Annotated in this window: 46 protein-coding genes (1 of these 46 only partly in view); 37 read left to right on the top strand and 9 right to left on the bottom strand. The window is 70.8% G+C overall.

The window, feature by feature from the left end:
* The 5 genes in view from ACIQJT_RS24200 to ACIQJT_RS24180 are tightly spaced (at most 38 nt apart) and all read left to right on the top strand, a layout consistent with a single transcriptional unit that may run on beyond the window.
* A protein-coding gene (locus ACIQJT_RS24200; protein WP_402646654.1) for a 1,4-beta-glucanase crosses the window boundary here: on the top strand, positions 1–721 show its 3' portion. The gene continues 1,472 nt to the left of window position 1, outside the view; 721 of the gene's 2,193 nt are visible here — the last part of the coding sequence; its start codon lies off the left edge, out of view; its stop codon occupies positions 719–721.
* A complete protein-coding gene (locus tag ACIQJT_RS24195) occupies positions 718–2,700 on the top strand; it encodes a beta-galactosidase (RefSeq protein ID WP_402646651.1) in 1,983 nt (660 codons plus the stop codon). Before ACIQJT_RS24200 ends, ACIQJT_RS24195 begins: the two co-directional genes overlap by 4 nt.
* Positions 2,697–4,919, top strand: coding sequence for a glycosyl hydrolase family 95 catalytic domain-containing protein (locus ACIQJT_RS24190; RefSeq protein WP_402646648.1), 2,223 nt, complete (start codon positions 2,697–2,699; stop codon positions 4,917–4,919). Before ACIQJT_RS24195 ends, ACIQJT_RS24190 begins: the two co-directional genes overlap by 4 nt.
* A 38-nt stretch (positions 4,920–4,957) precedes the next feature.
* Entirely contained in the window at positions 4,958–5,671 is a 714-nt protein-coding gene (locus tag ACIQJT_RS24185) for a hypothetical protein (protein ID WP_402646646.1), read from the top strand.
* Between the two features lie 28 nt (positions 5,672–5,699).
* On the top strand, positions 5,700–6,101 hold the full coding sequence (locus ACIQJT_RS24180; RefSeq protein WP_402646643.1) for a chorismate mutase: 402 nt from the start codon (positions 5,700–5,702) through the stop codon (positions 6,099–6,101).
* A gap of 76 nt (positions 6,102–6,177) precedes the next feature.
* Here ACIQJT_RS24180 and ACIQJT_RS24175 read toward each other — a convergent pair whose 3' ends face one another.
* Both ACIQJT_RS24175 and ACIQJT_RS24170 read right to left on the bottom strand, forming a co-directional pair.
* Entirely contained in the window at positions 6,178–8,226 is a 2,049-nt protein-coding gene (locus ACIQJT_RS24175; RefSeq protein ID WP_402646640.1) for a TIM-barrel domain-containing protein, read from the bottom strand.
* 132 nt (positions 8,227–8,358) lie between these two features.
* The gene (locus tag ACIQJT_RS24170; protein ID WP_125191088.1) at positions 8,359–9,372 is read right to left on the bottom strand and encodes a LacI family DNA-binding transcriptional regulator; all 1,014 of its coding nucleotides are present in this window, start codon (positions 9,370–9,372) and stop codon (positions 8,359–8,361) included.
* Between the two features lie 497 nt (positions 9,373–9,869).
* Between ACIQJT_RS24170 and ACIQJT_RS24165 the strand changes: the two genes are divergently transcribed.
* The 7 genes from ACIQJT_RS24165 (at position 9,870) to ACIQJT_RS24135 (ending at position 19,117) form a co-directional block, all read left to right on the top strand.
* A complete protein-coding gene (locus tag ACIQJT_RS24165) occupies positions 9,870–11,801 on the top strand; it encodes an acyl-CoA dehydrogenase family protein (protein WP_402646636.1) in 1,932 nt (643 codons plus the stop codon).
* 75 nt (positions 11,802–11,876) lie between these two features.
* A complete protein-coding gene (dxr, locus tag ACIQJT_RS24160) occupies positions 11,877–13,133 on the top strand; it encodes a 1-deoxy-D-xylulose-5-phosphate reductoisomerase (protein ID WP_402646633.1) in 1,257 nt (418 codons plus the stop codon).
* Positions 13,134–13,141: 8 nt separating this feature from the next.
* Positions 13,142–14,434 (top strand): site-2 protease family protein, encoded by a 1,293-nt coding sequence (locus ACIQJT_RS24155; protein ID WP_365463335.1) that lies wholly within the window; start codon positions 13,142–13,144, stop codon positions 14,432–14,434.
* Positions 14,435–14,604: 170 nt separating this feature from the next.
* Positions 14,605–15,762: a flavodoxin-dependent (E)-4-hydroxy-3-methylbut-2-enyl-diphosphate synthase gene (gene ispG, locus ACIQJT_RS24150; RefSeq protein ID WP_053851029.1), complete on the top strand. Its 1,158-nt coding sequence runs from the start codon at positions 14,605–14,607 to the stop codon at positions 15,760–15,762.
* 170 nt (positions 15,763–15,932) lie between these two features.
* Positions 15,933–16,781: a GNAT family N-acetyltransferase gene (locus ACIQJT_RS24145; protein WP_365463258.1), complete on the top strand. Its 849-nt coding sequence runs from the start codon at positions 15,933–15,935 to the stop codon at positions 16,779–16,781.
* Positions 16,782–16,806: 25 nt separating this feature from the next.
* Complete coding sequence (locus tag ACIQJT_RS24140) at positions 16,807–17,337, top strand: GNAT family N-acetyltransferase (protein ID WP_402646629.1); 531 nt, start codon at positions 16,807–16,809, stop codon at positions 17,335–17,337.
* Positions 17,338–17,413: 76 nt separating this feature from the next.
* Complete coding sequence (locus ACIQJT_RS24135; protein WP_402646627.1) at positions 17,414–19,117, top strand: proline--tRNA ligase; 1,704 nt, start codon at positions 17,414–17,416, stop codon at positions 19,115–19,117.
* A gap of 43 nt (positions 19,118–19,160) precedes the next feature.
* On the opposite strand, the gene ACIQJT_RS24130 is transcribed toward ACIQJT_RS24135, so the two are convergent.
* From ACIQJT_RS24130 to ACIQJT_RS24120, 3 genes are read right to left on the bottom strand one after another with little or no spacing between them, the layout of a single operon-like run.
* Positions 19,161–20,051: an aminoglycoside phosphotransferase family protein gene (locus ACIQJT_RS24130; protein WP_402646625.1), complete on the bottom strand. Its 891-nt coding sequence runs from the start codon at positions 20,049–20,051 to the stop codon at positions 19,161–19,163.
* A gap of 27 nt (positions 20,052–20,078) precedes the next feature.
* On the bottom strand, positions 20,079–20,552 hold the full coding sequence (locus tag ACIQJT_RS24125) for a ferritin-like domain-containing protein (protein WP_402646623.1): 474 nt from the start codon (positions 20,550–20,552) through the stop codon (positions 20,079–20,081).
* Complete coding sequence (locus ACIQJT_RS24120) at positions 20,549–21,079, bottom strand: hypothetical protein (RefSeq protein ID WP_402646621.1); 531 nt, start codon at positions 21,077–21,079, stop codon at positions 20,549–20,551. The genes ACIQJT_RS24125 and ACIQJT_RS24120 overlap by 4 nt, the downstream gene beginning before the upstream one ends.
* A gap of 175 nt (positions 21,080–21,254) precedes the next feature.
* Here ACIQJT_RS24120 and rimP point away from each other — a divergent pair, with 175 nt between their 5' ends.
* From rimP to ACIQJT_RS24075, 9 genes are all read left to right on the top strand, one after another.
* A complete protein-coding gene (gene rimP / locus ACIQJT_RS24115) occupies positions 21,255–21,752 on the top strand; it encodes a ribosome maturation factor RimP (protein ID WP_053848424.1) in 498 nt (165 codons plus the stop codon).
* A 2-nt stretch (positions 21,753–21,754) separates the two neighbouring features.
* On the top strand, positions 21,755–22,753 hold the full coding sequence (nusA, locus tag ACIQJT_RS24110; RefSeq protein WP_402646618.1) for a transcription termination factor NusA: 999 nt from the start codon (positions 21,755–21,757) through the stop codon (positions 22,751–22,753).
* Positions 22,754–22,843: 90 nt separating this feature from the next.
* Positions 22,844–23,125 carry a YlxR family protein gene (locus ACIQJT_RS24105; protein ID WP_365463240.1) on the top strand — a complete coding sequence of 94 codons (282 nt, stop codon included), beginning with the start codon at positions 22,844–22,846 and terminating at the stop codon, positions 23,123–23,125.
* Between the two features lie 163 nt (positions 23,126–23,288).
* Entirely contained in the window at positions 23,289–26,414 is a 3,126-nt protein-coding gene (gene infB, locus ACIQJT_RS24100) for a translation initiation factor IF-2 (protein WP_365463237.1), read from the top strand.
* 136 nt (positions 26,415–26,550) lie between these two features.
* On the top strand, positions 26,551–26,844 hold the full coding sequence (locus tag ACIQJT_RS24095; protein WP_031052658.1) for a DUF503 domain-containing protein: 294 nt from the start codon (positions 26,551–26,553) through the stop codon (positions 26,842–26,844).
* A 32-nt stretch (positions 26,845–26,876) separates the two neighbouring features.
* Positions 26,877–27,329 (top strand): 30S ribosome-binding factor RbfA, encoded by a 453-nt coding sequence (rbfA, locus tag ACIQJT_RS24090; RefSeq protein ID WP_053851583.1) that lies wholly within the window; start codon positions 26,877–26,879, stop codon positions 27,327–27,329.
* Entirely contained in the window at positions 27,326–28,231 is a 906-nt protein-coding gene (truB, locus tag ACIQJT_RS24085) for a tRNA pseudouridine(55) synthase TruB (protein WP_402646612.1), read from the top strand. Before rbfA ends, truB begins: the two co-directional genes overlap by 4 nt.
* A gap of 257 nt (positions 28,232–28,488) precedes the next feature.
* Positions 28,489–32,055: a trypsin-like peptidase domain-containing protein gene (locus ACIQJT_RS24080; protein WP_402646610.1), complete on the top strand. Its 3,567-nt coding sequence runs from the start codon at positions 28,489–28,491 to the stop codon at positions 32,053–32,055.
* A gap of 145 nt (positions 32,056–32,200) precedes the next feature.
* Complete coding sequence (locus ACIQJT_RS24075) at positions 32,201–33,151, top strand: bifunctional riboflavin kinase/FAD synthetase (protein ID WP_365463228.1); 951 nt, start codon at positions 32,201–32,203, stop codon at positions 33,149–33,151.
* Between the two features lie 58 nt (positions 33,152–33,209).
* Here ACIQJT_RS24075 and ACIQJT_RS24070 read toward each other — a convergent pair whose 3' ends face one another.
* The 4 genes from ACIQJT_RS24070 to eccE form a co-directional block, all read right to left on the bottom strand.
* Positions 33,210–36,092, bottom strand: coding sequence for an SCO5717 family growth-regulating ATPase (locus ACIQJT_RS24070; RefSeq protein WP_402646607.1), 2,883 nt, complete (start codon positions 36,090–36,092; stop codon positions 33,210–33,212).
* A 306-nt stretch (positions 36,093–36,398) separates the two neighbouring features.
* Positions 36,399–36,740 (bottom strand): DUF397 domain-containing protein, encoded by a 342-nt coding sequence (locus tag ACIQJT_RS24065; protein WP_365463222.1) that lies wholly within the window; start codon positions 36,738–36,740, stop codon positions 36,399–36,401.
* Between the two features lie 137 nt (positions 36,741–36,877).
* Entirely contained in the window at positions 36,878–37,705 is an 828-nt protein-coding gene (locus ACIQJT_RS24060; RefSeq protein ID WP_365463220.1) for a hypothetical protein, read from the bottom strand.
* Positions 37,705–39,045: a type VII secretion protein EccE gene (gene eccE, locus ACIQJT_RS24055; protein ID WP_365463217.1), complete on the bottom strand. Its 1,341-nt coding sequence runs from the start codon at positions 39,043–39,045 to the stop codon at positions 37,705–37,707. The genes ACIQJT_RS24060 and eccE overlap by 1 nt, the downstream gene beginning before the upstream one ends.
* Positions 39,046–39,240: 195 nt before the next feature.
* Between eccE and eccB the strand changes: the two genes are divergently transcribed.
* The 16 genes from eccB (at position 39,241) to ACIQJT_RS23975 (ending at position 57,495) form a co-directional block, all read left to right on the top strand.
* Positions 39,241–40,806 (top strand): type VII secretion protein EccB, encoded by a 1,566-nt coding sequence (gene eccB, locus ACIQJT_RS24050; RefSeq protein WP_365463214.1) that lies wholly within the window; start codon positions 39,241–39,243, stop codon positions 40,804–40,806.
* Positions 40,807–41,292: 486 nt separating this feature from the next.
* Positions 41,293–41,613, top strand: coding sequence for a WXG100 family type VII secretion target (locus ACIQJT_RS24045; RefSeq protein ID WP_053850321.1), 321 nt, complete (start codon positions 41,293–41,295; stop codon positions 41,611–41,613).
* Between the two features lie 70 nt (positions 41,614–41,683).
* Entirely contained in the window at positions 41,684–41,977 is a 294-nt protein-coding gene (locus ACIQJT_RS24040) for a WXG100 family type VII secretion target (protein ID WP_365463211.1), read from the top strand.
* 233 nt (positions 41,978–42,210) lie between these two features.
* Positions 42,211–43,404, top strand: a complete 1,194-nt coding sequence (mycP, locus tag ACIQJT_RS24035) for a type VII secretion-associated serine protease mycosin (protein ID WP_365463208.1) — start codon at positions 42,211–42,213, stop codon at positions 43,402–43,404.
* Between the two features lie 2 nt (positions 43,405–43,406).
* Entirely contained in the window at positions 43,407–43,730 is a 324-nt protein-coding gene (locus ACIQJT_RS24030) for a hypothetical protein (RefSeq protein ID WP_280849000.1), read from the top strand.
* Between the two features lie 52 nt (positions 43,731–43,782).
* The gene (locus ACIQJT_RS24025) at positions 43,783–45,243 is read left to right on the top strand and encodes a pentapeptide repeat-containing protein (protein ID WP_402646602.1); all 1,461 of its coding nucleotides are present in this window, start codon (positions 43,783–43,785) and stop codon (positions 45,241–45,243) included.
* A gap of 87 nt (positions 45,244–45,330) precedes the next feature.
* On the top strand, positions 45,331–46,659 hold the full coding sequence (gene mycP, locus ACIQJT_RS24020) for a type VII secretion-associated serine protease mycosin (RefSeq protein ID WP_402646599.1): 1,329 nt from the start codon (positions 45,331–45,333) through the stop codon (positions 46,657–46,659).
* 166 nt (positions 46,660–46,825) lie between these two features.
* Positions 46,826–47,140 carry a WXG100 family type VII secretion target gene (locus tag ACIQJT_RS24015; RefSeq protein WP_020122655.1) on the top strand — a complete coding sequence of 105 codons (315 nt, stop codon included), beginning with the start codon at positions 46,826–46,828 and terminating at the stop codon, positions 47,138–47,140.
* A 48-nt stretch (positions 47,141–47,188) separates the two neighbouring features.
* A complete protein-coding gene (locus tag ACIQJT_RS24010) occupies positions 47,189–48,604 on the top strand; it encodes a WXG100 family type VII secretion target (RefSeq protein ID WP_402646595.1) in 1,416 nt (471 codons plus the stop codon).
* An 84-nt stretch (positions 48,605–48,688) separates the two neighbouring features.
* A complete protein-coding gene (locus tag ACIQJT_RS24005; protein ID WP_402646592.1) occupies positions 48,689–50,026 on the top strand; it encodes a S8 family serine peptidase in 1,338 nt (445 codons plus the stop codon).
* A 482-nt stretch (positions 50,027–50,508) separates the two neighbouring features.
* Positions 50,509–50,946: a hypothetical protein gene (locus ACIQJT_RS24000; RefSeq protein WP_402646589.1), complete on the top strand. Its 438-nt coding sequence runs from the start codon at positions 50,509–50,511 to the stop codon at positions 50,944–50,946.
* A 370-nt stretch (positions 50,947–51,316) separates the two neighbouring features.
* Positions 51,317–53,272 carry a DUF6571 family protein gene (locus tag ACIQJT_RS23995; protein WP_402646586.1) on the top strand — a complete coding sequence of 652 codons (1,956 nt, stop codon included), beginning with the start codon at positions 51,317–51,319 and terminating at the stop codon, positions 53,270–53,272.
* On the top strand, positions 53,272–54,312 hold the full coding sequence (locus ACIQJT_RS23990; RefSeq protein WP_402646584.1) for a hypothetical protein: 1,041 nt from the start codon (positions 53,272–53,274) through the stop codon (positions 54,310–54,312). Before ACIQJT_RS23995 ends, ACIQJT_RS23990 begins: the two co-directional genes overlap by 1 nt.
* 287 nt (positions 54,313–54,599) lie before the next feature.
* Positions 54,600–54,923 (top strand): hypothetical protein, encoded by a 324-nt coding sequence (locus ACIQJT_RS23985; RefSeq protein WP_402646581.1) that lies wholly within the window; start codon positions 54,600–54,602, stop codon positions 54,921–54,923.
* A complete protein-coding gene (locus tag ACIQJT_RS23980; protein ID WP_402646578.1) occupies positions 54,920–56,050 on the top strand; it encodes a WXG100 family type VII secretion target in 1,131 nt (376 codons plus the stop codon). Before ACIQJT_RS23985 ends, ACIQJT_RS23980 begins: the two co-directional genes overlap by 4 nt.
* Positions 56,047–57,495, top strand: coding sequence for a hypothetical protein (locus ACIQJT_RS23975; RefSeq protein WP_402646575.1), 1,449 nt, complete (start codon positions 56,047–56,049; stop codon positions 57,493–57,495). The genes ACIQJT_RS23980 and ACIQJT_RS23975 overlap by 4 nt, the downstream gene beginning before the upstream one ends.
* Positions 57,496–57,671 lie beyond the last annotated feature (176 nt).

Genomic DNA, 57,671 nt, shown 5'->3' with positions numbered 1-57,671 from the left:
CAACGGCGCCTTCTCGAACGACGGCGGCAGGACCTGGGCCCCCTTCCCGGCCCAGCCCGCACCCGCCAAGGACGCGCCGGGACCGATCGCCACCAACCGCGACGGCAGTGTGCTGCTGTGGACCTTCGTGCACTGGGACGGCACCAAGTACCCGGCCCAGCGCTCGACGGACAACGGCGCGACCTGGTCCGAGGTGGCCACCTGCCCCAAGGGCGCCACCCCGCTCGCCGACCCGGTCGACCCGGCGCGCTTCTACGCGTACGACACCGACACCGGCACCCTGTTCGCGAGCACGGACGGCGGTCTCACCTTCACGGCGCGCGCAGCCGGACTGCCCTCCGGGGACAGCCAGTTCCAGCTCACCGCGGCTCCGGGGCGCTCCGGCGACCTGTGGCTGAGCACCAAGACGAACGGCCTGTACCGGTCCACCGACGGCGGAGCGACCTTCACCAGGCTCACCAGCTGCCGGGCCGCGCACACCCTCGCCTTCGGCAAGGCCGCCCCCGGCGCCGACCACCCGGCGATCTACTTGGTCGGGGCCACGGAGACGATCACCGGCGTGTACCGCTCCGACGACGGCGCGAAGACCTGGGTGCGGATCAACGACGACCGGCACCAGTGGGGCTGGATCGGCGCGACCATCGCCGCCGACCCGCGGCTGTACGGCCGCGTCTACATCGCCACCAACGGACGGGGCATCCAGTACGGGGAGCCGGCGTGACACCGGGACTGAAGGACGCCACCCGCGGCCGCATCCTCTTCGGCGGCGACTACAACCCCGAGCAGTGGCCCGAGGAGACCTGGCACGAGGACGTCCGGCTGATGCGGGCCGCCGGCGTCAACTCCGTCACCCTCGGCGTCTTCTCCTGGGCGAGACTCGAACCCTGGCCGGGAGAACGGGACTTCGGCTGGCTCGACCGGCTGATGGACCTCCTGCACGACAACGGCGTCGGGGTCGTCCTCGCCACCCCGACCTCCTCACCGCCGCCGTGGATGGGCCACCTCCACCCCGACACCCTGCCCGTCACCGAGGACGGCCGCACCGAGCACTGGGGCGGGCGCCAGCACTTCTCGCACTCCAGCGCCACCTACCGCCGGTACGCCGCCGCCATCACCGAGGACCTCGCCGTCCGCTACGGCGGCCACCCGGCCCTCACCCTGTGGCACATCAACAACGAGTACTGCACCTACGACTGGAGCGACCAGGCCGCCGCCCGCTTCCGGATCTGGCTCCAGGGCCGCTACGGCACCCTCGACGCCCTCAACTCCGCCTGGGGCACCGCCTTCTGGAGCCAGGGCTACGCCGACTGGGCAGAGATCCACACGCCCCGCCAGGCCCATTACATGAAGAACCCCACCCAGGTGCTGGACTTCAAGCGGTTCACCTCCGACATGCTCCTGGAGTGTTACGCGGCGGAGCGGGACATCGTCCGCCGCGTCACCCCGCACACCCCGGTCACCACCAACTTCATGCCGCTCTGGTCCGGGCAGGACGCCTGGCGCTGGGCCGCGGAGGAGGACGTCGTCTCCGTCGACCTCTACCCCGACCCGCGTGATCCGCTGGGAGCCCAACAGGGCGCCCTCGTGCAGGACATGACCCGTTCGCAGGCGCGCGGCCCCTGGATGCTGATGGAGCAGGCCGCGGGGCCGGTCAACTGGCGGGGCGTGAACCACCCCAAGCCCCGCGGCCTGAACCGGCTCTGGTCCCTCCAGGCCGTCGCCCGCGGCGCCGACGCCGTCTGCTACTTCCAGTGGCGCCAGTCCCGGCAGGGCGCCGAGAAGTTCCACTCGGGAATGGTCAGCCACGCGGGGGAGGAGGGGCGCACCTACCGGGAGGTCAAGCAGCTCGGAGCCGAACTGACCGCGCTGTCCGCCCACGTGACGGGTAGTCATACCAGCAACGACATCGCCGTCCTGCACGACTGGAACGCCTGGTGGGCCGGCGCCCAGGAGGGCCGGCTCTCCCACGAGGTCGACTACCCGGACGTGCTCCGTGCCTGGCACCGCGCCCTGTGGGAGGCCCACCTCACCACCGACTTCGCCCACCCCGAACACGACCTCACCGCCTACAAGGTGGTCGTCGTCCCCCAGCTCTACGCCCTCACCGACACGGCGATCGAGAACCTCCTCGCCCACGTCCGCCGGGGCGGCACCCTCGTCTCCGGCTTCCTCACCGGTGTCGCCGACGAGGACGACCGGGTACGCCCCGGCGGCATGGACGCCAGGCTGCGCGAGCTGTTCGGCATCCGTGTCCTGCACGAGTGGTGGCCGCTGGACGCGGGGGAGTTCGCCGAGTGCGACGGCCCCTCCGGCGGATTCCGGGGCACCCTGTGGTCGGAGGAGATCGAGAAGAGCGCGGACGGGACGACGGAGGCCGCCTACAAGGGCGGTGAGCTCGACGGACTGCCCGCCGTGCTGCGCAAGGGCCGCGCCTGGTACCTCTCCACGCTTCCCGAGCCCGACGCCCTGCGCGGCCTGCTCACCGGGATCGCCGCCGACGCCGGCGTCCGCCCGGTCCTGGACGCACTGCCCGACCGGGTCGAAGCGGTCCGCCGCGGCGACCTGCTGTTCCTCCTGCACCACGGACGCGAGTCGGTGACCGTCGCCGTGCCGGGCACCCACCACGACCTGCTGACCGGGAGGACCGTCACGGACGAGGTGGTCCTGGGACGTTACGGAGCGGCGGTGCTCAGGCCATGACCGACGGACCCGTCCACGGCACCTGGGAAGCCCGGCCCGCCGCGCGCTGGGAGGACGGCTTCCTCAGCGGCAACGGCCACCACGGCGCCCTCCTCTTCGGCGACTTCGACGACGAGCGGCTCGTCGTCACCCACCACACCCTCGTCCGTCCCAACGGCGCCGAACACGCCCGCCCGCCCCGCCTGGCCGCCGAACTCCCGACGCTCCAGGACCGGTTGCTCGCGGGTGAGCTCGACGCGGCCGAAAGCTTCACCGACGGCCGCCCGCTCCAGTGGGTGCAGCCCTTCCACCCCGCCTTCCAGATCCGGCTGCGCCGCCCGCGCGGGGCCGCCGACGGCTACCGCCGGTCCGTCGACTTCACCACCGGCGTCCTGCACACCGAGTGCGGGGAGGGCCGCGGCGAGGTCTTCGTCTCCCGCGCGGACGACGTCATCGTCCAGCATGTCGAGGCGGCCGACCTGGTCGTCTCGCTCGACCACCGGCTCCCGGGCGCCCCCCACACCCTGCTGGTCGGCCAGGGCATCGTCCGTGCCGCCGACGGGGCCCTGCTCACCCTGCGCGTCCGCTACCCCGGCAGTGACCGCCGCTACACCGGTATCACCCTGGTCGTCCCCACGGGGGGCGCCCGTACCGCGCTCGTCACGCCCGGCGTCCACGTCACCGGCGCCGGGTCCGTCCTGCTGCTGACCCGTGTCGTCCGCCACACCGGCGAGCTGGACACGGCACCCCACGTCGAGGCCCTGCGGGACCTGGTCCCCGAGTCCGAGGTGGAGTCCGAGGCGGAGTCCGCGGCCGACGCCTACGCCCGGCTCCTCGACCGGCACGTCTCCCTGCACCGTCCCGCCTACGTGCGCGTCACCCTCGACCTCGGCGCCGACCCCGCCGAACGCGCCCTTCCCGGCTCGCAGTTGCTGGCGAGGCCCGACAGCCCGGCGCTCCTGGAACGCCTCTTCGCCGCCGGCCGCTACCACCTGTTCTCCGCGAGCGGCCTGCTCCCGCCCCGCCTCACCGGCCTGTGGACCGGCGACTGGAACACGGCCTGGTCGGGGGCGTTCACCAACGACGCCAACCTCAACCTCCAGACCGCCTCCGCCGCGTGCGCCGCCCTCCCCGTGGTCACCGAAGCCCTCGCCGCCCTGGTCGACCGCCAGATACCCGACTGGCAGGACAACGCCCGCGAGATCTTCGGCGCCCGGGGAGTCGTGGCCCCGCCGCACTCCGACGGCGACTCCGGGCTGACGTACCACTTCAGCCGGGAGTACCCGCTGCACCTGTGGACCGCGGGCGCCGACTGGCTGCTCAAGCCGCTCGTCGATCACGACGAGACCCGCGGCGAGCAGGACCCGCGCACCGCCCGCGCGCTCGCCGAGACCGCCCTGTTCTACGAGGACTTCCTCACCCGCACGGACGCCGACGGCCAGCTCGTCGTCGTGCCCTCCTACTCGCCCGAGAACCGCCCCGCGAACGGCAGTTGGGGCGCGGTCAACGCGGCCATGGACCTCTCGGCCGCCCGGCACGCCCTGCGCACGGCCGCCGCCTACCACCCCGAGCGGGCCGAGGCCTGGCGGGCCCTCGCCGACCGGCTCCCACCGCACCGGATCAACGCCGACGGAGCCCTCGCCGAATGGGCCTGGCCCGGCCTCGACGACACCTACGACCACCGCCACCTCAGCCACCTCTACGGCGTCTGGCCGCTCGACGAGATCACCCCCTACGACACCCCCGAACTCGCCGAGGCGGCCCACCGCGCCCTCGAACTCCGCGGCTCCGAGAACGACTCGGCCCACGGCCACCTGCACCACGCCCTCGTCGCCGCCCGGCTGCGCGACGGCGAACGGGTCGCGCACGCCCTCGGCCAGGTCCTGAAGGGCGACTTCTTCCATGACTCGCTGATGAGCGCGCACTACCCCGGCCGGGACGTCTACAACGCGGATGCCGCGCACACCCTGCCCGCCGTCCTCATCGAGATGCTCGTGCAGTCGACACCGGACCGGCTGGTGCTGCTCCCGGCGGTTCCCGCCGGCTGCTCCCGAGGTGAACTGCGGGGCGTCCGCACCAGGTTCGGGGCCCGACTCGACCTCACCTGGAGCCCCACAGAAGCGACGGCGGTGCTGCGCCCCACCCGCACCCACCGCGTCGAACTCCGGACTTCCTCCGGCGCCGAGCCCCTCGAACTCGTCGCCGGAGAAGACCACGTCCTCCGTCTGGAGGCGTGGTAAACCCCCCGCATCTCCCCCCACCCATGGAAAGGGACACCATGGCAAAGAGCACCCTGCGCAAGATCACCACGGCGGTGCTGGCCCCGGCGACGGCCGTCGGCGCCCTCGTCGGTCTCGCCTCCGCCCCCGCGTCCGCCGCCGTCTGGAGCACCTGCGACCAGTGGGGCAACACGACCCTGAACGGCTACACGCTCTACAACAACATCTGGGGCTCCGGCGCCGGCAGCCAGTGCATCTGGGCCAACTCCGGCACCAACTGGGGCGTCAACGCCAACCACCCCAACACCGGCGGCATCAAGTCCTACCCCAACTCCAAGAAGGTGATCAACAAGTCGATCACCTCGCTCGGATCGCTCTCCAGCAACTACAACGTCACGGTCCCCTCGTCCGGCGCGTACAACACGTCGTACGACATCTGGGACACCGACTACGACTACGAGATCATGCTCTGGGTCAACAAGACCGGAGCCGTCGGACCGCTCGGCACCTCGCAGGGCAACGTGACGCTCGGCGGCCACAGCTGGACCGTCTACAAGGGCAGCAACGGGGCGAACCAGGTCTTCTCCTTCGTCCGCACCTCCAACTCCAGCTCCGGCACCGTCAACATCCTCCCGATCCTGAAGTGGATCAAGGACACCAAGGGCTGGTTCGGCAACGAGACCATCGGGGACGTGCAGTTCGGCTTCGAGATCACCAGCTCGTCCGGCGGACTGAACTTCACGACCAACAACCTGACCGTCAGCAGCAGTTGACCGACCGGGGTGGTGGTGCACGGACCCCATGCGCAACTCCACCCCCTTCGCGGTCACCCTGACCGCCGCCGCCGCGCTGCTCGTCGTGCCGGGCAGCGCGGCGGCGGCACCCACACCCACGGCGGGCCGCACGGCCCTGTACCCCGTGGCCGACCTCGCCGCCGAACGCCTCACCACCGCCGACCTCGTCGCCGCGGCCAAGTGGGGCACCGACAGCCCCATCGACGACCCCACCCGTGAGCAGCAGGTCCTGGACGACGTGGCGGCCCGGGCCGAACTGCTCGGCGCCGACACCTCCGAGAACCGCGGCACCCTCGCGTGCCGCCCCGAACTGGCCCTGGCAGCCCTTCAGGTCCGCCACGAGGACCACCTGGACGGACTGCACACCCGGGCTCTGGTCCGCGCCCTGCCCTCGATCTGCCGGGACTGACAGAGGAACAGCACGTCTTTCAGGGGCGCGGGGAACTGCGCGACCAGCCACGACGAGCCCGCAGCCGACCACGGACCTACTCGGCCCCTTCCTGGATCGGCAACCGTGCGCCATCCCGCAAGAACAGCGGAATCCGGTCCAGCGGAGCCTCGACGGTCGCCGTGGTCCCCCCTGCGTAGGTCACCCCGGTCCAGGCGTCAGTCCATGAGGCTCCCGCCGGAAGATACGCGGTGCGGGCCGTCGCGCCGGCGGTGAGCACCGGCGCGACCAGCACATCCGCCCCGAACAGGTACGCGTCGTCGACCCCCCAGGCCGCCGGATCCTGCGGGAACTCCAGGAACAGCGGCCGCATCGGCGGCAGCCCCTCCTCGTGCGCCTCGCGCATCACCCGCAGCACGTACGGCCGCAACCGCTCCCGCAGCCGCAGGTACTTCTCCAGGATCGCGCCGGCCTCCTCGCCGTACGACCACACCTCGTTGGGGCCGCCGGTCATGTCCGGGCCCAGCGGCATGCCCGGGTCGCGGAAGCCGTGCAGCCGCATCAGCGGCGACAGCGCGCCGAACTGGAACCAGCGGACCATCACCTCCCGGTACGCCGGGTCGTCCGGGTCGCCGCCGTGGAAGCCGCCGATGTCGGTGTTCCACCAGGGGATGCCGGACATCGCGGTGTTGAGACCGGCCGCGATCTGCGCGCGCAGGGTCGGGAAGTCGGTGCCGATGTCACCGGACCACAGGGCGGCGCCGTAGCGCTGACTGCCCGCCCACGCCGAGCGGTTGAGGGTGACGACCTCCTCCCCGGCGGCGCTCAGGCCCTCGTGGAAGGTGCGGGAGTTCTCGGCCGGGTACATGTTGCCGACCTCCAGCCCGGGGCCCGCCCAGTACCGCAGGTTCTCCTGGAAGCCCGGCTTGAGCTCGGGCTCGCAGGCGTCCAGCCAGAAGGCGGTGATGCCGTACGGCTCCAGGTAGTTCTCCTTCACGCGCGACCACACGAACTCCCGGGCCTCCGGGTTCGTCGCGTCGTAGAAGGCGACCTGGACGGTCGAGGCGACCCCCTTGTCCGGCCAGTCGGCGTGCGCCGTCGGACCGTACTGGGTGCCGATGAAGTACCCGCGCTGCTCCATCAGGGAGTGGTTCTCACTGAGCGGTGACACCGACGGCCAGACGCTGACCACCAGCTTGATGCCCAGCTCCTCCAGTTCACGGACCATGGCCGCCGGGTCGGGCCACTCGGCCGGGTCGAACTTCCACTCGCCGAGGTGCGTCCAGTGGAAGAAGTCGCAGACGATCGCGGAGATCGGCAGCCCGCGCCGCTTGTACTCCCGTGCCACGGAGAGGAGTTCGTCCTGGGTGCGGTAGCGCAGCTTGCACTGCCAGAAGCCGGCCGCCCACTCCGGCAGCATGGGCGTGCGGCCGGTCACCGCGCTGTAGCGGCGCTGCCCGTCGGCCGGGGTGCCCGCGGTGATCCAGTAGTCGATCTGACGGGCCGAGTCGGCCACCCAGCGGGTGCCGTTGCGGGCGAGTTCCACGCGGCCGATCGCCGGGTTGTTCCACAGCAGGGTGTAACCGCGGCTGGAGGCGAGGACCGGGATGGCGACCTCGGCGTTGCGCTGGACCAGGTCCAGGACCAGGCCCTTCTGGTCCAGTCTGCCGTGCTGGTGCTGGCCGAGCCCGTACAGCCTCTCGTCGTCGTAGGCGGCGAAGCGCTGCTCCAGACGGTGGTGGCCGTTGCCGACCGCCGTGTACAGGCGCGGGCCGGGCCACCAGAAGTGGGCGCGGGCCTCCGCGAGGAGTTCGACCGAGTCCTCGGTGCGCAGGAAGCGGAGCTGTCCCTCGGCGTCGACGTGGACGGTCAGCGCGCCCACCGTCAGCCGGGCCTCCCCGTCGCCGATCTCGACCGTGCTCTCTGTGGCCGGCGGCTCGTCGAGCAGGGCGCCCGGCAGTCCCTCCAGGACCGGCCCGCCGAGCCGGGCCCGCACCCGCACCGCGTCCGGGCCCCACGGCTCGACGCGTACGGTCTCCTGGCGCCCGCTCCACTCCAGCGCGCCGTCCCGCTCCCGGAACGTGCCGACGGTGGGGGACGACTGCGCGAGGCTGACCTTGGGCTGTGTTTCGGCAGGCTGATTCACGAGGAGTGCTCCTGGAGGAATGCAGACAGGAAGGAACGCAGACAGGGGCGTGCCGCACAGGAACGGAACGCGGGGTGTGTGGTGTCCGGGGTGGGTGATGTCCCGGGTGTGTGGTGTCCGGCAGGGGAGGCGTCAGGAGACCGAGGGTGCCGGCCCCGTGCTCGCCCGGACCGTCAACTCAGGCTCGATCAGGACGACTTCGTCCTCACCGCGGCCCTCCAGCTTGGCGACGAGACGCTCCAGGGCGTGCCGGCCCATCTCCTGGGCGGGGATGGCGACCGAGGTCAGCCGCACCGAGGCCTGGACGGCGACCTGCTCGGGGCAGATCGCGACCACCGAGACGTCCTCGGGGATGGCCCGGCCCTGCTGGCGCAGCAGCGCGAGCAGCGGCTCGACGGCCTGTTCGTTCTGTACGACGAAGCCCGTGGTGGACGGGCGCTCGTCGAGGATGCGGGCGAGGGTCACGGCCATCGCGTCGTACCCGCCGTCGCACGGCCGGTGCAGCAGCCGTACACCCAGCTCCTGGGCGCGTGAACGGAGTCCGTCGAGAGTGCGCTCGGCGAAACCGGTGTGCCGTTCGTAGACCGCGGGGGCCTCGCCGATGACAGCGATGTCGCGGTGCCCGAGCTTCGCGAGGTGCTCGACGCACAGCGCGCCGGTGGCCCGGAAGTCGAGGTCGACGCAGGTCAGTCCCGAGGTGTCGGCGGGGAGGCCGATGAGCACGGACGGCTGGTCGGTGCCGCGCAGCAACGGCAGCCGCTCGTCGTCGAGTTCGACGTCCATCAGGATCATCGCGTCGGCGAGCCCGCTGCCGGTCACGCGACGTACGGCGTCGGGGCCCTCCTCGCCGGTGAGCAGCAGGACGTCGTACCCGTGGGTCCGGGCGGTGGTGGCCACCGCGATGGCGATCTCCATCATCACCGGCACGTACATGTCGGTGCGGAGCGGGATCATCAGCGCGATGATGTTCGACCTGCTGCTGGCGAGTGCGCGGGCCCCGGCGTTCGGGTGGTAACCGAGCTCGCGGATGCTCTCCTCGACCCGCTGCCGGGTGCTCGTCGAGATGGACCGCTTGCCACTGAGGACATAGCTCACCGTGCTCGCCGAGACTCCGGCGTGCTGGGCGACCTCGGCGAGGGTGACCATCCAGCTCTCCAAGCTTTGTGAAGCGCTTCGACAGTGCGCAGTGCGAACAGGTGCGGGTGGGGGTGGTTCGACAGTAGCTCCCCCGGGAGTGGGTGTCCATAGGTTGTCGAAGCGCTTCGACAGAGGCTCCGGGCCAGGCTCCCCGGGATGGGCACCGTACATCCATTCCGGGCCCCTGTTCGCCTGCGGCGGCCGGTTCGGCTCGGTGGCGGCCCTTCGGAGCATCGGCGGCTGCAACCCCCAGGGGTGCGGGGAACCGCGCGACCAGCCACAACGCACCCGCAGCCGCCCGACACCCCGGCGCGGCCGGACCGCCGGAGCGGCCAAGGCAGCCGCCCCGGGCGGCCGACCGGACACCGGGGCGCATTGCCTCGACATCGGCCGAACGGCCGCGCGAGGGGTGGTGACCTCGCCCCGGATCAGGTACATACGATCGGGTAGCACCCGTCGGTAACCATACGGCCCCCAAGATCCCGATTCACGACGAGGTGAGCCTGATGTCCGCACCGTCCACCAAGCCCGTCGTCACCGAGCGCGAGGCCCGCGAGGTGGCGGAGGCCGCCCGCGAGCAGGACTGGCGCAAGCCCAGCTTCGCCAAGGAACTGTTCCTCGGCCGGTTCCGGCTCGACCTCATCCACCCCCACCCGATGCCCCCCGAGGAGGACGCCCGGCGCGGCGAGGAGTTCCTGGCCGCGCTCCGCGACTTCTGCGAGACCAAGGTCGACGGCGCCCTCATCGAACGCGAGGCCCGCATCCCCGACGACGTCGTGGCCGGCCTCAAGGAGCTCGGCGCGTTCGGCATGAAGATCGACACCAAGTACGGCGGCCTCGGCCTCACCCAGGTGTACTACAACAAGGCACTGGCCCTCGTGGGTTCCGCGAGCCCCGCGATCGGTGTGCTGCTCTCCGCCCACCAGTCGATCGGCGTCCCCCAGCCGCTCAAGCTGTTCGGCACCCAGGAGCAGAAGGAGAAGTTCCTGCCCCGGTGCGCCCGCACCGACATCAGCGCCTTCCTCCTGACCGAACCGGACGTCGGCTCCGACCCGGCACGCCTCGCCACCAGCGCGGTGCCCGACGGGGACGACTACGTCCTCGACGGAGTGAAGCTGTGGACGACCAACGGCGTGGTCGCCGACCTCCTCGTCGTCATGGCCCGCGTCCCGAAGTCCGAGGGCCACAAGGGCGGCATCACCGCCTTCGTCGTCGAGACCGACTCACCCGGCGTCACCGTCGAGAACCGCAACGCCTTCATGGGCCTGCGCGGCATCGAGAACGGCGTCACCCGCTTCCACCAGGTCAGGGTCCCGGCTGCCCACCGCATCGGCCCCGAGGGCGCGGGCCTGAAGATCGCCCTGACCACCCTCAACACCGGCCGCCTCTCGCTGCCCGCCTCCTGCGTGGCCGCCGGCAAGTGGTGCCTGAAGATCGCTCGCGAATGGTCCGCGGCCCGCGAACAGTGGGGCAAGCCGATCGCCCACCACGAGGCCGTCGGCTCCAAGATCTCCTTCATCGCGGCGACCACCTTCGCCCTGGAGGCCGTCCTCGACCTGTCCTCCCAGATGGCCGACGAGAACCGCAACGACATCCGCATCGAGGGCGCCCTCGCCAAGCTCTACGCCTCCGAGATGGCCTGGCTCGTCGCCGACGAACTCGTCCAGATCCGCGGCGGCCGCGGCTTCGAGACCGCCGAGTCCCTGCGGGCCCGCGGCGAGAAGGCCGTCCCCGCCGAACAGGTCCTGCGCGACCTGCGCATCAACCGCATCTTCGAGGGCTCGACGGAGATCATGCACCTGCTGATCGCCCGCGAGGCCGTCGACGCCCACCTGTCCGTCGCCGGCGACCTCATCGACCCGGACAAGTCCCTCGGCGACAAGGCGAAGGCGGGCGCGAACGCAGGCGTCTTCTACGCCAAGTGGCTCCCCAAGCTCGTCGCGGGACCGGGCCACCTGCCCAACTCCTACGCCGAGTTCAAGCGCGAGGTAGACCTCTCGACCCACCTGCGCTACGTCGAGCGCACGGCCCGCAAACTCGCCCGCTCCACCTTCTACGCCATGTCCCGCTGGCAGGGCCGCATGGAGACCAAGCAGGGCTTCCTCGGCCGGATCGTCGACATCGGCGCCGAGCTCTTCGCGATGAGCGCGGCCTGCGTACGCGCCGAACTCCTGTACACCACCGAACCCCACGGCCGCGAGGCCTACCAGCTCGCCGACGCCTTCTGCCACCAGTCCCGGCTGCGCGTCGAGGAACTCTTCGGCCGCCTCTGGAACAATACCGACGACCAGGACCGCAAGGTCGTCAAGGGCGTCCTGTCCGGCACCTACGCCTGGCTGGAGGACGGCATCGTCGACCCCTCCGGCGAGGGCGTCTGGATCGCGGACGCCACCCCCGGCCCCTCCGAGAAGGAGAACGTCCACCGCCCCGTCCGCTGACCGAGCGCGACAGCGCGCCCCCCGAGAGGGGGACGCGCTGTCCTCCTACGCCGTCCTTACGGCCACAATGGAGGGATGACCGACAGTCCAGCCCCTCTCGCCGACCCGCACCTGGTCTACGACCCCGTCGCGGGCGACGGCCCCAAGGACGTGGTGATCCTCGGTTCCACCGGCTCGATCGGCACCCAGGCCATCGATCTCGTGCTGCGCAACCCCCACCGGTTCCGGGTGACCGCGCTCTCCGCCAACGGCGGCCGGGTCGCGCTCCTCGCCGAGCAGGCGCACCGGCTGAGGGCGCGGACCGTCGCCGTGGCCCGCGAGGACGTCGTACCGGAGCTGAGGGAAGCCCTGAAGGCGCGATACGGCACCGGCGAACCGCTCCCCGAGATCCTCGCCGGACCGGACGCGGCCACCCAGCTCGCCGCCTCCGACGCGCACACCGTGCTCAACGGCATCACCGGCTCCATCGGACTCGCCCCGACCCTCGCCGCCCTGGAGGCGGGCCGCACCCTCGCGCTCGCCAACAAGGAGTCGCTCATCGTGGGCGGCCCGCTGGTGAAGGCCCTCGCCAAGCCCGGGCAGATCATCCCCGTCGACTCCGAGCACGCGGCCCTCTTCCAGGCCCTGGCCTCCGGGACCCGCGCCGACGTGCGCAAGCTGGTCGTGACGGCGTCCGGCGGCCCCTTCCGCGGCCGTACGAAGGAAGAGCTCGCCGACGTCACCGTCGAGGACGCCCTGGCCCACCCCACCTGGGCCATGGGCCCGGTCATCACGATCAACTCCGCGACCCTCGTCAACAAGGGCCTGGAGGTGATCGAGGCACACCTCCTCTACGACATTCCCTTCGACCGCATTGAGGTGGTCGTGCATCCCCAGTCGTATGTCCACTCGATGGTTGAGTTCACGGACGGATCCACGATCGCCCAGGCGACGCCCCCCGACATGCGCGGGCCGATCGCCATCGGCCTCGGCTGGCCCGAGCGGGTCCCCGACGCCGCCCCCGCCTTCGACTGGAGCAAGGCGTCGACGTGGGAGTTCTTCCCGCTCGACAACGACGCGTTCCCGTCGGTGAACCTCGCGCGACACGTGGGTGAGCTCGCGGGCACGGCCCCGGCGGTGTTCAATGCGGCCAACGAGGAGTGCGTGGAGGCCTTCCGGGCCGGCGCACTGCCGTTCAACGGGATCATGGAGACCGTGACCCGGGTGGTGGACGAGCACGGCACCCCGCGCGGGGGAACCTCGCTCACCGTCGCGGACGTCCTCGAAGCGGAGACCTGGGCGCGGACCCGGGCCCGGGAACTGACGGCACAGACGGCGGAGGCCCGTGCATGACGACCCTGATGTTCATCCTCGGCATAGTGCTCTTCGCCTTCGGCCTCCTGGTGTCGATCGCGTGGCACGAGCTGGGGCACCTGTCCTTCGCCAAGCTCTTCGGCATCCGCGTGCCGCAGTACATGGTCGGCTTCGGCCCGACCGTCTGGTCGCGGAAGAAGGGCGAGACGGAGTACGGCATCAAGGCCGTCCCCTTCGGCGGCTACATCCGCATGATCGGCATGTTCCCGCCCGGCGACGACGGCCGTATCAGCGCCCGCTCCACCTCGCCCTGGCGCGGCATGATCGAGGACGCCCGCTCGGCCGCCTTCGAGGAACTCCAGCCCGGCGACGAGAAGCGCCTCTTCTACACCCGCAAGCCCTGGAAACGCGTCATCGTGATGTTCGCGGGCCCCTTCGCGAACCTCATCCTCGCGGTCGCCCTGTTCCTCACCGTCCTCATGGGCTTCGGCATCTCCCAGCAGACCAACACGGTCAGCTCGGTCTCCAAGTGCGTCATCGCCCAGAGCCAGAACCGCGAGACCTGCAAGGCATCCGACCCCGCCTCCCCGGCCGCCGCCGCCGGCCTCAAGGCGGGCGACAAGATCGTCGCGTTCGACGGCGTGCGCACCGACGACTGGAACAAGCTCTCCGACCTCATCCGCGCCAACCCCGACAAGACGGTCCCGATCGTCGTCGAGCGCGACGGCAAGGACGTCACCCTCACGGCGAAGATCGCCAGCAACCAGGTCGCCAAGAAGGACTCCAGCGGCCAGTACGTCCAGGGCGAGTACGTCACCGCCGGCTTCCTCGGCTTCAGCGCCGCCACCGGCATCGTCAAGCAGGACTTCGGCGACTCCGTGGTGTGGATGGGCGACCGCGTCGCCGAGGCCGTCGACTCCCTCGCCGCCCTCCCCGGCAAGATCCCCGCCCTGTGGAACGCGGCCTTCGGCGACGCCCCGCGCGAGCCGGACTCCCCGATGGGCGTGGTCGGCGCGGCGAGGGTCGGAGGCGAGATCTTCACCCTGGACATCCCGCCCACCCAGCAACTCGCCATGGCGCTGATGCTGGTGGCGGGCTTCAACCTCTCCCTGTTCCTGTTCAACATGCTCCCGCTGCTCCCCCTGGACGGCGGCCACATCGCCGGCGCCCTGTGGGAGTCCCTGCGCCGCAACCTGGCCAAGGTCCTCAGGCGCCCGGACCCGGGCCCGTTCGACGTGGCGAAGCTGATGCCGGTGGCTTATGTGGTGGCGGGGATCTTCATCTGCTTCACGATCCTCGTTCTGATCGCCGACGTCGTTAACCCGGTGAGAATCTCCTAGCCATATGGCGTTCGAGGCGGCCCGGCGCAGTGCGTGCCGGGCCGTTCTCCATTGAGTGGGTTTGGCGGCCGCGATGTGCTCGTGGACCGGTCGGTGCCGTAATCTCGAAGCCTGGAGCCCGCCGCTGACGGGACCTGGACCTTGATCCACGACTTGGGGTTGCACAGCAGATGACTGCGATTTCTCTCGGCATGCCGTCCGTTCCGACCAGGGTTGCCGAGCGCCGCAAGAGCCGGCAGATCCAGGTCGGGTCTGTGGCGGTCGGCGGCGACGCCCCCGTCTCCGTGCAGTCGATGACCACGACGCGTACGTCCGACATCGGCGCCACCCTCCAGCAGATCGCCGAGCTCACCGCCTCGGGCTGCCAGATCGTGCGCGTGGCCTGTCCCACGCAGGACGACGCCGACGCCCTCGCGACGATCGCCCGCAAGTCGCAGATCCCGGTCATCGCCGACATCCACTTCCAGCCCAAGTACGTCTTCGCCGCCATCGAGGCCGGCTGCGCCGCGGTCCGCGTCAACCCCGGCAACATCAAGCAGTTCGACGACAAGGTCAAGGAGATCGCCAAGGCCGCGCGCGACCACGGCACCCCGATCCGCATCGGTGTGAACGCGGGCTCCCTCGACCGTCGCCTGCTCCAGAAGTACGGCAAGGCGACCCCCGAGGCCCTGGTGGAGAGCGCTCTGTGGGAAGCCTCCCTCTTCGAGGAGCACGACTTCCGGGACATCAAGATCTCCGTCAAGCACAACGACCCGGTCGTCATGATCGAGGCCTACAAGCAGCTCGCCGCGCAGTGCGACTACCCGCTGCACCTCGGTGTGACGGAGGCGGGCCCGGCGTTCCAGGGCACGATCAAGAGCGCGGTGGCCTTCGGCGCCCTCCTGTCCCAGGGCATCGGTGACACCATCCGCGTCTCCCTCTCGGCCCCGCCGGTCGAGGAGGTCAAGGTCGGCAACCAGATCCTGGAGTCCCTGAACCTCAAGCAGCGCGGCCTGGAGATCGTCTCCTGCCCGTCCTGCGGCCGCGCCCAGGTCGACGTCTACAAGCTGGCCGAGGAGGTCACCGCGGGCCTGACCGGCATGGAGGTCCCCCTCCGCGTCGCCGTCATGGGCTGTGTCGTGAACGGCCCGGGCGAGGCCCGCGAGGCCGACCTCGGCGTCGCGTCCGGGAACGGCAAGGGCCAGATCTTCGTCAAGGGCGAGGTCATCAAGACCGTCCCCGAGTCCAAGATCGTGGAGACCCTCATCGAGGAGGCCATGAAGCTGGCCGAGCAGATGCAGGACGCGGGCGTGGAGTCGGGCGAGCCGTCGGTGTCCGTGGCGGGCTGACGGCGGTCGTCCCGGCGCACCGAGGCGGGGTCCGGGGGCGCAGCCCCCAGGGACGTCCACCGAAACGCACGGCACCCGGCAATCGACCAGCACCCGAACACAGGTCGGCACGGCTCAGCTTCCGCAGGTACAGTGCGGAGATCAGCAGACCCCAGTGTGAGGCCCCGCCCGTGTTGACCCAGACGACCTCCCGGGTCCTCGAACCGAGCGACCTGGACGCCGCGCTCGCCGTCCTCGACCGCGATCCGGTCGCGAACGCCTTCGTGACGTCGAGGGTGCAGGTCGCCGGCCTCGACCCCTGGCGGCTCGGCGGCGAGATGTGGGGCTGGTACGAGGACGGCATGCTCACGTCCCTCTGCTACGCCGGCGCCAACCTCGTCCCGATCTGCGCCACCCCGCGGGCCGTCCGGGCCTTCGCCGACAGGGCGAGGAGGGCCGGCCGCCGCTGCTCCTCCATCGTCGGCCCCGCCGAACCCACCGCCCAGCTCTGGCGCCTGCTGGAACCGAGCTGGGGCCCGGCCCGGGACGTCCGCGCCCACCAGCCCCTCATGGTCACCGACCGCATGCCCGGCGACGTCGCCCCGGACCCGTACGTCCGCCGCGTCCGCAAGGACGAGATGGAGACGATCATGCCGGCGTGCGTGGCGATGTTCACGGAGGAGGTGGGGGTCTCCCCGCTGGCCGGGGACGGCGGCCTCCTCTACCAGGCCCGTGTCGCCGAACTCGTCGGCTCCGGACGGTCCTTCGCCCGCATCGACGAGGACGGCAAGGTCGTCTTCAAGGCGGAGATCGGCGCCGCGACGGACCGCGCCTGCCAGATCCAGGGCGTCTGGGTGGCGCCCGAGTACCGGGGCAGGGGAGTGGCGGCCCCGGGCATGGCCGCGGTGCTGCGCTACGCCCTCGCGGACGTGGCCCCGGTGGTCAGCCTGTACGTCAACGACTTCAACACGGCGGCGAGAAGGACGTACGCCCGGGTCGGCTTCCGCGAGGTGGGCGCCTTCATGAGCGTCCTCTTCTGAGCGCAGCTGCCTGTACGCTCCCCGCATGGACCTCGTCATCGGCCCCCTGGACCTGTCCGCCCACGTGGACGAGGCCCTCGCGGTCCAGGCCATCGCCTTCGGCCTCGGCGCCGACGAGGTGGCGGTCCGCCGCCAGATCGTCCTGCGCCACATGACCTACCCCGGCGCGCGAGCCCTCGGCGCGACGGTCGGCGGCACCCTCGTGGGCTTCGTGTACGGCATGCCCAACGACCGCACCCACTGGTGGTCCACCGTCGTCGAGCCCTACCTCCGGGCCCAGCACAACGACATCTGGCTCGACGACTCCTTCGTGATCACCGAGCTGCACGTGCACCCGCACCACCAGAACCGCGGCATCGGCCGGTCCCTGATCACCACGATCACCGACGGCGCCTCCCAGCCCCGTTCGATCCTCTCCGCGATCGACACCGACAGCCCGGCCCGCGGCCTGTACCACTCCCTCGGCTACCAGGACCTCGCCCGCCAGGTCCTCTTCCCGAGCGCCCCGAAGCCGTACGCCGTGATGGGCGCCCCGCTGCCGCTGCGGCGCCGCTGACACCGGATTTCCGCCCCCACCGCGCGCCCGGCTAACCTCCTTGCCATCACCCTTTCCCGGCAGGAGTACGAGAATCATGGCCAACGCACCGGTCCAGCGCATGTCCCAGTTGATGGCGAAGACGCTGCGCGACGACCCGGCGGACGCCGAGGTCCTCAGCCACAAGCTGCTCGTGCGCGCCGGGTACGTCCGCCGCACCGCCGCCGGCATCTGGTCCTGGCTGCCGCTCGGCAAGAAGGTGCTGGCCAACGTCGAGCGGATCGTCCGCGAGGAGATGGACGCGATCGGCGCCCAGGAGGTGCTGCTCCCCGCCCTGCTGCCGCGCGAGCCCTACGAGGCGACGGGCCGCTGGGATGAGTACGGCGCCGAGCTGTTCCGGCTCCAGGACCGCAAGGGCGGCGACTACCTCCTCGGCCCGACCCACGAGGAGATCTTCACCCTGCTGGTGAAGGACCAGGCGTCCTCCTACAAGGACCTGCCGGTGATCCTCTACCAGATCCAGCACAAGTACCGTGACGAGGCCCGCCCGCGGGCCGGCATCCTGCGCGGCCGCGAGTTCCTGATGAAGGACTCGTACTCCTTCGACACCGAGGACGAGGGCCTGGCCCGGTCCTACGCCCTGCACCGCCAGGCCTACCAGAAGGTCTTCGAGCGGCTCGGCCTCGACTACCGCATCTGCGCCGCCACCGCCGGTGCCATGGGCGGCTCCAAGTCGGAGGAGTTCCTCGCCCCCGCCGAGGCCGGCGAGGACACCTTCGCCGACTGCCCGAACTGCGACTTCGCGGCCAACACCGAGGCGATCACCTACGAGTTGAAGCCGGTGGACGGCTCCGCCGTGCCCGCCCTCGAGGAGATCCCCACCCCGGACACCCCCACCATCGAGACCCTCGCCGCTCAGCTCGGCGTCGAGGCCTCCGCCACCCTCAAGAACCTCCTCGTGAAGGTCGACGGCGAGATCGTGGCCGTCGGCGTCCCCGGCGACCGCGAGGTCGACCTGGACAAGGTCGAGGCGCACTTCGCGCCGGCCGCGGTGGAGCTGGTGACGGCGGAGGACTTCACCGGCCGCCCCGACCTCGTCCGCGGCTACGTCGGCCCCCAGGGCCGTCAGGAGAAGCTGAAGTACATCGCCGACCCGCGCGTGGCCCCCGGCACCGCCTGGATCACCGGCGCCAACAAGGAGCACACGCACGCGAAGAACGTCGTCGCCGGCCGTGACTTCGAGGTCGACGAGTACGTCGACGTCGTGGTCGTCCAGGAGGGCGACCCGTGCCCGAAGTGCGGCACCGGCCTCAAGCTGGACCGCGCCATCGAGATCGGCCACATCTTCCAGCTCGGCCGCAAGTACGCCGACGCCCTGAAGCTCGACGTCCTCGGCCAGAACGGCAAGCCGGTCCGCGTGACCATGGGCTCCTACGGCATCGGCGTCTCCCGCGCGGTCGCCGCCCTCGCCGAGCAGACCGCCGACGACAAGGGCCTGTGCTGGCCCGCCGAGGTCGCCCCGGCCGATGTGCACGTCGTCGCCGCCGGCAAGGCCCTCCAGATCGAACTCGCCCTCGACGTCTCGGAGAAGCTGCGCGAGGCGGGCCTGCGGGTCCTCGTCGACGACCGGGCCGGTGTCTCCCCGGGCGTGAAGTTCACGGACTCCGAGCTCATCGGCGTACCGAAGATCCTGGTCGCGGGCCGCCGTTCCGGCGAGGGGGTCCTGGAGCTCAAGGACCGCCGTACCGGTGAGCGCGAGGAGCTGACGGTCGACGAGGCGATCGCCCGCCTGACCGCCTAGGGGGAAACCGGTACAGGGGTGGGGCGGCGTACCCGGCGCCGCCTCACAGCCACCCGGCGAACTCCAGGAGCAGCTCGGCGTCCCGGGGCCGCCCCACCCGCAGCGCCCGCACCCCCGACTCCACGGCCCGGAACAGCGTCCACCCCCGCAGGCGCTCCTGGTCGACCTCCAGGGACTCCGCGAGCCGCTTGATCCGCCGGCGGGTCGTGGCCGCTCCCGAGGGCGAGGCGATCAGGTCCTCCACCCGGTCCCGCACCAGCCGGGCGAGATCGAACGCGCACTCGCCGACCACGGGGTCGGGCCCCACGGCCAGCCAGGGGGACCGGGTGCCCGCCAGCACCTTGCTCTGCCGGAACGTGCCGTGCAGCAACCGCTCCTCCGGCGGCGCGGCCAGCAACGACTCCCGGGCGTCGAGAGCCGCGCTCACCAGGCCCGACACCTCGGCGGAAGCGCCCCGCATGGCGGCCGCCTGCCGTGCGGTCCGCTCGGCCACGGTCTCGAACACATGCTCGCCGGGCGGCTCCACCCACAGCCGCCGCAGGGTCCCGGCGGCCTCCAGCAACGCCTTCGCCTCCGGCAGCGACCGCACGGACACATCGGGATGCAGCCGTTCGAGGAGCAGCACCCCCTCGGCGACGAAGGGCTCCACGAGCTGTACGGCCCCCCGCCCGTCCCAGTGCGCGAGAGCCGCCCGCTCGCTCTCCGGACGGGCCCGGGGCGGGGCCAGTTTGAGCACGGCAGGCGTTCCGTCGGGGCGCCGCACGAGCACGACCAGGCTGCTGCGGCCACCGGGCACCTGGACCCGCTCGACGGTCAACTCGCGCGCCGCGACGGCCTGTTCGGCGGCGCCGGGCAGCCGGTCCACCCAGTCGTCGGCGTCCGGCAGGCTCTCGCCGAGCGCCCGCACCAGCCGCTGAGGTGGTTCGAAAGCCATGCGCGAGTCGTTCCCTTCTGTACCGCGTTACGCCGAGGGGTTCGCCGAGGAGGCCGGGGACGAGGACGCCGCCGTGGCCGTCCGCTCGGCGAGCCCTGGGAAGGCTACGCTCTCGCCGCGCCAGCGCACGGCCCGCACCGCGGCCTCCCGCAGCGCCCCGGCGGCCGTGCTCCGCCGCCCGCCTGCGGTTGCCCGCACCACGTCGGAGTACACCCCGGCCACCCGGTCCTCCAGAGCGGCGGCGAGCCGTACCGCCGCGGCCGAGTCCGGCACCGGGAAGGGCAGCGCGTACGCCGCCGCCGCGGCCACCGGCGTGCCGCCCAGGTCCCGCACCGCGCGCGCCAGGGCGTCCCGGCGGGCCCGGTGGGCGTCGTAGGCGGCCCTGGCCTCCGTGCGCCGCTCCTCGCCGATCCGGCCGCCGACGACGCCGTAGCCGTAGACGGCGGCGTGCTCGGCGGCCAGCGCCTTCTGGAGGGCCTCCAGCTCCTGCTTCTCGCTCATCGGGCACGCTCCGTCAGCAGATAGGCGTGCGCCGCGCCGGCCGCCGCCACCGAGGCCAGCAGCCGGGCCAGCTCGCCCGGCACGTCCAGCAGGGTCTCGGCCCGCCGGTCGGCGAGCTCGCGCTCGGCGGCGGCGAGCTGGGCGAGGGCGTCCTTCTCGGTCACCGGCACGGCCACCGACGGCGAGGGCGCGGGCGAGGCGCTGCGCGACGCGCCGGGGGAGGCCGGGGAGACCCGCTCCCCGAACGCCTCCGCATGCCGCAGCGCCTCCGCCCGCAACGGCCCCACCCGCTGCGCGAGCGTGGGATGGGCGGCCAGGACGGCGTCGTACCGCCCGACGAGCCCGCGGCTGTCCCGGGCCGCCTGCGCGCGGACCCGCTGGGCGACGGAGGGGCTGCCGGAGGTGCCCTCCTCGCCGCTTCCGGACCCGTCGGAGCACCCCACGAGGAGGGCGCCCCCGGCGAACGAGGCGAGCAGGGATCTTCTCCGCGGCCCCGCGGGGACGCGCGACGGAGGCGGGTACGGCACGGCAGACGTCCTCAGGAAGCTCGTACGAACACACGGGCGGGAGGTCGGGCCCGCCGGCGATCACGGTACCCGCGCATCCGCGGTCACCTGGAAGCAACACCCTCCGCGACCGGATACCCTTTGACCAGACACGCGACCTACCCACAACAGCACACGCGGCCGAGGAGTCACCCGGATGAGCACCACCCAGAGCGAGAGGCTGCGAGAGCTCCTGGAACCGCTCGTCACCTCCCAGGGCCTGGATCTCGAAGAGATCGCAGTGGACTCCGTAGGACGGAAGCGGGTGCTGCGCGTCGTCGTCGACTCGGACACGGGTGCCGACCTGGACCAGATCGCCGATGTGAGCCGCGCGCTCTCGGCGAAGCTCGACGAGACCGACGCGATGGGCGCCGGGGAGTACACCCTCGAGGTCGGCACCCCGGGCGCGGAGCGCCTCCTCAAGGAGCACCGGCACTTCGAGCGTGCCGTGGACCGGCTGGTGAAGTTCCAGCTCACCGAGGGCGGGGAACTGGTCGCCAGGATCCTGAAGGTCGACGACGAGGGCCTCGACCTGGAAGTGCCCGGTGTGAAGGGCCGCAAGGCCACCGCCCGCAGGCTCGCCTTCTCCGACTTCGACAAGGCGCGCGTGCAGGTCGAGTTCAGCCGCAAGGACAAGAACGAAGAGGAGGCGTAGCCGTGGACATCGACATGAGTGCCCTGCGGGGCTTGGTACGGGAGAAGGAGATCTCCTTCGACCTGTTGGTCGAGGCGATCGAGTCGGCCCTCCTCATCGCCTACCACCGCACCGAGGGAAGCCACCGCCACGCGCGCGTGAAGCTCGACCGGGACTCCGGACACGTGGTCGTGTGGGCGAAGGAGGCCCCCGAGGACCTCGAAGAGGGCCAGGAGCCCCGGGAGTTCGACGACACCCCGTCCGACTTCGGCCGTATCGCCGCCACCACCGCCAAGCAGGTCATCCTGCAGCGGCTGCGCGACGCCGAGGACGACGCGACGCTCGGCGAGTACGCGGGGCGCGAGGGCGACATCGTCATGGGCGTGGTCCAGCAGGGCCGCGACCCGAAGAACGTGCTGGTGGACATCGGCAAGCTGGAGGCCATCCTGCCGGTGCAGGAGCAGGTCCCGGGTGAGACCTACCCGCACGGCATGCGGCTGCGGTCGTACGTCGTACGGGTGGCGAGGGGCGTGCGCGGTCCGTCCGTCACCCTCTCCCGCACGCACCCCAATCTGGTGAAGAAGCTCTTCGCCCTGGAGGTGCCGGAGATCGCCGACGGCTCCGTCGAGATCGCCGCGATCGCCCGCGAGGCCGGCCACCGCACCAAGATCGCCGTACGGTCCACCCGTTCGGGCCTGAACGCCAAGGGCGCCTGCATCGGCCCCATGGGCGGCCGTGTGCGCAATGTCATGGGCGAGCTGAACGGTGAGAAGATCGACATCGTCGACTGGTCGGACGACCCGGCCGAGATGGTGGCGAACGCCCTCTCACCGGCCCGGGTCTCCAAGGTCGAGGTCGTGGACATGGCGGCCCGCTCCGCGCGGGTGACCGTCCCCGACTACCAGCTGTCCCTCGCCATCGGCAAGGAGGGGCAGAACGCCCGGCTCGCCGCCCGTCTCACCGGCTGGCGCATCGACATCCGTCCGGACACCGAGCAGACCGCCGACGGCACCGGGGAATAGATCCAAGCCGTCGGTGGCTTAGATCACGACAACAACCGTTCGATCCCTGCCCCCAAGGGGTGAGGTCGGTACGGGGAGGTAGACTTAAGAGTGTCTGGCCGGACGCCCGACCGCGCATGCCCTGAACGCACCTGTGTGGGATGCAGGCAGCGAGCGGCCAAGACCGATCTGCTGCGCATCGTGGCGATCGAGGACGCATGCGTCCCTGATCTTCGCGGTACGCTGCCCGGCCGGGGTGCGTACATCCACCCCGCCCTGGTCTGTCTCGACCAGGCGGTACGCCGCCGGGCGTTCACGCGGGCGTTGCGCGCCCCGGGAGCGCTCGACACAAAGGCGTTGCGCCAGTACGTCGAGCAGACAGACAGTTGCTGAGCAGGCAACACCGTAAGAAGCGTCGCGCGGAGCCCCCGTGCGGCCCAGGTACCCCGCGAGTTGGAAGTAGGTCGAGATTGCGATGAGCACTCGATGAGCACGCGATGAGTACGCCCATGAAGTAGCGACGGTCCGGACGCAACCCGGACCTAAAAGGAGCGAAGTGGCTAAGGTCCGGGTATACGAACTCGCCAAGGAGTTCGGTGTGGAGAGCAAGGTCGTCATGGCCAAGCTCCAGGAACTCGGTGAATTCGTCCGTTCGGCGTCTTCTACCATCGAAGCGCCCGTCGTCCGTAAGCTGACGGACGCCCTCCAGCAGGGCAACGGAGGCGGCAAGCCCGCCCCCGCACGCAAGGCCGCCCCGGCACGTCCGGCGGCCCCCTCTCCCGCGCAGGCTGCCCGTCCGGCCGCCCCGCGCCCGCCGGCCCCCAAGCCGGCCGCCGCCGAGAGGCCCGCGGCTCCCGCCGCCCCGGCCGCTCCCGGCCCCCGTCCCACTCCGGGCCCGAAGCCCGCGCCGCGCCCCGCGCCGGCGTCCCCGGCTCCGACCACGCCCGAGTTCACGGCACCGCCGTCGGCTCCCGCCGCCCCGGCCCCGCAGGGCCAGGGACAGGGCTCCGGCCCGCGTCCGGGTGCTCCGCGTCCGGCCGGCCAGGCCCCGCGTCCGGGTGCTCCGCGTCCGGCCGGCGGTCCCGGCCAGGGTGGCGGCCAGGGCCGCGGTGACCGCGGCGACCGTCCCGGCGCCCCGCGTCCGGGCGGCCAGGGCGCACGCCCCGGTGCTCGTCCGGCCGGTCCCCGTCCGGGCAACAACCCGTTCACCTCTGGTGGCTCCACCGGCATGGCGCGCCCGCAGGCGCCCCGTCCGGGCGGTGCCCCGCGTCCCGGCGGCCCTGGTGGCCCCGGTGGCGCTCCCGGCGGCGCCCCGCGTCCGCAGGGCCAGGGCCAGGGCGGTCCCCGTCCCCAGGGCGCGGCGGGCGGTCCCCGTCCGCAGGCTCCGGGCGGCGCCCGTCCCACCCCGGGCGGCATGCCCCGTCCGCAGGGCGGTCCCCGTCCCGGTGGCGGCCCCGGCGGCCCGCGTCCCAACCCCGGCATGATGCCGCAGCGTCCGGCTGCCGGCCCGCGTCCCGGCGGCGGCCCCGGCGGCCGCGGTCCCGGTGGCGGCGGTCGTCCCGGTGGCGGCGGCGGTCGTCCGGGTGGCGGCTTCGCCGGTCGTCCGGCCGGTCCCGGTGGCGGCGGCTTCGCCGGCCGTCCCGGTGGTCCCGGTGGCGGTGGCGGCGGCTTCGCCGGCCGTCCGGGTGGTCCCGGTGGCGGCGGCGGTCGTCCCGGCTTCGGCGGTCGTCCCGGTGGTCCGGGCGGTCGTGGTGGCACGCAGGGCGCCTTCGGCCGTCCCGGCGGTCCCGCGCGTCGCGGTCGCAAGTCGAAGCGGCAGAGGCGCCAGGAGTACGAGGCCATGCAGGCCCCGTCGGTCGGCGGCGTGATGCTGCCTCGCGGCAACGGCGAGACCATTCGCCTGTCGCGCGGTGCCTCCCTCACCGACTTCGCGGAGAAGATCAACGCCAACCCGGCGTCGCTCGTCGCGGTCATGCTGAACCTCGGCGAGATGGTCACGGCCACGCAGTCCGTCTCCGACGAGACGCTGCAGCTCCTCGCGGGCGAGATGAACTACGAGGTTCAGATCGTCAGCCCCGAGGAGGAGGACCGCGAGCTGCTCGAGTCCTTCGACATCGAGTTCGGCGAGGACGAGGGCGACGACGAGGACCTGGTCGTCCGTCCGCCGGTCGTGACCGTCATGGGTCACGTCGACCACGGTAAGACCCGGCTCCTCGACGCCATCCGCAAGACGAACGTCATCGCGGGCGAGGCCGGCGGCATCACCCAGCACATCGGTGCCTACCAGGTCTCCACCCAGGTCAACGACGAGGACCGCGCGATCACCTTCATCGACACCCCGGGTCACGAGGCGTTCACCGCCATGCGTGCCCGTGGTGCCCGGTCGACGGACATCGCGATCCTGGTCGTCGCGGCCAACGACGGCGTCATGCCGCAGACGGTCGAGGCGCTCAACCACGCCAAGGCGGCCGACGTCCCGATCGTCGTCGCGGTCAACAAGATCGACGTCGAGGGCGCCGACCCGACCAAGGTGCGCGGTCAGCTGACCGAGTACGGCCTGGTGGCCGAGGAGTACGGCGGCGACACCATGTTCGTCGACATCTCCGCCAAGCAGGGTCTGCACATCGACTCCCTGCTGGAAGCGGTCGTCCTGACCGCGGACGCCTCGCTCGACCTGCGGGCCAACCCGAACCAGGACGCGCAGGGCATCTCCATCGAGTCCCGTCTCGACCGCGGCCGCGGTGCCGTGGCGACGGTCCTCGTCCAGCGAGGCACCCTGCGGGTCGGCGACACGATGGTCGTGGGCGACGCCTACGGCCGCGTCCGCGCCATGCTCGACGACAACGGCAACAACGTCGCCGAGGCGGGTCCGTCCACGCCGGTCCAGGTGCTGGGTCTGACCAACGTCCCGGGCGCCGGCGACAACTTCCTGGTGGTCGACGAGGACCGTACGGCCCGTCAGATCGCCGAGAAGCGTGCCGCCCGCGAGCGCAACGCGGCCTTCGCCAAGCGCACGCGCCGCGTCTCCCTCGAGGACCTGGACAAGGTGCTCAAGGCCGGCGAGGTCCAGCAGCTCAACCTCATCATCAAGGGTGACGCTTCTGGTTCCGTCGAGGCGCTCGAGTCCTCCCTGCTCCAGCTGGACGTCGGCGAAGAGGTCGACATCCGCGTCCTGCACCGCGGCGTCGGTGCGGTCACGGAGTCGGACATCGACCTGGCGATGGGCTCCGACGCCATCGTGATCGGCTTCAACGTGCGCGCCGCCGGGCGTGCGCAGCAGATGGCCGAGCGCGAGGGCGTGGACGTCCGGTACTACTCGGTCATCTACCAGGCGATCGAGGAGATCGAGGCGGCCCTCAAGGGCATGCTCAAGCCGGAGTACGAAGAGGTCGAGCTCGGTACGGCGGAGATCCGCGAGGTCTTCAAGTCGTCCAAGCTGGGCAACATCGCGGGTGTCCTCATCCGCTCCGGCGAGGTCAAGCGCAACACCAAGGCGCGCCTCATCCGCGACGGCAAGGTGGTCGCGGAGAACCTCAACATCGAGGGTCTGCGTCGCTTCAAGGACGACGTCACCGAGATCCGCGAAGGCTTCGAGGGCGGTATCAACCTCGGAAACTTCAACGACATCAAGGTCGACGACGTCATCGCGACGTACGAGATGCGCGAGAAGCCGCGCGGCTGACCTGCACAGCACGCGATCGGGGCCGGTCGGCGGACGTAATATCCGTCGATCGGCCCCGGCCGTTGCGTGTACGGTTCCCGTATCGGCGTCGAAGCGTGGCGCCCGTACCCCGAACCGGCGGGACATCCGGACACACATGTATGTGGGGACTCTGTCCTTCGACCTGCTCCTCGGTGACGTGCACTCGCTGAAGGAGAAACGCTCTCTCGTCCGTCCGATCGTGGCCGAGCTCCAGCGCAAGTACGCGGTGAGCGCGGCGGAGACGGGCAACCAGAACCTCCACCGCAGGGCCGAGATCGGGCTCGCGGTGGTGTCCGGGGACACGGGACACCTCACCGACGTACTGGACCGCTGTGAGCGGCTGGTCGCCGCGCGGCCCGAGGTGGAACTGCTCTCGGTTCGACGCAGGCTCCACAGCGACGAAGACTGAAGCAAGAAGTAAGTACTTAAGGAGACGGACCAGTGGCCGACAACGCGCGCGCCAAGAGGCTGGCGGACCTCATCCGAGAGGTGGTGGCCCAGAAGCTGCTGCGCGGGATCAAGGACCCGCGGCTCGGATCGCACGTCACCATCACGGACACCCGCGTGACGGGGGACCTGCGGGAGGCGACCGTCTTCTACACGGTGTACGGCGGGGAAGAGGAGCGGGCGGCCGCGGCAGCCGGGCTGGAGAGCGCCAAGGGCGTGCTCCGCTCCGCGGTCGGGGCGGCGGCCGGCGTGAAGTTCACGCCGACGCTGACCTTCGTCGCGGACGCGCTGCCCGACACCGCCAAGACCATCGACGACCTGCTCGACAAGGCCCGGCAGTCCGACGAGAAGGTGCGCGAGGTCTCGGCCGGTGCCGCCTACGCCGGTGACGCCGACCCGTACCGCAAGCCGGGCGACGAGGACGAGACGGACGACACCACCGGATGACCCAGAAGAACCGGACGCCCGACGGCCTTGTCATCGTCGACAAGCCGTCGGGCTTCACTTCGCACGACGTGGTCGCCAAGATGCGCGGGATCGCGAAGACCCGCCGCGTCGGACACGCCGGCACCCTCGACCCCATGGCGACGGGCGTGCTGGTCCTCGGAGTCGAGAGGGCGACCAAGCTGCTCGGGCACCTCGCGCTGACCGAGAAGGAGTACCTGGGCACCATCCGGCTCGGCCAGACGACCCTGACCGACGACGCCGAGGGCGAGATCACGGGGTCGGTCGACGCCTCGAAGGTCACCCGCGACGCCGTCGACGCCGGGATCGCCAAGCTGAGCGGCGACATCATGCAGGTGCCGTCCAAGGTCAGCGCCATCAAGATCGACGGGGTGCGCTCCTACAAGCGGGCGCGGGAGGGCGAGGAGTTCGAGATCCCCGCGCGGCCCGTCACCATCTCGTCCTTCGCGGTGTACGACGTCCGGGACGCGGTCGCCGAGGACGGGACCCCGGTCCTGGACCTGGTGGTCTCCGTGGTCTGCTCGTCCGGCACCTACATCCGGGCGCTGGCCCGGGACCTGGGCGCCGACCTGGGCGTGGGCGGCCATCTGACGGCTCTGCGGCGCACCCGCGTGGGCCCGTACAAGCTGGACGCGGCCAGGACCCTCGACCAGCTCCAGCAGGAGCTGACGGTGATGCCGATCGCCGAGGCCGCGGCGGCCGCCTTCCGGCGCTGGGACGTCGACGGCCGCCGGGCCAGGCTGCTCCTCAACGGCGTACGGCTGGAGATGCCCGAGGAGTACGCGGGCGCCGGCACGGTCGCCGTCTTCGACCCCGAGGGCCGGTTCCTCGCGCTGGTCGAGGAGCAGAAGGGCAAGGCGAAGAGCCTGGCCGTCTTCGGCTGACGCCGGGCGTGGGGGCACCGGGGCGGTCCGCCCGTGGAGCGGCGATCACGGGGTTGTGCCGCCGCTCCACGGTCCCCCCTCGGTTCCCCCACCCCTAGGGTGTATCCGCCGTCCCCCTTCCATTCACCCGCGCGGGCAGGCGCTCGGAGTGAAGCGGGGGAGTGGAAGGGGGCGCGTTCACCACGAGATCTGTCCCGCTGATCACCGCCCGCCTAACGTCGAGAACAGGAACGTGCGTACGGCGGGGAGGTTCGGCCATGGCGGCAAGGGGTGACTCCAACGGTGGAGCCGTGCCGCCCGGCCCGGAGGGGCGCGAGAGCGGCCGGCGGGCCCGGTGGGGCGACCGGGCGGCCACCGACGACGGGCCGTCACGACAGAGGTGCGAGAGGCACAAGTGGGGGCGGCGCGAGGACCGTTCCGAGCCCGCGCGCCGGGAGCAGATCTCGTCCGCGCCCGGGCAGGACGCGCGACTCGTGCGGATCCAGGACCTGGCGGGGCGGCTGAGGGGGACCGGCTTCGCCGCCGACCACCACGGTACCGTCGTCACCAGTCACGAGACCGTCGACGGACTGCCCCGGCTCGTGCTGCACGCCGGGGACCGCAGCTGCGTGGTCGCCGCCGACGCCGTGACGTCGCTGCCCGAGCTGGATCTGGCGCTCGTGCGGACCGAGGGGCTCGGCGTGGACCCGCTGCCCGTCTCCGTGCGCGACACCGTCGAGACCGGCGCCTATGTGCGGCTTCCCGCCGGCTGCTGGCGCGAGGCCCGCGTGCTCGGCCCCGCCGCCGTCACCTACACGGCCACCGATCGCCGCCATCTCCTCGACGGCGCCCTGGAGTTGGCGATCGGCACCGCCGGACGGGACGCGCTGCGGCTGGGCGGCGGGGCGGCCGGCGGACCCGTGCTCGACGCCGGCACCGGCGCGGTGGTAGCCGTCCTCGGCACCGCCCTGCGCAGCGGCCACCGCGACAGCGCCTACGCGGTCCCGCTCCGCCCCGTGCGCCCCGGACCCCTCGCCGACGTCCTCGCGGAGAACGCCGCGACGGTCCCGGCGTACGGACCCGACCTCAACCTCGCCGGTGTGCTGGAGCTGACGGCCACCTCGGTGGGCCAGGACGGGCCGCCGGGCGCGCTCGCCGGCCACGTGGGCCCCGACGATCCGACGGAACCGGTCGAACGAGCCGCGATCACCCGGGAGTTCACCGCGTTCACCGAGGGCCGGGCCCCCGTCCTCGCCCTCGTCGGACCGCCCGGCAGCGGCCGTACGACACAGCTGGCGGTCCTCGCCGCCCGCCGTCACCGCGGCCCCGCCCCGGCCCCCACACTCTGGCTGCGCGGCGCCGACCTGGAGGACACCGACACCTCGGTGGCCGACGCGGCCCGGCGCGCGCTCACCCGGGCGGCCCGGATCGTGGCGGCCTCCGCGGGCACCGACCCGGCCGAGCCGGGCGACACCGAACCCGAGCAACTGGCCCGGCTGTCCGGTGCCGCCGGCCGTCCCCTGTTCCTGCTCCTCGACGGCCCCGAGGAGATGCCCCCGGTCCTGGCGCACCGCCTCGCCGAGTGGACCGAGGGCACGGCGGAGTGGCTGCGGAAGACGGGGGCGCGACTGGTGGTGGCGTGCCGGGCCGAGTACTGGGAGGGGGCCGCCTTCCCGGCCGAGCTGCTGCACGGCGGCCCGCAGGGGCACGTTCCGCCCTGCGTACGGCTCGGCGACCTCACCGACGACGAGGCCCGCCGCGCCCGGGCCCGCCACGCCCTCCCCGAGGGCACGCTCGCCGACGCCGACGCCCGGCATCCCCTCACCCTCCGCCTCCTCTCCGAGGTCCGCGCCGCCCTTCCGCACGCGCCCCACGCCACCGTGGACCGCGACCAGGTCTTCGAGGCCCACCTCGACCTCATGTGCCTGCGCGTCGCGGTACGGCTGGCCACCCCGAGCGGCCTGCGCGGCACCGCCGTCCGCCGACTCGCCGCGAAGGTGTCCGGCCAGGTCCACGAGGCCGCCCGCCGCAGCCTCGGCCCCGGCCAGGGCGAACTGGACCGGGCCACCTTCGAGGCGCTGTTCCCCTGGGGGCCGGCCCCGAAGCGGCTCGGCGGCAGCGGCTGGGCCTCCGCCGTCCTCACGGAGGGCCTCCTCGTGCCCGCCGGCACCGGCTACCGCTTCGCCCACGAGGAACTCGCCGACTGGATCCAGGGCATGCACCTGGACCTGGACGAGGCCCTCCGCGCGCTCGTCCACCGCCGCCGCACCGGCCCGGAACACCCCCTGCCCGTACCGCACCACCGCATCGGGCCCGTCGTGCAGGCCCTGCTCCTCGTCGCCCGCCAGCACGGCACACCCCGACTGGCGTACCGGCTGGAGGAATTGCTGCACGCCCTCGACACCGACCCGCACTCCTGGTGGGCGGCCCGGCTGTGCGCCGAGACCCTGCTGCGGGTGCCCGACGCGACCCCGTACACCGATGTCCTGGGGCAGCTCGCCGACCGTCTCGTGGCCCGGCGCCGCCAGGACGAGCCGGTCCCGCCCGTGTTCGGGCCCGCCTTCTGGACCGCCCTCAGGCTCCCGCCGGGCACCCGCATCGAGCTGCTCCGCCGACTCGTCCTCGCCGACGGGCCGCCGAACGAACCCGGCCCCCGGTTCCTGGACGCGGTGGCGGAGCTGCTCGCCGCCGACCCCACCGCCGTACAGCCGCACCTCACCCGGTGGTTCGACGACGAGCGGCCGCTGCCGGCGACCCCGCACGCCACCGTGGCGAAGGCCGCGCAGGCGCTGCTGCACACGCACCGGAGCCGGGCCCTGGACGACCTCGCCGAGGTGCTCGTCGGCTGTGCGCACCGGCGGGCCGACGAACTGCTCGCCGTGCTGGCCGAGGAGGAGCCGTCGGCGGTGTGCCGGGCCGTGGACCGGTGGGCGCACGACGAGCGGCCCGCGAGAAGGGTGGCCGCGGCGGCCTACGGACTGCGCGCCGCCCCGCACGTGCGCACCGACGCCGACCGCGAACTCCTGCGCTACACGGCCCTCGCCCTGCTCGCTCGCCCCGAGGACGGCGCCCTGCACGGCGGCGCGCTCGCCCTGCTGGTCCGCGATCCCCGCACGCGTGCCCGTCATCTCCCGCAGGCGCTCGCGCACTTCGCGGCCGGCGACCCGCAGTTCCCGCCGGACGCGCTGGTCCCCGCGCTCGCCACCGACCCCGACGCGGTCCTGGACGCCTTCCGGGAGCGGCTGCGCAGGCCGGGCGCCGGGGCGGCGCTGCGCACGCTCGCCGACGTCACCACGCCCGCCCTGGCCCGCCGGGTGGCCGCGCTGGTGCGGGAGATCGTGGAGCGGCGCCCGGAGACGGCCGGGGACGTGGCCGCGTACGTCGACCGACGCCTCGACCAGGGGCCCGCCGCCCGGGCCGTACTGCTCCCGCTGGTGACCGGGCTCCTCGACGGCGGCCCGGAAGGGGTACGGGCCGCGCTGGCGGCCGTGCTCGCCGGGCCCGGCGCCCCGGCCTCCGCCCCACTGCGGCAGGAACTCCTCGACCTCCTCATGGACCACGAACGGGAGCCCGCGGTCCTGGTCGCCCTGCTGCCCGCGGCCGCCGCCCGCGCGGACGCCGGCATGCGGGACCTCGTCCACCGCATCGGCCTCCTCCTCGTCGGCACCCCGGACGGCGCGGCCCGCTTCGACCGCGGCCTCGTGGACCTCGGCCGGCACGTCCCCGGGTTCGCCGCGCTGGTGGCGGGCTGGCTCGCCGAGAGCCCGCAGGAATGGGCGGCGGTGGTCGGCCCCGGCACCCGGCGGATGATCGAGAACCTCGCGGGGGTACGGATTCCGGCCTGAGCCGGTGAAACGGAAGCTCCGGGCCCGCGTGCGTCGGGTCACAGCCCCCATGCCGATGCGGGCGACGGGCACGCGGCATGGCACCCTTAGACCTGCGCAGGTCTAGAGATTCATCCGGACACGGGTTCGACGAGGAGCGGTCACAGTGCAGCGCTGGCGTGGCTTGGAGGACATCCCCGAGGACTGGGGGCGCAGCGTCGTCACCATCGGTTCCTACGACGGGGTCCACCGCGGGCACCAGCTCATCATCCGGCATGCCGTGGACCGGGCGCGCGAGCTGGGCGTCCCCTCCGTGGTCGTCACCTTCGACCCGCACCCCAGCGAGGTCGTCCGCCCCGGCAGCCACCCGCCGCTGCTCGCCCCGCACCACCGCCGCGCCGAGCTCATGGCCGAACTGGGCGTGGACGCACTGCTGATCCTCCCCTTCACCACCGAGTTCTCGAAGCTCTCGCCCGCCGAGTTCGTCGTCAAGGTCCTCGTCGACAAGCTGCACGCCAAAGCGGTCGTCGAGGGCCCCAACTTCCGCTTCGGCCACAAGGCCGCGGGCAACGTCGACTTCCTCACCGAGCAGGGCAAGACGTACGACTTCGAGGTCGAGGTCGTCGACCTGTACGTGACCGGCGCGGCCGGCGGCGGCGAGCCCTTCTCCTCCACGCTCACCCGGCGCCTGGTCGCCGAGGGCGACGTGGAGGGCGCCGGGGAGATCCTGGGCCGCCCGCACCGGGTCGAGGGCGTGGTCGTGCGCGGCGCGCAGCGCGGCCGTGAACTCGGCTTCCCGACCGCCAACGTCGAGACGCTCCCGCACACCGCCATCCCCGCCGACGGCGTCTACGCCGGCTGGCTGCACGCGCAGGGCGAGGCGATGCCGGCCGCGATCTCGGTCGGCACCAACCCGCAGTTCGACGGCACCGAGCGCACGGTGGAGGCGTACGCCATCGACCGCGTCGGCCTCGACCTGTACGGGCTGCACGTCGCGGTGGACTTCCTCGCCTACGTGCGCGGGCAGCAGAAGTTCGACTCGCTGGACGCGCTGCTGGAGGCGATGGCCGCCGATGTGCAGCGGTGCCGGGAGCTGATCGCGGGCGGGGGCTTCTGACCGAGGGCAGAGAGAAGGGGGCCGGCACCTTCAAGGTGCCGGCCCCCTTCTCTCTGGGCTACTGCTGCGGCGGCCGGCCCGCGTTCGGGTCGTACGGCGGCTGCGGGAAGCCGGGCTGCGGCTGACCGGGCTGGCCGGGCTGCTGCCACGGCTGGCCGGGCTGGGCGCCGGGGAAGCCTTGGAACGGCGGCTGTGCGGCCGGGGGCTGGGCCTGGGCCTGCGGCTGGCCCGGCATCGGGGGAGCCATGGTCGGCGGCTGGTGCCCGGCCTGCCCGGTCCACAGACCCTGTTCCTGCTGGGCGCGCACGAAGTCCTCGGCCACCATCGCGGCGAGGTCGAAGTACGCCTCCCGGACCTTCGGCCGCATCATGTCGAGGTCCACCTCGGCACCGGCCGCCAGGTGCTCGTCGAACGGGACGACGACAACTCCGCGGCAGCGCTGCTCGAAGTGGGTGACGATGTCCTCGACCTTGATCATCTTGCCGGTCTCGCGGACCCCCGAGATGACGGTGATGGACCGCGACACCAGGGACGCGTACCCGTGCGCCGACAGCCAGTCGAGGGTGGTGCTGGCGCTGCTCGCGCCGTCCACCGACGGCGTCGAGATGATGATGAGCTGGTCGGCGAGGTCCAGGACCCCGCGCATGGCGCTGTAGAGCAGACCCGTGCCCGAGTCCGTGAGGATGATCGGGTACTGGCGGCCCAGCACGTCGATCGCACGCCGGTAGTCCTCGTCGTTGAACGTCGTGGACACGGCCGGGTCGACGTCGTTCGCGATGATCTCGAGCCCCGAGGCCGCCTGCGAGGTGAACCGGCGGATGTCCATGTACGAGTTGAGGTACGGGATCGCCTGGACCAGGTCACGGATGGTCGCGCCGGTCTCGCGCCGCACCCGGCGGCCGAGCGTGCCGGCGTCCGGGTTGGCGTCGATGGCGAGGATCTTGTCCTGCCGCTCGGTGGCGAGGGTGGAGCCCAGCGCGGTCGTCGTGGTCGTCTTGCCCACGCCGCCCTTGAGGCTGATCACCGCGATCCGGTAGCAGGACAGCACCGGGGTGCGGATGAGGTCGAGCTTGCGCTGCCTCTCCTGCTCCTCCTTCCTGCCGCCGAGCTTGAACTTCGACCCGCCCGGAGTGGGGCGGCTGCTCTTGGCCTTCTGCTTCTTGCTGTTGACGAGCCGGTCCGAGGTCAGCTCCACCGCGGCGTTGTAGCCGAGCGGCGCACCCGCGCCGGAGACCTGCTGCCGCTGGTCGTGCTGGACGGCGGCGGGCCAGGCGGCACCGGTGCGCGGGTCCACGGCGGGTTGGCCGGGGGCGCCCGCGTAGGGGTTGGGCTGGGGCTGGGGCGGTTGCTGCGGCTGCTGGCCGGGCTGGGCCGGGGGCATGGGCCGGCCGGGGGCCTGCTGCTGCGGGTAGCCGTACCCGCCCGGGGCGGGCTGGGGGGCGTGCGGGGCGTGCGGTGGCTGGGGGGCCTGTGGTGCTTGGGGTGTCTGGGGGAAGCCGTACCCCGCCTGCGGGTGGGGGGCGGCCGGCGGCTGGGGATAGCCGTAGCCGCTCTGGCCGGGCTGCGGGGCCGGGGGCTGCGGGAAGCCGTAACCGCCCTGCGGGTTCTGGGGCGCGGGGGGCTGCGGGAAGCCGTAACCGCCCTGCGGCGCAGGGCCGTCGGGCTGCGGCGGGTTGGCCGGCCAGCCGCCGGGCGCGGGCTGGGGTGCCTGGGGCGGTGCCGCGGCCGCCGCCGGCTGGGGTGCCTGCGGCGGGGTGCCGGGCTGCGCGGCGGGCGGCTGCGGCTGACCGCCCGTGTTCCACTCCGGGGCCGACGGCGGGGCCGTGCCGGACTCCGCCGACGCGAACTGCGGCGGGAGCGGCGGGACGGCACCCTGCGGCGCCGGCGGGGGCCGCCAGCCGTCCTGCTGTGCGTCGGACTGCTCCGGTACGGGCGGCTGCGCGGCCTCGGGCTGCTCCGGAGCGGAGCTCTGCGCGGCCGGGGCGTCCGGTGCTGCGGCCCGCGGCTCGGCGCCGGTCTCGGCGTCGTCCGCGGAGGCGCCGGCCGGGGCTTCCGGTTCCGCGGTCTCGGCGCCGGCCGGGGCCTGCGGGGTGTCGGCGCCCTCGTCGTCGGAGCCGGAGGTTGCTTCGCTCGGGGCGGGCGCGGCCGGTGCGGTGTCGCCCGACTCGGGGGACGCCTGCGGGGCCTCGCCGGAGGGCGAGGGCTCGGGCGCGGTGGATGCGTCCGCCGACGGGGCGGCGGGGGGCTGCGGGGCGCTCGTCGCCGGGGCGGCGGACGGGGTGTCGCCACCGCCCTGCGCGTCCTCGCCGGTCGCAGGCGCGGCGGTGTCGGTGCTGCCCTGGGCGGCGGGCGGTCCCGGGGGAGCGGGTGCCACCGGGGCGGCGGGAGGTTCGGGCGCGACCGGGGGAGCGGGTGCCGTCGGCGCCGTGGGAGGCGCGGGGGCCACCGGCGGGGCGGGCGCCGCCGAGGCGGGCGTCGCCGGGGCCACGGGCGGGGCGGGTGCCGGCGGCGCGGGGGGCTGCGGGTAGCCGTAGCCGCCCTGCGGGTTCGGGGGCGCGGGAGGCTGGGGATAGCCGTAACCACCCTGCGGGGCAGGGGGAGCCGGGGGCTGCGGGGCCGCCGGGGTGCCGGCCCACGGCGGCGGAGGCGGCGTCGCGCCGGCCGCGCCCGCGGACGGGTCGAACTGCGGGCCGGGAGCGGGAGCCGACGGTGCGGAACCGGACGGATCGGGATAACCGGGGTGCTGTGCAGGCGTGGTGGGGGCAGGGGCCGGCGCGGGAGGCGCCGCCTCCGCCTCGGGCGCCGCGCTCTGCGTGTACCAGGCAGGGGCGGCATAGTCGATGGTGAACTCGCCCGTCATCTCGGTGGCGGACTCCGCGTCGGACTGGTCGTCGCTGGGCGTGGTCCAGCCCGCGCGCAGCCCGTCCCGATCGCTCTGCACAATTCCTCCTGGTTGGTCGAGCACCCTCGTGCCGTGTGGGCACTCATGTGCCGGGCTGGGGGGCGACCGTTCCTGTGGTCCGATCCGACTGAAGTCCCCTGGACGCGAACAACCCACCCGTGGGTTCCTACGTCGCACCCGCATCAAGCGTAAACGCCACAGGCGTCGGCGGGGCAGGCCCGTCCGCTGTGCGCTCGCACGCGACGGAACAGTGCCTGCCTTGATGTCGCCCTTGTGACGGTTGTCTGTCTCCTGGAGTCCGGGACGGTCGGCTCGGTCCCGGCCGGGGCCGGGATGCCGCGCCTGCTACGGCTGCTGCGCCCGCTCGGCCTGCCCGGTGGCGGGTCCGCCGTCGGCCCCTGCGGGCTCCAGGTCGAACTCGCCGTCGCGGGCGCCCAGTACGAAGGCCCGCCACTCCGCCTCCGTGTACCGCAGGACGGTGTCCGGGTCCAGGGAGGACCGCATGGCCACCGCGCCCCCGGGGAGGTAGGCGATCTCGACGCGCTCCTCGTGCTCCTCGGTGCCGGGCGCGCTGTGCCACTCGACACCGGAGATGTCCAGGCCGTACAACTCGTCCCGTTCCCGCTCTTTTCGCGCCTTTACGTCCGGGTCCGGAGTCTTTGCGGCGATGTCGTCCGCGTCAGTCATGGTCGGCGGGCCCTTTCTCATGAGCGAACCTCGTGCAGCAGCACCCTACTTGGCCAGGCACCCCTCACACGGCGCAACGGTCCGGTCACGAACTCGCGCGAGGGGCCGCGACCTTGGCCGCGCCCCGGACCCGCCCGTCAGTCCATGCGGCGGGGCGCCCCGAGCAGACCGGTCTCCGCGTCGGTGGGCTGCGTCATCACGTACTGCCGGTGCTTCTGCGTGCACCACAGGGCGACGTTGTCGGACAGGGACGGCAGGGACGCGGCGTCACCCTGGGGCAACCGCATGGACTTGCCCACCACTTCCGACTCCTGCGGGGAGATCCGCTGCACGCCGACGACGTCCGCGTTGGCCAGCAGCCGCGGCGCGGTGGGGCCGAGGTAGGGGAGCAGCGTCAGCACCGACTGCCAGGGCGCCGTGGTGAGACGGCTGCGCGGCGGACGGATGCCCAGGTCGCGGATGATCAGCACCGGGCTGGCCGGGGACGGTCCCTGCGGGGCGATCCGCCCGACCTGGTGCACCGTCACGCACTGCTGGCCGCCGCCGGCCGCCTGCGCCATCGGCGCCCAGAGCTGCGGACGGGCCGTCTCGACGGCCACACGGGCACCGATCGCCGCCGCCCTAAGGGCGATGACCTGGGCCAGCCAGGTACCGCCCACCAGCACCATGTCCAGGCGGGTGGGACGGCACAGCCCCAGCACCGCGGGCCGGTTGTCGGGGTCGATGCCGAGGATCAGACCGTCGTCGCCGGCCGGCAGCGTGAGCTGCGCCAGTACGTCGGCGTCGACGAGGTGGCGCTCGCGCCGGGGACCGAGCAGACCGAAGGCCGCCCGCAGGCGCCGTTCGGGGCCCAGCCGGGCGGGCTCGGGGGAGCGGGGCAGATGCCCGGGACGCTGTCCGGGGAAGCCCGGCGTCGACGATCCGAAGCCGGAGCGGCCCGAGGGGCGCATGGTGGGAGTGGACATCAGCGGGTACCTCCCAGCGGCAGGGTGGCCAGGACTCCGGGCAGCTGCTCACGGTCGAGCCGAACCAGACCGACCTTGAACGCGGCCGCGGCCCGCTCCAAGTGCTCGGTGGCCTCGCCCAGTTCGTTCTCACCGCGGCCGGTCAGGCGGACGTGCCCGGACAGCGCCAGGACCTTGCCGCGCCGCCTGCTGATGGTGAGGGAGAAGGTGCTCGCCAGCGTGGGCGCGGAGGTCAGCGCGCCGACCAGCCGGGGGAACGCCGGTCCGCCGCCGCCGAACTGCGGCCACTTGGAGATCCAGTACGTGGTGTGCAGCCGGTCGTCGCAGCGCCAGGTGCGGGTGGTCTCGGCCGTACGGCGGCCCGAGCGGCTGCCGTCGAGGGCGGCACCGCCGGTCGTGGCCATCGGGTTGACACAGCTCGAGGTCGCGATGGCGCCGCAGATGTCCGACTCGCTCAGCACCTTGGCCTGCATGCCGGCCCCCATGAGGCGGCTGGCCAACTGGTCGGCGACGCGCAGCAGCGCCCGCCGGGCACCCTGCATCCCGCCGCCGCGGGCCTCCACGGCCTCCGGGCACAGCTCCGGGTCGAGCTTGAGCGCGACCCAGGTGATGCGCAGCGCCGGCGTCATGCTCTGGGCCTGGAGCGGGCCGTAGGAACGCACCGCCATGGCCTGCGGGGGCAGGTGCGGGGCGGGCGCGGGCTGGGTGTGCTGGACGATCTGGACCGAGGCGAGGCGGATGTCGTCCACCTCCAGCAGACCCTGGAGCAGGTCGAGGGGGATGTCACCGGTGCCGTAGGAGGGGCGCAGGGGGGTGTCCGCGGCCTGCACCTGGACCAGCGCGGTGAGGAAGGTGCCGTCGCCGAGCATGCCGATCTCGCGCTGCTCGCGGTCCTGGAAGCTGTAGGTGCGCAGCGCCGGGTCGCACTCGACGGCCGGGGCGAAGCCGGGGTCGGTGCCGGGCGGTACGGGCTCGGCGTTGCGCTTGCGGCGGTCGCGGAGCGCACGGGCGGTGCTGAACCATTCGGGCAGCGGACGGCCGCGCCGACGCAGCAGCCCGGCCAGGACCAGCGGTACGGCCAGCACGATGCCGACGGTGAGACCGATGGGACGCAGCAGCCAGCCGATCAGCAGCACCGCGGCGGCCAGCTCGAAGCCGACGAGCTGCTGGACGCGGATGGGGCCGATGCTGCCGGGGCGCCGGGCGAGCGACGGCGACGCGGGACTCGCGGGCCTCGGGGCCGCGGACGGCTGTGCCGGTTCCGGCACCTGCCCCGGCCCCTGGTTCTCCTGGGTACGACGGCTGCCGTCACGGCGCCGGGACCTGGTCGCAGTGCTCATCCCCCGGTACAACCCCTTTGCATTGTCTGGCCGCGACTCGAGCTGGCGGCGGATCACCGTACCCCGTACCGTACGGTGCGATCGTCACACGGCATAGTAGAGGCCCCTGCAGGAGCAAACGCCACGGAGTACCGGGCCGCCCTGGGGAGTTCCGCATTCGGCAGTAAAGCGAAAAAACGGGGAGTTGACCCATCGATGGCGACACGTCGGGATGAGCTGAACGCTTACTCCTTCGCGCGCAGGCGCACGGTGGCGGCGTTTCTTCAGCCGTCTCCGCACGGTTCGGAAGAGGCCGCGCCGCGCCCCCTCAAGACGGTCCTGCCGAGTCTCGGGGTGGCGGCGCTGGTGCTCATCGGATTCGGCGCCTGGGGCATGCTCAGCCCGACCGCGCCGAAGGGCTGGGACGAACAGGGCAAGAACATCCTCGTCGGCAGCGAGTCGACGACGCGCTACGTGCTGGTGAAGACCAAGGGCGAGAACAAGCTGAGCCTGCACCCGGTCCTCAACCTGGCCTCCGCCAAGCTCCTGTTGAACGGCGAGAACCCCCAGGTCATGAAGATCAAGGAGTCGGTGCTCGACAACAGCAAGTACCCCATGGGCGCCACCGTCGGCATCCCCTTCGCCCCCGACCGGCTGCCCTCCGCGTCGGACGCGGAGACCGTCAAGACCTGGGCGCTGTGCCAGTCCCCGGGACAGGACGGGCAGCCGGTCAGCGCGACCTACGTGCTGGACAAGAGCGACTACAACAAACTCCTGCACAACAAGGGGGAGTTGAACCAGCGTGAGGTCCTCTACGTCGAGGGCCCCAAGGACCCCACCTCGGTCAGCGGGAACGGCCCCCGGTACATGGTCACCGCCGACGGCAGCGCCTATCTGATCGGCGGCAAGGCCTGGCGGCTCGCCAGCAAGAACTCCCTCCAGGACATCGAGCGGGCGGTGTTCGGCGACGGGAAGCAGCCGCAGAGCGTCAGCCCGGACTTCCTCAAGACGCTGAACGTCGGGGGGACCCTCGAGTTCCCCAACATGGCGGAGGAGGCGGGCGCGGACGCGAACGTCGACGGACTCGCTCCCGATCTCTCCAAGGTCGGCATGGTCCTCGAAGCCGGTTCCGGAGCCGGCGAGCAGAAGTACATCGTGCTGAAGAACAAGGTGCAGCCGGTGTCCGACTTCGCGGCACAGATGTGGCTGCGCAGCCCCTTCATCAGCTCCGTGTACGCGAGCCGGAAGCCGGAGGCGGTCGAGGTCGGCTTCAACGACATCCACCCGGAGACCGGTGAGTGGATGCAGGAGATGCGGTGGCCCGATGAGCCGGTGGTGCAGGCCAACACGCACTGGGAGCAGGGCGGCAACAAGATCTCGTGCAGCGTCTGGCACGGCGGCGCCAAGAACGAGCGGACCGGTCAGTCGCTGATGTCGGTGTGGAGCGGCCAGGACTACCCGAAGGACCTCTCCCAGAGCGGTTCGCGGACCTACGTCTCACCTGGCAGCGGCCTGCTCTTCAAGCGCCTCACGGGCGCCAACGCCGGTGGCGGCAGCACGTTCCTCGTCACCGACACCGGTCTGCGCTACTCGGTGCCCGCCCGCAACGACAGCGAGGTCACGGGCGGCGACAAGGCCGACACCCAGCAGACCAACACCGCCCAGGTCAGGCTCGGTTACGGCAAGATCAAGCCGGTCCCGGTACCAGCGGCGTGGGCGGACCTGCTCGCGGCGGGACCGGAGCTGAGCAGTGGGAACGCGGAGCAGGCGCAGGGGTCGTAGACGGGCGTCACCGCTGTACCGCATCACCGTTTCATCGCTACGGGGGGTTCTGCTCCGGCCGGTCGGGCCGGGGAGGGCCCCTCGGGGTGTGTTCGGGTGTCTGTCGTCCGGTGCCGGTGCCGGTGCCGGGGGTTGGGTCGGGTGTCGGCGAGGCGGGGGTTCGCGGAAGTCCGGGACGTCGGCCGGGTACCAACGGCAATGCCCGCCTTGCACCACCGGCGATGCCTCCCCGGATTCCCCTGGCGATGCCCCCGTTGTTGCCCCCCCGTTATGGATCACGCGCGTCGCGCGCGTGTAGCAAACAACTTGTGAAAAAGGTGAGTTGAGTTCATCGCGATCTTGCTACAGAACCCTTCGGATGTTCGTTCTGTCGGCGGATGCGACTAGAGTGGTGCCGGACCAGACTGGATACGCCTGCCGCCCCTCGGCGGTGGTGTTCCGGGTGTGGGTCTACCTAGAACTCCTACGTCTCATGGGGGACACAGCATGGCTGGACAGCAGTTCACCATGACCGAGGAGGAGATGGTTGCGTTCAGCGGCCAGATCTCCACGGTCAGCTCCTCGATTCAGTCCGAGATCCGCCGGCTGCAGACCGTGATCGACACGATCACGGGCGGCTGGAAGGGTTCGGCGGCCACCGCGTACAACAACCTGCAGAACCAGGTCAACCAGGATGCCACCAAGATCAACCAGATCCTGGGCGACATCAAGGAAGCGATCGACCAGAGCACCAAGGCCTACGCGGCGTCGGAAGAAGAGCAGCGCGCGTCCATCCAGAACATCGCTGCGCAGTCCCCGTTCGGATGATCGGTCCCGTGCGCTTCGGCGCGCGTGTCGCATGACCGACCATTCCCACAACTGAGGAGACAACAAAGACATGTCCGGGCAGATCCTTGTCAATTTCGCCACGATCTCCCAGGCCGCTCAGGACGTCCGCAGCACGGCGGGGAAGATCCGCCAGCAGCTCGACGACCTCGAGAGCGGCGTGAAGCGGATCTCCACGAGCTGGGAGGGCTCCGCGCAGGAGGCCTACCGCGCCAAGCAGGCCGAGTGGGACCAGCGCGCCGCCTCCATGCAGCAGACGCTGGAGGCCATCGCCAAGGCCCTCGACAGTGCCGCCCAGAACTACCAGGCGACCGAGTCGAAGAACGCCCAGATCTGGGGCGGCTGACGTGATCGCCTGATGGGGCGGGTGCGCTGTCGCGCACTCGCCCCATCGGCGGTTCACGGGACGTATGGACTTATCCGCTCATAGCAGGTTCATGCGCCCCGTAAAGCAACAAAACGGGAGGACGTAACACAGTGGGATCCGGGGCATCGCGCGCCGCGCGTCGGAGCGCCGCAGGCACCGCCGCCGTGGCGGTTCTGGCCTGTGGGCTGCCCTTGGCGGGGGCCACACCGAGTATGACCGCCGAGCGCGTGCGGACCGCCTTGGCCGACGACGACGTGCGCTTCCAGGTCGACGACACGAGCTGCTCGTTCCCGTCCGACATCATCAAGGGAACGCCCTGGTCGTTGCAGCGCGTGGTCCTGGACCAGCTCTGGCAGGACACCAGGGGCAAGGGCGTCAAGGTCGCCGTCATCGACACCGGTGTCGACACCGTCAACGCACAGCTCAAGGGCGGCGCCGTCGCCAACGGCAAGGACTTCCTGCACCCCGGCGGCAACGGCAGGACCGACAAGGTGGGCCACGGCACCAAGGTCGCGGGCATCATCGCGGCCAGGAAGCTCGACGGCACCGGATTCGTCGGCCTCGCCCCGGAAGCGACGATCATCCCGGTCCGTCAGAACGACGACCAGGGCAGCGGCAACGTCGGCACGATGATCAAGGCGATCAAGTACGCGGCCGACGCCGGCGCCAAGGTCATCAACATCTCGCAGGACACCGCCTCGAAGATGGACCCGACGGTCGACGCCGCCTTCCAACAGGCCGTCAAGTACGCCCAGGAGAAGGACGCCCTGATCGTCGCGGCGGCGGGCAACGACGGCGCCGACGGCAAGGTCAAGGAGACGTACCCGGCGGCGTACCCGGGCGTGCTGGCGGTCGCGGCTTCCGACCGCAACAACGCCCGTGCCCCCTTCTCCCAGTCGGGCCCCTTCGTGGGCGTGGCGGCGCCGGGCATCGACATGGTCTCGACGGTCCCGGTGGGCGGCAACTGCGTCGACCAGGGCACGAGTTTCGCGGCTCCGTACGTGGCGGGTGTGGCGGCACTGATCCGTGCCAAGCACCCCGAGTGGAGCTACAAGCAGGTCATCACCCAGATCGAGCAGACGGCGGACCGGACCAAGGCGGGCCGCGACGACTTCGTGGGCTGGGGTGTCATCGACCCGGCCGCCGCGGTCAACGACGACACGACGACGCCCTCGGCCGACGGCCCGAAGCCGGACTCGGTCGGCCCCGTGGGCGACTCCGCCGACGTCCAGGCCGCGACACTGGTCCTCGGCGAGTCCGAACAGCAGCGGACGGAACGGTACGCGCTGTACGTCCTGGCGGCGGGGTTCGCCCTGGTGCTGCTGCTGTTCGGCGGCGGCCGCGTCCTGAGCGACTGGCGGCGCAAGCAGGGTGTGGGTAACAACGTGGAGTCAACGGGGAGCTGAGCATGGCTGAGGAAGTAAGCGTCGATCTCGACGAACTGGAGAAGACCGTCACCGCGCTGAACCGAGTACTCGGTGATCTCGGCAAGGCGGACACGGACTCGAAGACCAACACCTACCTTCCGGCGGGTGCCCTGGGGACGGGCTTTGACGAGGCGGAGAAACTCGCCAACGCCCACAACGAGATCAAGACGTACATAGAAGACGCTGTGAAGTACCTCAACACAGTCATGGACGAGTTCGGACAGAAGACGAAGTACGCGCACGGGGCGTACCAGGACTCCGACTACGACGCCCAGGCGAGTTTCCCCAACGCGGGCAAGCAGTGAGCCGTGAACATGGTGATGGCTGAGGTGCGAATCAACGAGGGGGCACAGGGGCATGGCTGACAGCGACGGCCAGATCGACTACGACTACACCGAGATGAACATGTGCTTCAACGAGAAGCACACGACGCCCTTCGCCGGCGGCAAGAACATGGACGAGATGAAGGCCATGCTCCAGCACGCCAGGCCTGAACTCGTGTCAGGTGTGGCCGAGGGCTGGAGAGGGCTGTCGTCGCAGCTCACCAGCATTCAAGCCGAGTTCGAGAAAGAAGTGGCCCGCATCCAGGAGCACTGGAAGGGGGCGGCCGCCGACCGGTTCGCCGCCAAGGCCAAGCAGGTCAGCAAGAGCATCGGCGACACTGCCAAGTACGCCAGCCACACCTCGACCGCGATGGCGAACGCCGGCGCCACGCTGAGCCGCATCAAGCCCGAAGTCATGGCGATGGAGAAGCCGAGCAAGCTCTCCAGCGCGATGAACAGCCTGGGAGACGGCTTCACTCGCAGCGACGACGGCCTGAACAAGGACCTGGCCGCCGGAAAGGGCGCACAGGACGCCCTCGACGCGAACCACGACGACCTTTCGGCTGGCCGGGAAGCGCAGCTCAAGATGGCCGCGAAGATGGAGACGCTGGGCGCCGCTTACAACTCCCAGGCGAAGGCCATGGGGTCGTGGCAGAGGAAGCCGAGCATCGGCGACGAGAGTGACTACCCGGGTGACCCGGGCGGCATCACACCCACGCCTGTAGTCATGCCGACGGCCCGCTCGCCTCGTAGTCCCCAGACTGTGTCGTCAGGCACAGCCCGGACCGCCCAGACGAGCGGCATCAGCTCGTCCAAGGCTGTGACTCCGCCTTCGGGCATCACCGGTGGGGCACACAAGCCGACTGTGCCGACAGGAAACGTCGGTACAGGGAACGCCGGTACAGGGAACATCGGTACAGGGAACATCGGTACAGCGATCGACGGCATCGCCGGTGGTCGTACCGGAGGGACCACGGCCGGCGGTCCGGGTGTTGTCGGCGGCGGGACCGCCGGCGGCGGTGTTACCGGCGGCGGGGCCGGCTTCGTGGGTGGTGCCGTCGGTGGAGCCGCCGGAGCGGGTGCCGCGCGCGCCGGAATGGTGGGGCGCGCAGGTGCGGGCGCTGCCGGTATGGCGGGTCGGGCCGGTGCCGGAGGCGTGGGCGGCGTAGGTGCTGGAGGCGCGGGTGCCGGCAGGGGCGCGGCCGGACGTGTCGGTGGCACAGCTCGTGGCGGCGTCGTGGGTGGCACACCGAAGTCCGGCGCGGGTGCGGGCAGGGGCACCGCCGGTGGTTCGGGTCTGCACAGCAGCCGGGGCGCCGTAGGAAAGGGTGCCAGCGCTGTCCGCAAGGGCGGTATCGCCGGTGCTCCCGGTATGCGTAACGGTCGGCGCAAGGAAGACGAACAGCGCGAGGGCGAGCGTCCCGACTATCTGGTCGAAGACGAGGAGACCTGGACCCCCCAGACCAACGCGGCTCCTCGCGTGATCGAGGAGTAAGCCGCGCGGCGTGCCGCAGTTGGTAGGAAGGTGCGGGGATGCTGCCCACAGCGGCTTCCCCGCACTGACCTCAGAGAGGACACACGGATGGGCTTGACCCAGGTACTTCGCACTGTGACCTGCGGTGCATTCGCCAGTGCACTGCTGTTCGCTTCTGCTCCGCTTGCGGCGGCGGACCAGATCAGAGAAGACCAATGGGCGCTGGACGCACTCAACGCCGAATCCGCGTGGAAGATCTCCAAGGGAAGCGGTGTAACGGTCGCCGTTATCGATGATGGCGTCAATGCCGGCCACATCGACCTGCGGGGCAATGTGCTCCCCGGCAAGGACTTCATGGACGGGGGCAGCCCGACCCCAGCGGCTGGTGATGACCACGGTACGGCGATGGCGGCAATCATCGCTGCGCATGGACATGGCGCCAATGACGGAGTCATCGGCTTGGCGCCGGAGGCAAAAATTCTGCCCATTCGTGAGTTCGGCACGAGTGGCCCAGGAACTGGTGTAGCCATTCGGTATGCTGTCGATCACGGCGCTTCTGTGATCAACGTATCGCAATGTTTTGATTCGAGCTCTCAGGAAGATATTGAGAAAGTCTCGAGCGCTGTTGCCTACGCGCTGAGCCGTGATGTGCTGGTTATTGGTGGCGCAGGAAACGATGGCAACTCGAGCAAGTGTTATCCCGCCTCCTCGCCGGGTGCACTGGGCGTGGGTGCCGTAAAAAATGACGGGCAGATCTGGGAGAAGTCCAACTCGGGTCCCCAAGTAGCCCTGACGGCGCCCGGTACCCACATTGTCTCTGCAAAAGGGACCGGAAGTTCATATGTCAGCGGGAACGGGACATCTGACGCCACCGCCTTCACCTCGGCGGCCGCTGCTCTTCTGCGGTCGAAGTTTCCCGACCTGACAGCAGGTCAGATTGTCAATCGTCTGGTGAAGACGGCGGTTCTGCCTGATACCGAAAAGGGATTGTCTCTTCCGGACAAGAGTTACGGATACGGGATCATTCAGCCGGTGGCTGCCCTGAAGAACGACATTCCGGCCGGCTCGAAGTACGGGCCGCTCACCGTTCCGGAATCCCTGAAGACGTCGGATGCCGCAACCGCAGGCGCCTCTGGCGGTGAGCAGGCAGAGCCCGATCAGCAAGCAGAGGCCGATCAGAAGGCCGTGCTCATCTGGGCCGTCATCGGAGTCGTGGGTCTGGCCGTCCTCGGGCTGATCGTGTTCCTGATCGTCAAGGCGTCCAGGCGGAACAAGGGCAGCGGTGGCGGTCCTGGTGGTCCCGCGGCCTACCCGCAGTACGGCCAGCCGCCGGCCCCGCCGCACCAGAACCCGTACCAGCAGCAGCCGTCCGCGTCGCAGCAGAACCCGTACCAGCAGCCGACTCAGCCTCAGGGACAATGGCCGCCGCAACAGTAGGCAAGAGAGCAACGCACCTGTCCAGCAAAGTGTGTGGGCCCATGACGGTCAGTTCGTCAGGGCGCCCACGTCCGCGGGGCTCTTCGCCGGCGGACGGATCCTGAGTGACTGGCGGCGCGCAACAGGGTGTGGATAACGACGTGGAACCAACGGGGAGCTGAGCATCATGGCTGAGCAGTACAAGGTCGATCTGAGTGAGATCGAGGGGACGATCACCAAGCTCAACGGCGTCATCAGGGACATGACGACGTCCAAGTCGAGCTGCATGGGCAACACGTACCTGCCGCAGGGCGCGCTGGGTACGGGCTTCGGTGAGGCGAAGGCGCTGTACGACGCCCACGAAGCGATGAAGGAACGTCTCTACGAGATCGTCGCGCACCTGGAAGACGTGCTGGACGACTTCGGAAAGAAGACGAAGAGGACGCATGACGCGTTCAGCGACGCCGAGGCGGAGAACTATGCGGCGTTCAACAGGAAGTAACGAGATGTCCTGCGACATGGAGCGCGTGGATCAGAGGGGGCTGTAGACATGGGCGACAAGGACGTCGACGACTTCGAGTACGTCGAGACGAATCAGTGCATCTCGGCCCAGCACACCACGCCGTTCGGGCTCAACTACGACATGGACCAGATGAAGGACATGGTCCGTGACGCCGACCCGGGCACCGTGAAGCGTGTCGCGGCGGCCTGGGAGGCCCTCAGCAAGGACCTGGTCGGGCCGGGCGGGATCAAGGAGACCCTCGACGCGGCCGTCGAGCACGTCCTCGCCCACTGGGAAGGACAGAGCGCGGATCTGTTCAGGGCGCGGGCGCAGGTGATCGGCAAGAAGATCACCGACAGCTCCAAGTACGCCACGCACACCTCGACTTCGCTGAAGGGCGCCGCTGCGACGCTCGAGCAGATCAAGCCCGAGGTCATGGCGATGGAGAAGCCGGGCAAGGTCTCCAGCGCGCTCGACTACATCGGCAACATGGGCGACCGCGACGACTCGGGCGCGAACAACGCCCTCAAGAGCGGCGCCGGCTCCCAGCAGGCCCTCGACGGCAACGCGGGCAGCCTCTCGGAGGGCCGCGAGGCGCAGCTCCGGATGGCTGCGAAGATGGAGACGCTGGGGGCGGCTTATAACAGCCGGGCTGCGGAGATGGGGTCGTGGAAGCCCGGGCGCGGTGTTGACCACGCTGATGACTACCCAGGCGATCCTGGCGGTGTTGCTCCTGCTCCCGTGCTTGTTCCCACCGAGACCGTGACACGTAGCCCGCAGCACGTCGCGACGGGCACTGCTCGCGGAAGTCAGATCAACAGCACCATCAGCTCGCCCAAGGCGGTTACGCCCCCTTCGGGTATCACGGGTGGTGCACATAAGCCGACTGTGTCGCAGCCCCAGGTCGGCACGGCGATTGATGGCATTTCTGGTGGGCGAACTGGGACACCCACAGTTGGAGGCGGCACCACTAGCGTCGGGGGCGGAGCCGCTGCTGGGGGAGGCGTCGGTGCCGGTTTCGTCGGTGGCGCAGTTGGTGGAGCGGCTGGAGCCGGTGCAGCTCGCGGCGGCATGATCGGTCGTACCGGCGCCGGGGCGGGTGCCGGTGCTGGAGGAGTGGCAGGCCGTGCTGGCGCCAGCGGCGTAGGTGGCGCGGGTGCCTCCAAGGGTGCAACCGGGCGGGTCGGAGGTACGGCTCGTGGCGGCGTGGTCGGTGGCACGCCCAAGTCCGGTGCGGGTGCGGGCAGGGGCACCGCCGGTGGTTCGGGTCTGCACAGCAGCCGTGGCGCCGTAGGAAAGGGAGCCAGCGCTGTCCGTAAGGGCGGTATCGCAGGTGCCCCTGGATCGCGTACTGGTCGCCGGAAGGAAGACGAGCAGCGCGAGGGTGAGCGTCCCGACTACCTGGTCGAAGACGAGGAGACCTGGACGCCGCAGACCAACACCGCGCCTCGAGTCATCGAGTAATAGCTAAGTGCTCACCGGCACGTGACAGGATGCGTGGGCGTGGCCTAAGGCCGCGCCCACGTTCAGTACTGGGAGAGGGATGGCATGGCCTTGACGCGAGCAATGCGCGCACTGAGCGCTACGGCATTGACTGGCGCGTTGATCGTAACGGCGGCCCCCGAGGCCGTTGCGGACCAGACGAGACGTGACCAGTGGGCACTGCAGACGCTACAGGCCGAGTCCGTCTGGAAGGTCTCCCAAGGAAACGGCGTCACTGTCGCAGTCATTGACAGTGGAGTAAATGCCGAGCACATCGATCTTGCAAACAATGTACTTAAGGGGAAAGATTTCGTCGATGGGGATAATGACGCTTCTCCAGTGATCGACGATCACGGTACGGGCATGGCCTCAGTGATTGCTGGACATGGTCATGGACCAGGCGCGGTGGACGGCGTCATGGGACTAGCGCCAGGGGCCAAGATTCTCCCCATTCGTGCAAATATTCAGGGGGGCTCTGGGTTCGCCGACGAAATCCGTTATGCGGTAGATCATGGAGCCTCGGTAGTAAACATTTCTATGATTATTGAAGACCCGCGTTTCCCGATTGGTGGACCGCCTGAGGATCTAGAAGCGATCTCCTATGCGCTGGACCATGATGTACTAATCGTGGCTGGCGTCGGGAACGACGGAGATGAAAATGTTGGCTTCCCAGCAGACGCCCCTGGTGTCCTCGCGGTCGGAGGGGTCAACAAGGATGGCACCATTTGGGAGAATTCCAATTATGGATCCTCGGTTCTATTGACCGCTCCAGCGACGCGTATTGTGGGCGCTTCGTGGCCTGGCAATAAGCTGCGTATCGCGGATGGTACCTCGGACGCTACCGCCTTCGTGTCCGCGTCGGCAGCATTGCTCCGCTCAAAATTCCCCGATCTTACGGCGGGACAGATCGCTAACCGTCTCACCAAGACCGCCGTGTTGCCGAGCTCTGCAAGGGGTCTCTCCCTCCCTGACGAGAAGTACGGCTACGGAACCATTCGTCCGCTTGCGGCTCTTACGGAAGATCTCCCCGCAGGGTCAAAATTCGGACCGCTCAGGGTCCCGACGGCTGGTTCCGAGAATCCGTCCGCTGCCCCGACCGCCAGCGCGTCCGACACTGGGAATTCTGCAGAGCAAGAAAAGGCAGACCAAAAGCAAATGATCTTCTTCGCTGTCCTCGGTGTCATCGCCCTGGTAGTGATCGGCCTCGTCGTCCTGCTGATTGTGAAGCTCTCCCGGCGCAACAAGAACAACGGGGGGACGGGCGGCCCGGGACCGTATCCGCAGTACGGTCAGCAGCCTTTGCCGCCCCAGCAGAACCCCTACCAGCAGACATCCGCGCCGCAGCAGAACCCGTACCAGCAGCAGCCCACCCCGCCCCAGTCGCAGTGGCCGCCGCAGCAGTAACCGCAGGTTCGGTCGTGCGCCGATGCTGATCCGCTGACGTGGAGCTCGTCACCCGTCACGTGGCGACCACTGGCAAGCCGTACTTCATCAACCAAGGCAGCACCCGGGCGCCAAGGCGCCGTCCGGAGTGGTTGTGGCGGCACCGCACATCGGACCCGCAGTGAGCGGCCGACGGCCCGACTGGCAGACGCTCGTCGGGCCGTTCGCATGTGCGTTGCTCCAGCCCGTTCCCAGCCCGTCCGCATCCCGCTCCCGGCGCGTCCCCAGCAAGCCCCCGGGCGTCCCACAGTGCGGCCGACAGTGGGCCCAGCCAAGGAAGATCCGGTATCTTCGGCCTGCTGATTGGCATGTCCGTGCCTAGGTCGCCGAGCGCAGGGCCAGGCGGCGTGGGCACCTCACGTCGTGCGGATGCAACGCAAACCCGCGGCCGAGTGAGCGCACCGGGCATGTTCACCACTTTCACAACGGGGATGGGACAAGGGATGAGCACTCCCTTCGATGCGCCGCAGCGCAGCGGATCCACTCGGACGCGGCTGAACTCCGTGCCCGCGGAAGGCGGCGGAGGCGCAGGGGGCGGCGGTGGTACCAACGTCGACACCCAGCGCCTCGACGAAGCAGCCAACGCTCTCGTCGAGCTGCGCGGTGACACCGAGAACGTCGACAACGGTGCCGACGACGACTGCCTCAGCGCCTCCCGGGGGTTGAACAAGCAAAGCGCCGGCGGCATGGCCGAGGCGGGCTCCTGGGCCACCGCCGGCGCCCTGGTGACGATGGACGTCCGCTGGGGTTCCCAGGTCATCAACCTCAAGCGCCTGCTCCAGGACATCAGCGACAAGCTCCACACCACCACCGGTCACTACACCCGCACCGAGCAGGAGGAGCAGGCCCGGCAACGCTCGATCAGCACGCCCTTCGGGTGAGTTGGGCCGCCTGGCCGTCGGCGCAGTGGCGTCGCGCCCGGGCGAGCCGTCGAGCCGTACCGGAACCCCCTCACAAGGAGCAGTCGCACATGGTGTCCATCCCCTACCTCGACAAGGCCGACCTCGGCCCGCTGGCCGACGCCGCCGCGTCCTGGAAGGCACTGCCCGCCAAGTACGAGGCATTGCAGCGCGAGTTCGAGCAGCGGGTCGTCAACCACCTCAAGGGCCACTGGGAGGGGGACGCGGCCGACGCGGCGTTCACCACCATGGGCAAGGCCCGCACGGAGTACGAGAACGCCGCCCCGAGGCCGAGCGCATCGCCAAGCTGCTGCTCGACGCGCACGGCGAATTCTCCGCCGCCCAGAAGCAGTTGCACGCACTGCTCGACGAGGCTCGCAACGACCACTACAAGGTCTACGACGACGGCCGCGTCGAGGACGTCGACCCGAGGCAGGACAGCCCGACCGCCTCCGCGTCGCCGGGCCTCGCCGAGGAACGCAAGAAAAAGCTGGACTCGCTCGTCTCCCGGCTGACGCGTGTCCTGGAGGTGGCCACCGCCGCTGACGAGGCGGCCAGTTCGGCCCTGGAGCGCGACGCGAACGGCGGCGACAGCCAGTCCTTCAACACCAGCGTCTACACCAGTCTCGACTCCGTCGAGGCCGACCAGGCGTCCGCGCTGATGAACAAGAAGGAACGCCTCTCCGACGCCGAGATCACCAAGCTCAACCTGCTTCTCTCCGCCAACAAGAACGACCCGGAGTTCTCACGGGAGTTCGCGGTCAAGACCGGTGGCGAGAACATGCTGAGCAAGTACAACGAGCTCATGAGCCCGCCGGCCGGCACCAGCCTCTCCAAGGCGCAGTTGGCGCAACTCAAGGAGCTCAAGGCCAACTTGGGCACCACCATCGGAACGGCGACCACGTCGGACGACCACCGCAAGGGCGGACCCGACCCGGAGATCACCAAGTTCCAGAACGACCTCCTCGAGGCCGGCAAGCGTGACTTCAACGCCAACCCCACCGAGTCGCCGTACGGCCTCAGCGGCTACCAGCTCACCAGCAGCCTGATGAGCGAGGGCAAGTGGGACAAGGACTTCCTCCAGGACTACGGCGACGCGCTGATCACCGCGGAGAAGAACGGCGCCAACGCCGGACAGAACCCGGACGCCTATTGGGGGTATCCGCGGACGCTGGGGTCGACCAACATCGGGGCGCTCGACCCGATGACCGGGTACATGGACGCGTTGGGACACAACCCGGAGGCGTCCACCGAGTTCTTCGGCTCGGAGACCACCGTCGACGGTGAAAAGGTCGACCACTACGACTACTTGATGAAGGACCGGCACTGGCCTGAGGGCGCCGGCTACACGGGCGACCCCAAGAACCCCAGCGGCTACAACAACCTCGGTCACGCCCTGGAGTCCGCCGTCACAGGTCACTCTTACGACAGCAGTCCCTCTGCTGACACCCCGGCGCACAACGAGCAGCAGGCCGCCCTCATGGGGAGGCTCGTGCACGACGTGTCCGAGGACGGGGACCTGGCGCACGACGGGATGCAGGACAGCCTGGGCCGCATAACTGCTGAGTATATGCCGGACGTCTACCGCGGGCTCCGCCCGGACGGTGACAGCGAAAAGGACTTCCTGCCGCTCGGCGACAGCGTCTCCGCGAATTTCAGCGAGCAGGATATCACCCGTTTCATGTACACCGTGGGACAGGACCCGGACGGGTACGCTGCGATCAGCTACGGCCAGACGCAGTACTCCGCGGAACTGATGAACTACCACCTGTCGCATCCGGATGCCTACGGTTTGTCCGACAAGGAAACCATCTACGAGATCTCGGAGACCGGAGCACAGGTCGACGGAATTCTCTCGCTGGGCCGCCAGGATTCCGACATGCAGGAGTCCGCCGAGGGCGACAAGGTCTTCAACGATCGACTTGCATCGGCCGGTGACTGGGGCAAGAGCATCACCAGCATCGGTATCGGTGTGGGGACCGCCGCCATCACCTCTCCCGTGGGGGGAGCCGTCGCGGGTGAAGTGGCGGGACATGTCAGTGGGCAACTGATCGACATGGTGGTGTCGGACCTCGAACGTGACTCGTCCGACGAGGCGTTGTACGCATCCGGGTCCGACTTGGAATCCAGCAAGAGCGCTGTCCAGGCGCAACTCAGAAACGCGGCGACCATTTCCGTCGGGGAAAACGCGAGTGGGCTGAACCAGGCTGAGATCGACACGGCTGTCAACAATGGTGCCGAAGCAGGCAATGGATACGCCAACGACAAGTCCAGAAGTTATATCGAGGACAGGGGATACGGCGAGTAATGAGCACTTCATCCGGTCGGCCGCCAAGGCTCGCCCCGCGCACTCGCCGCTACCTCACCGCTGGCGTGGCGTTCCTTGTGCTGCTCGCCGGAGGCTACGGCTTCTGGCTTCAGTATCCGGCAGCGAAGGTGGGGAAGGTCTGTTCGGGCATGCTTCCCGTCGGGGAGATCCTCGACCTGTCCGGTAAATCTCGCCTCAGCCTGTTCGGGTCCGCATTCAAGAGTTCCGGAGATTCCGGCGAGGTGACCGACTCGGCCGATCTGGACACGCATTGTCGGGCAGGCAACGCTCAGATCCATGTCGAGACAGCCACCGAGGCGACCACGCAGTACGGGAGCTACACCTTCCAGCGGCGGGATGACGTCCTTCCCGTCCCACTGGGGGCGGGCTGGCAAGGGTTCACGGCTGAGTCAGGTGCATCCGTACTTCTGAGCTGCTCGAACTGGACCGCCCGGGAAGGCGAGGGGATTCTCGCCGCAGTGAGCGTGTGGGATTTCGACAACACCGCCGACATGCGGCTCGAGTTGGCGCGCGCCGTCACCAAGGTTGCCAGGAACGCCGCGGAGAAGGTCGGCTGCAAGACGACATTCGGCAGTGAAGGTGAGCTGAGGAGTCCGACTGCCGATGCCGAGACCAAGCCCGCCGGCGAGGCCTCCGGGACGTGCAAGGGAATGTCCTCGACTGCCGAGGTGCGGGAGACCGATGCCTCGGTTGCTCCGGTCGAAGAGTGTGTGCTCGTCGGTGACCTGCAACTGCGCGCCGAATACGGCCCCTTCAGCGATCGGCCCGGCTCTGTGGGCAACGGCAGGTACGGCGGTCATGACGCTCGCTCGGGAGTCGACGGCTCCACGGCCTGGACGTCGGCCTCCTGCCAGGGTGCCCTGGGTGTCGGGTACTACCACGCCACGCCGGTCGAAAGCAGTGACCGTAAGTTCACGTCGGACCCCCTCACCGGGAAGGAGCGGGCGGATCTCACTCACTTCGCGAAGCAGTCAGCCGCCCGACACGGGTGCGGCGCACCGGCGGCTCTACCCTCCTGAGTGCGGGTGTCGAGGATTCTTCGCGTGACCGTCGGCTCGGTGACCGGGCTTCGACTGGACGAGGGCGGTGGATCCCGCGGTATGAGCCGAGGGCTGGTTCATCGGACCCTCGACAGGGTCGGCGATCGAATCGTGCCCGTTGTCGTCGGCGACCCCGGTGAAGCGGCATACAGGCACCCTCAGTTGACCCGTCCCTCCATCGTGTGCAGGTCCGTGACTCTTCGGTCGGTACGAGGTTGCGGAAGTGCACGTCAAGATCTCGGAGGGCGAGGGGTGCGGAGCGGTGCATGTCCGGTGACTTCTATGTGGACCCGCAGGAAATGGCCAAGCTGGCCGAGGCGTTCAAGACGCGGGCGTATGACCTGGCCAGTGCGGTCAGGGGGTTTCGGGGGACGGCAGGGGCTGAGCAGATCCACGACGGCTTCGGGTTGCTCACGGAATCCGAGGAGGTGACGTCGACCTACATCGAGCTCGCCTCGGAGATGGCCGAGTCGCTGGGGCATCTGGCTCGGCACTTCGATGAGGTGCGCCAGGCCCTGAAAGACAACGCGGAGAACTCCGCGGCCGCGGACGACGCCCTCGCCGGCCTGTTTAAGGGCGGTCGGACGTGAGCGGGGAGAGCCTGGCCGAGCAGGTGTACGAAGCCGGAATCGAGCTCGTGAACCCCGGTGGCCGTCCCGATGCGCTGCGTACGGCGGCCAAGGGGTGGCGGACCATGGGGGAGGAGCTCGCGGAGGCGTTCGGCGGGCTCGACCGGCAGGTGCAGGGTGCCCTTGGTGAGCACTGGCGAGGGGAGTCCGCGGAGGCCTTCGGCGCGTACTGGAAGAAGATCGGTGACGCGGTCCACGAGACCGTGCCGCTGTTCGGGCAGGCGGCGAAAGGGCTTGAAGAGGCAGCCGACAACATCGAGGAGATCAACGGCGAGATCCATCAGATCTACCTCGAGATCGGTGTGTCCATCGCCGCGTCCGCCGCGCTCTCCTTTGTCACGCTGGGCTTCTCCGCACCTGCCGGAGCGGCCAACGCTCTCCGCCTGGCGGCCCAGGCCGCCGACGCCGCCTCGAAGCTGGGCCGTCTGCTCAACGATGCCGCCCGCGTGTTCCGGTTCGTGCGCGGGTTGGCGAGGGGGAACGCGGGGTGGCGGCTGGTTGTGGAGCTGGGAGTGCAGTGGGGTGCGGGGACGGGCACGGGCATCCTCACGAGCTTGGCCACCGGCAACGGCCCCGAGTATCAGAGCAACGCCGTCAACGGCGCCGTGGGCGCCCTGGGCGGCAAGTATCTGGCAGGTCATCTGGCGTCGGCACTGGGCGGAGGTGTGATGGCGAACGCTGTGGACGGCGCGACGGTGGGAGTTCTCTCCTCGGTCACTGGGGACGCCGTCAACAACTCCCTCGGCAAACAACGTTTCGACGGGTCGCAGATGGCACTCGGAGCGCTGGCCGGAGGGCTGACCGGAGGAGCAGGCAGCGCGGCCGTCCACCGCGCCACGGACGGCCGGACATTGTCCGCGGCGCACGGCCTGGTCGGTGATGTGGCAACGAACGCCTCCATCGGCTTGGGCCTCGGCGTGGGAGGCAACATCTCCAAGCGGCTCGACGGGGCGGTCAACGGTGACCCCAACGCGGAAGACGCAAAGGAAAGGCCCGGCGCGGCCGCGGATGCGCGGCAGGACGCCCGGGACGATGGCAAGAGGTTGCGGGAGCGACCCGACACCCGGCGCTACGGAGCGTTCGGGTGAACGGTGAGTGGACCATGGACAAGCGCGCGCACGGAGAGGTCGACATCGTCGACTTCCAGCTCTTCCCGCGCTGTGGAAGGTTCGTCGCCGCGGCGGCTCCGCTCGCCCTCGTGGCACTGACCGCCGGGTGGCTCTTCCTGGGAGCCTCGCTGGTTCGGGCGGTTGCCCTGTGGTGCGCGCTCGCCCTGCTGGCTTCCTGTTGGGCGATCCTGGGTGTGAGCGTCGTGCGTGGTGCCGGTAGGTCTCGCCGCGAGACCTACCGATGGGCCGTCCGAGCAGCGTCGGTGTCGTCCGACCGGGGCGAGAGGGCAGTGCCGTCGAAGATGAACGGCACGCGCTGGTTGTCGGCTCGACTCGCAGGTGCGATGGTCGCCGTTCCCACGCTGCTGGCTCTGTGGGTGACGCTGGCGGCAGCCGACGCGCGGGGGACGGGCACGAGTGCCTTGCTCGCCGAGGCGGACGCGGTGATCGAGCAGCGCCCCGTTGTGAAGATCGAGAACGAGGCCGCGGAAGGGAGCAGCCGTGTCGCCGCCGCCACGTCCGACCTCACCGTCCTGCTCCCGTCAGCGACAGGGGGACGCGCTGTGCCCGCCACATTCCAGGCGGCCACCAAACGGCGCCTGAGCATCGGCAGCGAACTCTACGTCGCCTACGCCCCCGCCCACCCCGAACTCGGTGCCATCGGCGACGATCAACGTGAGGACGTGGAGCGGCAACTCGACGGGCGCGCCGTGCAGTTCGGTGATGCGTGGACGATCGCGGGGTTCTGGGCCCTGGCGACGCTCGGTCCGCTCATCTACTGGTGGCGGAAGGAGAGCCTGCGCCGTCCCCCTCGCACCGTCGGCTCCGACTGGAAGGCGCTGCGCGTCACCGTCACGGGTACGGTCCAGCACACCGACGCACCTCCGCCCGGCAGTGCGGAGGCGGCCGACGAGAAGAAGCGCCGGGACAACACCCGCGTCCTGCGCTGCCTCGTCCTGGAGGGCCGCGAACAGCGGGTGCCCTTCCACGCCCAGATGGCGGGTGAGCCGGCAGGGGCGGTCCTGACCGGCGCGCAGGGCTGGTTGCTCTGGCATCCGGACCAGCGTCGTGGCCGGGACGTACTCGCCGATCTCGTCGGCGACGACGGCTGGCAGCTACCGGGCGCGGTCCCGGCGCAGGTGGCGGAGCAGACGGAGGAGGCGGGCGTCATGGATGCCCCGCATCCTGACCCAGAGCGCCGCGTCCAGCTCCTCGACCTCGGCGCCGGCTGGCTCGCGACCGCGTCCGCACTGCTTCTCGCAGGCATCACGGTGGCGCTCGGGTGTCTCACCGTCCTGCTGCTCGTGCCGGACAGCGGCGCCTGGAGGGTATGGACCGCCGCGGGGGGCGTATTGGCGCTCCTCGTCACGTTCACCGCGCATGGCGTGTCCAGGATGGACCGCAGCGGCGACGCAACAGTTTGAGACAGGGCTGGCCGACACCCTCACGAACGAATGCCTCGTAGAGCCGGGGGGGGGGGGGGGCGCGCCCCCCCCCCCCCCCCCCCCCCCCCCCACCCCGGCGGGAGCCCCCCCCCCCCCCCCCCAACCAACCCCCCCCCCCCCCCCCCCCCCCCCGGCGCCCCCCCCCCCCCCCCGTA

Source organism: Streptomyces sp. NPDC091972 (genome assembly GCF_044756385.1).
Classification (GTDB): domain Bacteria; phylum Actinomycetota; class Actinomycetes; order Streptomycetales; family Streptomycetaceae; genus Streptomyces.
The sequence above is the reverse complement of the archived record's forward strand: the minus strand, read 5'-3'. Positions and strand labels throughout refer to the sequence as shown.

Bases quoted from the DNA above. Each gene is read 5' to 3' on its own strand.
- ACIQJT_RS24190 (WP_402646648.1), top strand. From the start codon at position 2,697: ATGACCGACGGACCCGTCCACGGCACCTGGGAAGCCCGGCCCGCCGCG.
- ACIQJT_RS24185 (WP_402646646.1), top strand. From the start codon at position 4,958: ATGGCAAAGAGCACCCTGCGCAAGATCACCACGGCGGTGCTGGCCCCG.
- ACIQJT_RS24180 (WP_402646643.1), top strand. From the start codon at position 5,700: ATGCGCAACTCCACCCCCTTCGCGGTCACCCTGACCGCCGCCGCCGCG.
- ACIQJT_RS24170 (WP_125191088.1), bottom strand. From the start codon at position 9,372: ATGGTCACCCTCGCCGAGGTCGCCCAGCACGCCGGAGTCTCGGCGAGC.
- ACIQJT_RS24165 (WP_402646636.1), top strand. From the start codon at position 9,870: ATGTCCGCACCGTCCACCAAGCCCGTCGTCACCGAGCGCGAGGCCCGC.
- dxr (WP_402646633.1), top strand. From the start codon at position 11,877: ATGACCGACAGTCCAGCCCCTCTCGCCGACCCGCACCTGGTCTACGAC.
- ACIQJT_RS24155 (WP_365463335.1), top strand. From the start codon at position 13,142: ATGTTCATCCTCGGCATAGTGCTCTTCGCCTTCGGCCTCCTGGTGTCG.
- ispG (WP_053851029.1), top strand. From the start codon at position 14,605: ATGACTGCGATTTCTCTCGGCATGCCGTCCGTTCCGACCAGGGTTGCC.
- ACIQJT_RS24140 (WP_402646629.1), top strand. From the start codon at position 16,807: ATGGACCTCGTCATCGGCCCCCTGGACCTGTCCGCCCACGTGGACGAG.
- ACIQJT_RS24135 (WP_402646627.1), top strand. From the start codon at position 17,414: ATGGCCAACGCACCGGTCCAGCGCATGTCCCAGTTGATGGCGAAGACG.
- ACIQJT_RS24130 (WP_402646625.1), bottom strand. From the start codon at position 20,051: ATGGCTTTCGAACCACCTCAGCGGCTGGTGCGGGCGCTCGGCGAGAGC.
- ACIQJT_RS24125 (WP_402646623.1), bottom strand. From the start codon at position 20,552: ATGAGCGAGAAGCAGGAGCTGGAGGCCCTCCAGAAGGCGCTGGCCGCC.
- rimP (WP_053848424.1), top strand. From the start codon at position 21,255: ATGAGCACCACCCAGAGCGAGAGGCTGCGAGAGCTCCTGGAACCGCTC.
- ACIQJT_RS24095 (WP_031052658.1), top strand. From the start codon at position 26,551: ATGTATGTGGGGACTCTGTCCTTCGACCTGCTCCTCGGTGACGTGCAC.
- truB (WP_402646612.1), top strand. From the start codon at position 27,326: ATGACCCAGAAGAACCGGACGCCCGACGGCCTTGTCATCGTCGACAAG.
- ACIQJT_RS24080 (WP_402646610.1), top strand. From the start codon at position 28,489: ATGGCGGCAAGGGGTGACTCCAACGGTGGAGCCGTGCCGCCCGGCCCG.
- ACIQJT_RS24065 (WP_365463222.1), bottom strand. From the start codon at position 36,740: ATGACTGACGCGGACGACATCGCCGCAAAGACTCCGGACCCGGACGTA.
- ACIQJT_RS24060 (WP_365463220.1), bottom strand. From the start codon at position 37,705: ATGTCCACTCCCACCATGCGCCCCTCGGGCCGCTCCGGCTTCGGATCG.
- eccE (WP_365463217.1), bottom strand. From the start codon at position 39,045: ATGAGCACTGCGACCAGGTCCCGGCGCCGTGACGGCAGCCGTCGTACC.
- eccB (WP_365463214.1), top strand. From the start codon at position 39,241: ATGGCGACACGTCGGGATGAGCTGAACGCTTACTCCTTCGCGCGCAGG.
- ACIQJT_RS24045 (WP_053850321.1), top strand. From the start codon at position 41,293: ATGGCTGGACAGCAGTTCACCATGACCGAGGAGGAGATGGTTGCGTTC.
- ACIQJT_RS24040 (WP_365463211.1), top strand. From the start codon at position 41,684: ATGTCCGGGCAGATCCTTGTCAATTTCGCCACGATCTCCCAGGCCGCT.
- mycP (WP_365463208.1), top strand. From the start codon at position 42,211: ATGACCGCCGAGCGCGTGCGGACCGCCTTGGCCGACGACGACGTGCGC.
- ACIQJT_RS24030 (WP_280849000.1), top strand. From the start codon at position 43,407: ATGGCTGAGGAAGTAAGCGTCGATCTCGACGAACTGGAGAAGACCGTC.
- ACIQJT_RS24025 (WP_402646602.1), top strand. From the start codon at position 43,783: ATGGCTGACAGCGACGGCCAGATCGACTACGACTACACCGAGATGAAC.
- mycP (WP_402646599.1), top strand. From the start codon at position 45,331: ATGGGCTTGACCCAGGTACTTCGCACTGTGACCTGCGGTGCATTCGCC.
- ACIQJT_RS24015 (WP_020122655.1), top strand. From the start codon at position 46,826: ATGGCTGAGCAGTACAAGGTCGATCTGAGTGAGATCGAGGGGACGATC.
- ACIQJT_RS24010 (WP_402646595.1), top strand. From the start codon at position 47,189: ATGGGCGACAAGGACGTCGACGACTTCGAGTACGTCGAGACGAATCAG.
- ACIQJT_RS24005 (WP_402646592.1), top strand. From the start codon at position 48,689: ATGGCCTTGACGCGAGCAATGCGCGCACTGAGCGCTACGGCATTGACT.
- ACIQJT_RS24000 (WP_402646589.1), top strand. From the start codon at position 50,509: ATGAGCACTCCCTTCGATGCGCCGCAGCGCAGCGGATCCACTCGGACG.
- ACIQJT_RS23990 (WP_402646584.1), top strand. From the start codon at position 53,272: ATGAGCACTTCATCCGGTCGGCCGCCAAGGCTCGCCCCGCGCACTCGC.
- ACIQJT_RS23985 (WP_402646581.1), top strand. From the start codon at position 54,600: ATGTCCGGTGACTTCTATGTGGACCCGCAGGAAATGGCCAAGCTGGCC.